The sequence below is a fragment of the Pilibacter termitis genome, from assembly GCF_900167335.1.
GTDB lineage: Bacteria > Bacillota > Bacilli > Lactobacillales > Streptococcaceae > Pilibacter > Pilibacter termitis.
The window spans coordinates 39,014-96,684 of sequence record NZ_FUXI01000001.1 but is presented as its reverse complement, the minus strand read 5'-3'; the positions used below and the strand labels follow the sequence as shown (position 1 = coordinate 96,684).

56 protein-coding genes (1 of these 56 cut by a window edge) are annotated in these 57,671 nt (G+C 38.5%); 46 read left to right on the top strand and 10 right to left on the bottom strand.

Features of this window, described 5'->3' with window-relative positions; genetic code table 11:
* The 24 genes from B5D30_RS00490 to B5D30_RS00375 all read left to right on the top strand — a co-directional run.
* Positions 1-988, top strand: partial view of a mannitol dehydrogenase family protein gene (locus B5D30_RS00490; protein ID WP_078806059.1) — the 3' portion only. Its footprint begins 641 nt before the window's first position; 988 of the gene's 1,629 nt are visible here — the last part of the coding sequence; its start codon lies off the left edge, out of view; it ends in the stop codon at positions 986-988.
* 24 nt (positions 989-1,012) lie between these two features.
* Entirely contained in the window at positions 1,013-2,092 is a 1,080-nt protein-coding gene (uxuA, locus tag B5D30_RS00485; protein ID WP_078806058.1) for a mannonate dehydratase, read from the top strand.
* A 4-nt stretch (positions 2,093-2,096) separates the two neighbouring features.
* Positions 2,097-3,509, top strand: a complete 1,413-nt coding sequence (uxaC, locus tag B5D30_RS00480) for a glucuronate isomerase (protein WP_078806057.1) — start codon at positions 2,097-2,099, stop codon at positions 3,507-3,509.
* Between the two features lie 160 nt (positions 3,510-3,669).
* Complete coding sequence (locus B5D30_RS00475; protein ID WP_078806056.1) at positions 3,670-4,668, top strand: C4-dicarboxylate TRAP transporter substrate-binding protein; 999 nt, start codon at positions 3,670-3,672, stop codon at positions 4,666-4,668.
* Positions 4,669-4,676: 8 nt separating this feature from the next.
* Complete coding sequence (locus B5D30_RS00470) at positions 4,677-5,168, top strand: TRAP transporter small permease (protein WP_159443146.1); 492 nt, start codon at positions 4,677-4,679, stop codon at positions 5,166-5,168.
* On the top strand, positions 5,168-6,451 hold the full coding sequence (locus B5D30_RS00465) for a TRAP transporter large permease (protein WP_078806054.1): 1,284 nt from the start codon (positions 5,168-5,170) through the stop codon (positions 6,449-6,451). Before B5D30_RS00470 ends, B5D30_RS00465 begins: the two co-directional genes overlap by 1 nt.
* 245 nt (positions 6,452-6,696) lie before the next feature.
* Positions 6,697-7,020, top strand: a complete 324-nt coding sequence (locus tag B5D30_RS00460; protein ID WP_078806053.1) for a hypothetical protein — start codon at positions 6,697-6,699, stop codon at positions 7,018-7,020.
* Complete coding sequence (locus B5D30_RS00455; protein ID WP_078806052.1) at positions 7,010-9,019, top strand: V-type ATP synthase subunit I; 2,010 nt, start codon at positions 7,010-7,012, stop codon at positions 9,017-9,019. Before B5D30_RS00460 ends, B5D30_RS00455 begins: the two co-directional genes overlap by 11 nt.
* 40 nt (positions 9,020-9,059) lie before the next feature.
* Complete coding sequence (locus B5D30_RS00450) at positions 9,060-9,536, top strand: V-type ATP synthase subunit K (protein WP_078806051.1); 477 nt, start codon at positions 9,060-9,062, stop codon at positions 9,534-9,536.
* Positions 9,537-9,540: 4 nt separating this feature from the next.
* Entirely contained in the window at positions 9,541-10,131 is a 591-nt protein-coding gene (locus B5D30_RS00445; protein WP_078806050.1) for a hypothetical protein, read from the top strand.
* Positions 10,132-10,169: 38 nt separating this feature from the next.
* A complete protein-coding gene (locus tag B5D30_RS00440) occupies positions 10,170-11,156 on the top strand; it encodes a V-type ATPase subunit (protein WP_078806049.1) in 987 nt (328 codons plus the stop codon).
* The gene (locus tag B5D30_RS00435) at positions 11,153-11,464 is read left to right on the top strand and encodes a V-type ATP synthase subunit F (RefSeq protein WP_078806048.1); all 312 of its coding nucleotides are present in this window, start codon (positions 11,153-11,155) and stop codon (positions 11,462-11,464) included. The genes B5D30_RS00440 and B5D30_RS00435 overlap by 4 nt, the downstream gene beginning before the upstream one ends.
* Positions 11,465-11,542: 78 nt before the next feature.
* Positions 11,543-13,315, top strand: a complete 1,773-nt coding sequence (locus B5D30_RS00430; RefSeq protein WP_078806128.1) for a V-type ATP synthase subunit A — start codon at positions 11,543-11,545, stop codon at positions 13,313-13,315.
* 1 nt (position 13,316) lies between these two features.
* Complete coding sequence (locus B5D30_RS00425) at positions 13,317-14,693, top strand: V-type ATP synthase subunit B (protein WP_078806047.1); 1,377 nt, start codon at positions 13,317-13,319, stop codon at positions 14,691-14,693.
* 28 nt (positions 14,694-14,721) lie between these two features.
* Positions 14,722-15,351 carry a V-type ATP synthase subunit D gene (locus B5D30_RS00420; RefSeq protein WP_078806046.1) on the top strand — a complete coding sequence of 210 codons (630 nt, stop codon included), beginning with the start codon at positions 14,722-14,724 and terminating at the stop codon, positions 15,349-15,351.
* A gap of 148 nt (positions 15,352-15,499) precedes the next feature.
* Complete coding sequence (locus B5D30_RS00415; RefSeq protein ID WP_078806045.1) at positions 15,500-15,997, top strand: prolyl-tRNA synthetase associated domain-containing protein; 498 nt, start codon at positions 15,500-15,502, stop codon at positions 15,995-15,997.
* 157 nt (positions 15,998-16,154) lie between these two features.
* Positions 16,155-17,165 carry a hypothetical protein gene (locus B5D30_RS00410; RefSeq protein WP_078806044.1) on the top strand — a complete coding sequence of 337 codons (1,011 nt, stop codon included), beginning with the start codon at positions 16,155-16,157 and terminating at the stop codon, positions 17,163-17,165.
* A gap of 32 nt (positions 17,166-17,197) precedes the next feature.
* Positions 17,198-18,529, top strand: coding sequence for a UDP-N-acetylmuramate--L-alanine ligase (gene murC, locus B5D30_RS00405; RefSeq protein WP_078806043.1), 1,332 nt, complete (start codon positions 17,198-17,200; stop codon positions 18,527-18,529).
* A gap of 857 nt (positions 18,530-19,386) precedes the next feature.
* Positions 19,387-21,192: a cell division site-positioning protein MapZ family protein gene (locus tag B5D30_RS00400; RefSeq protein WP_078806042.1), complete on the top strand. Its 1,806-nt coding sequence runs from the start codon at positions 19,387-19,389 to the stop codon at positions 21,190-21,192.
* A 205-nt stretch (positions 21,193-21,397) separates the two neighbouring features.
* Positions 21,398-22,843 carry an APC family permease gene (locus B5D30_RS00395; protein ID WP_078806041.1) on the top strand — a complete coding sequence of 482 codons (1,446 nt, stop codon included), beginning with the start codon at positions 21,398-21,400 and terminating at the stop codon, positions 22,841-22,843.
* A gap of 184 nt (positions 22,844-23,027) precedes the next feature.
* Positions 23,028-23,966 carry a ribonuclease Z gene (gene rnz, locus B5D30_RS00390; RefSeq protein ID WP_078806040.1) on the top strand — a complete coding sequence of 313 codons (939 nt, stop codon included), beginning with the start codon at positions 23,028-23,030 and terminating at the stop codon, positions 23,964-23,966.
* The gene (locus tag B5D30_RS00385) at positions 23,956-24,735 is read left to right on the top strand and encodes an SDR family NAD(P)-dependent oxidoreductase (RefSeq protein WP_078806039.1); all 780 of its coding nucleotides are present in this window, start codon (positions 23,956-23,958) and stop codon (positions 24,733-24,735) included. The genes rnz and B5D30_RS00385 overlap by 11 nt, the downstream gene beginning before the upstream one ends.
* Before the next feature lie 27 nt (positions 24,736-24,762).
* Complete coding sequence (gene recJ, locus B5D30_RS00380; protein WP_078806038.1) at positions 24,763-27,084, top strand: single-stranded-DNA-specific exonuclease RecJ; 2,322 nt, start codon at positions 24,763-24,765, stop codon at positions 27,082-27,084.
* Positions 27,085-27,616: 532 nt separating this feature from the next.
* Positions 27,617-28,129: an adenine phosphoribosyltransferase gene (locus B5D30_RS00375; protein WP_078806037.1), complete on the top strand. Its 513-nt coding sequence runs from the start codon at positions 27,617-27,619 to the stop codon at positions 28,127-28,129.
* 53 nt (positions 28,130-28,182) lie between these two features.
* Here the strand turns inward: B5D30_RS00375 and B5D30_RS00370 are convergent, their stop codons facing one another.
* Complete coding sequence (locus B5D30_RS00370; protein WP_078806036.1) at positions 28,183-29,214, bottom strand: lactonase family protein; 1,032 nt, start codon at positions 29,212-29,214, stop codon at positions 28,183-28,185.
* Positions 29,215-29,437: 223 nt separating this feature from the next.
* Here B5D30_RS00370 and B5D30_RS00365 point away from each other — a divergent pair, with 223 nt between their 5' ends.
* Together B5D30_RS00365 and B5D30_RS00360 are read left to right on the top strand one after the other, a co-directional pair.
* Positions 29,438-29,791 carry a PTS glucitol/sorbitol transporter subunit IIA gene (locus B5D30_RS00365; protein WP_078806035.1) on the top strand — a complete coding sequence of 118 codons (354 nt, stop codon included), beginning with the start codon at positions 29,438-29,440 and terminating at the stop codon, positions 29,789-29,791.
* 27 nt (positions 29,792-29,818) lie between these two features.
* A complete protein-coding gene (locus B5D30_RS00360) occupies positions 29,819-30,967 on the top strand; it encodes an AI-2E family transporter (protein ID WP_078806127.1) in 1,149 nt (382 codons plus the stop codon).
* A 170-nt stretch (positions 30,968-31,137) separates the two neighbouring features.
* Here B5D30_RS00360 and B5D30_RS00355 read toward each other — a convergent pair whose 3' ends face one another.
* Positions 31,138-31,734 carry a TVP38/TMEM64 family protein gene (locus B5D30_RS00355; protein WP_078806034.1) on the bottom strand — a complete coding sequence of 199 codons (597 nt, stop codon included), beginning with the start codon at positions 31,732-31,734 and terminating at the stop codon, positions 31,138-31,140.
* A 299-nt stretch (positions 31,735-32,033) separates the two neighbouring features.
* Between B5D30_RS00355 and B5D30_RS00350 the strand changes: the two genes are divergently transcribed.
* Both B5D30_RS00350 and B5D30_RS00345 read left to right on the top strand, forming a co-directional pair.
* The gene (locus tag B5D30_RS00350) at positions 32,034-33,044 is read left to right on the top strand and encodes a nucleoid-associated protein (RefSeq protein ID WP_078806033.1); all 1,011 of its coding nucleotides are present in this window, start codon (positions 32,034-32,036) and stop codon (positions 33,042-33,044) included.
* 86 nt (positions 33,045-33,130) lie between these two features.
* Positions 33,131-33,742, top strand: coding sequence for a lysozyme family protein (locus B5D30_RS00345; RefSeq protein ID WP_159443145.1), 612 nt, complete (start codon positions 33,131-33,133; stop codon positions 33,740-33,742).
* 76 nt (positions 33,743-33,818) lie between these two features.
* Here B5D30_RS00345 and B5D30_RS00340 read toward each other — a convergent pair whose 3' ends face one another.
* On the bottom strand, positions 33,819-35,948 hold the full coding sequence (locus B5D30_RS00340; protein ID WP_078806031.1) for an LTA synthase family protein: 2,130 nt from the start codon (positions 35,946-35,948) through the stop codon (positions 33,819-33,821).
* A 294-nt stretch (positions 35,949-36,242) separates the two neighbouring features.
* Between B5D30_RS00340 and B5D30_RS00335 the strand changes: the two genes are divergently transcribed.
* The 11 genes from B5D30_RS00335 to B5D30_RS00285 all read left to right on the top strand — a co-directional run bounded on the left by B5D30_RS00335 (position 36,243) and on the right by B5D30_RS00285 (position 45,581).
* Entirely contained in the window at positions 36,243-37,409 is a 1,167-nt protein-coding gene (locus B5D30_RS00335) for a class I SAM-dependent rRNA methyltransferase (RefSeq protein WP_078806030.1), read from the top strand.
* 277 nt (positions 37,410-37,686) lie between these two features.
* Positions 37,687-38,997 (top strand): ribosome biogenesis GTPase Der, encoded by a 1,311-nt coding sequence (der, locus tag B5D30_RS00330; protein WP_078806126.1) that lies wholly within the window; start codon positions 37,687-37,689, stop codon positions 38,995-38,997.
* A gap of 215 nt (positions 38,998-39,212) precedes the next feature.
* Complete coding sequence (locus B5D30_RS00325) at positions 39,213-39,488, top strand: HU family DNA-binding protein (RefSeq protein WP_078806029.1); 276 nt, start codon at positions 39,213-39,215, stop codon at positions 39,486-39,488.
* Positions 39,489-39,641: 153 nt separating this feature from the next.
* Positions 39,642-39,779, top strand: coding sequence for a hypothetical protein (locus tag B5D30_RS13340; protein ID WP_159443144.1), 138 nt, complete (start codon positions 39,642-39,644; stop codon positions 39,777-39,779).
* Positions 39,780-39,808: 29 nt separating this feature from the next.
* Complete coding sequence (locus B5D30_RS00315) at positions 39,809-40,444, top strand: HAD-IA family hydrolase (protein ID WP_159443143.1); 636 nt, start codon at positions 39,809-39,811, stop codon at positions 40,442-40,444.
* A gap of 133 nt (positions 40,445-40,577) precedes the next feature.
* Entirely contained in the window at positions 40,578-40,964 is a 387-nt protein-coding gene (locus B5D30_RS00310) for a DUF1149 family protein (RefSeq protein WP_078806027.1), read from the top strand.
* Positions 40,965-40,999: 35 nt separating this feature from the next.
* A complete protein-coding gene (locus B5D30_RS00305; protein ID WP_078806026.1) occupies positions 41,000-41,695 on the top strand; it encodes a histidine phosphatase family protein in 696 nt (231 codons plus the stop codon).
* A gap of 123 nt (positions 41,696-41,818) precedes the next feature.
* Positions 41,819-43,492, top strand: coding sequence for a formate--tetrahydrofolate ligase (locus B5D30_RS00300; RefSeq protein ID WP_078806025.1), 1,674 nt, complete (start codon positions 41,819-41,821; stop codon positions 43,490-43,492).
* A gap of 90 nt (positions 43,493-43,582) precedes the next feature.
* A complete protein-coding gene (locus B5D30_RS00295) occupies positions 43,583-43,831 on the top strand; it encodes a hypothetical protein (protein WP_078806024.1) in 249 nt (82 codons plus the stop codon).
* Between the two features lie 94 nt (positions 43,832-43,925).
* Positions 43,926-44,600: a response regulator transcription factor gene (locus B5D30_RS00290; protein ID WP_078806023.1), complete on the top strand. Its 675-nt coding sequence runs from the start codon at positions 43,926-43,928 to the stop codon at positions 44,598-44,600.
* The gene (locus tag B5D30_RS00285) at positions 44,601-45,581 is read left to right on the top strand and encodes a sensor histidine kinase (protein WP_078806022.1); all 981 of its coding nucleotides are present in this window, start codon (positions 44,601-44,603) and stop codon (positions 45,579-45,581) included.
* Between the two features lie 52 nt (positions 45,582-45,633).
* Here the strand turns inward: B5D30_RS00285 and B5D30_RS00280 are convergent, their stop codons facing one another.
* The 3 genes from B5D30_RS00280 to B5D30_RS00270 all read right to left on the bottom strand — a co-directional run bounded on the left by B5D30_RS00280 (position 45,634) and on the right by B5D30_RS00270 (position 47,661).
* Complete coding sequence (locus B5D30_RS00280) at positions 45,634-46,233, bottom strand: ECF transporter S component (protein ID WP_144399427.1); 600 nt, start codon at positions 46,231-46,233, stop codon at positions 45,634-45,636.
* 134 nt (positions 46,234-46,367) lie between these two features.
* Entirely contained in the window at positions 46,368-46,916 is a 549-nt protein-coding gene (coaC, locus tag B5D30_RS00275) for a phosphopantothenoylcysteine decarboxylase (RefSeq protein ID WP_078806020.1), read from the bottom strand.
* Positions 46,906-47,661, bottom strand: coding sequence for a phosphopantothenate--cysteine ligase (locus B5D30_RS00270; RefSeq protein ID WP_078806019.1), 756 nt, complete (start codon positions 47,659-47,661; stop codon positions 46,906-46,908). Before B5D30_RS00270 ends, coaC begins: the two co-directional genes overlap by 11 nt.
* A 237-nt stretch (positions 47,662-47,898) precedes the next feature.
* Between B5D30_RS00270 and B5D30_RS00265 the strand changes: the two genes are divergently transcribed.
* From B5D30_RS00265 to B5D30_RS00250, 4 genes are read left to right on the top strand one after another with little or no spacing between them, the layout of a single operon-like run.
* Positions 47,899-49,047, top strand: coding sequence for an ABC transporter ATP-binding protein (locus B5D30_RS00265; protein WP_078806018.1), 1,149 nt, complete (start codon positions 47,899-47,901; stop codon positions 49,045-49,047).
* A gap of 1 nt (position 49,048) precedes the next feature.
* The gene (locus B5D30_RS00260; RefSeq protein ID WP_078806017.1) at positions 49,049-49,867 is read left to right on the top strand and encodes an ABC transporter permease; all 819 of its coding nucleotides are present in this window, start codon (positions 49,049-49,051) and stop codon (positions 49,865-49,867) included.
* The gene (locus B5D30_RS00255) at positions 49,864-50,658 is read left to right on the top strand and encodes an ABC transporter permease (protein WP_078806016.1); all 795 of its coding nucleotides are present in this window, start codon (positions 49,864-49,866) and stop codon (positions 50,656-50,658) included. Before B5D30_RS00260 ends, B5D30_RS00255 begins: the two co-directional genes overlap by 4 nt.
* Positions 50,659-51,732 carry an ABC transporter substrate-binding protein gene (locus B5D30_RS00250; RefSeq protein WP_078806015.1) on the top strand — a complete coding sequence of 358 codons (1,074 nt, stop codon included), beginning with the start codon at positions 50,659-50,661 and terminating at the stop codon, positions 51,730-51,732.
* 422 nt (positions 51,733-52,154) lie between these two features.
* On the opposite strand, the gene rpmB is transcribed toward B5D30_RS00250, so the two are convergent.
* Complete coding sequence (gene rpmB / locus B5D30_RS00245) at positions 52,155-52,343, bottom strand: 50S ribosomal protein L28 (RefSeq protein ID WP_078806014.1); 189 nt, start codon at positions 52,341-52,343, stop codon at positions 52,155-52,157.
* 285 nt (positions 52,344-52,628) lie between these two features.
* On the opposite strand from rpmB, the gene B5D30_RS00240 reads away from it, so the two are divergent.
* The 3 genes from B5D30_RS00240 to B5D30_RS13040 all read left to right on the top strand — a co-directional run bounded on the left by B5D30_RS00240 (position 52,629) and on the right by B5D30_RS13040 (position 55,105).
* Positions 52,629-52,991 carry an Asp23/Gls24 family envelope stress response protein gene (locus B5D30_RS00240; protein ID WP_078806013.1) on the top strand — a complete coding sequence of 121 codons (363 nt, stop codon included), beginning with the start codon at positions 52,629-52,631 and terminating at the stop codon, positions 52,989-52,991.
* A 68-nt stretch (positions 52,992-53,059) separates the two neighbouring features.
* Positions 53,060-54,733 (top strand): DAK2 domain-containing protein, encoded by a 1,674-nt coding sequence (locus tag B5D30_RS00235; RefSeq protein ID WP_078806012.1) that lies wholly within the window; start codon positions 53,060-53,062, stop codon positions 54,731-54,733.
* A gap of 165 nt (positions 54,734-54,898) precedes the next feature.
* Positions 54,899-55,105 (top strand): hypothetical protein, encoded by a 207-nt coding sequence (locus B5D30_RS13040; RefSeq protein ID WP_144399426.1) that lies wholly within the window; start codon positions 54,899-54,901, stop codon positions 55,103-55,105.
* A gap of 200 nt (positions 55,106-55,305) precedes the next feature.
* Here B5D30_RS13040 and B5D30_RS00230 read toward each other — a convergent pair whose 3' ends face one another.
* From B5D30_RS00230 to B5D30_RS00220, 3 genes are read right to left on the bottom strand one after another with little or no spacing between them, the layout of a single operon-like run.
* On the bottom strand, positions 55,306-55,866 hold the full coding sequence (locus B5D30_RS00230; RefSeq protein ID WP_078806011.1) for a tRNA 5-(aminomethyl)-2-thiouridylate-methyltransferase MnmM: 561 nt from the start codon (positions 55,864-55,866) through the stop codon (positions 55,306-55,308).
* Positions 55,860-56,828, bottom strand: coding sequence for a tRNA modification radical SAM protein MnmL/YtqA (locus tag B5D30_RS00225; protein ID WP_078806124.1), 969 nt, complete (start codon positions 56,826-56,828; stop codon positions 55,860-55,862). The genes B5D30_RS00230 and B5D30_RS00225 overlap by 7 nt, the downstream gene beginning before the upstream one ends.
* Before the next feature lie 11 nt (positions 56,829-56,839).
* Complete coding sequence (locus B5D30_RS00220) at positions 56,840-57,487, bottom strand: phosphatase PAP2 family protein (RefSeq protein ID WP_078806010.1); 648 nt, start codon at positions 57,485-57,487, stop codon at positions 56,840-56,842.
* Between the last annotated feature and the right edge of the window lie 184 nt (positions 57,488-57,671).

Below are 57,671 nucleotides of genomic sequence, written 5' to 3'. Positions count from 1 at the left end.
ACGCTTTAAGGAAAATCTTTTAGTGATTGCAAAAGGTTGGGAGGAAAATGGAAAAGTTGAAAATGGATTTGTTGCATGGCTATCAGATGATACGAAAGTTGCGTTTCCATTTAGTATGATTGATCGAATTACTCCTTTACCTAGCACTACTATTGCGACAGAGTTGGCAAAAGATGGAATTGAAGGAATGGAATTTGAGGAGGGTGCAGCATTTGCACCGTTTGTTAATACAGAAGAGACAAGTTATTTAGTGATTGAGGACAATTTCCCGAATGGTCGTCCGCCACTTGAAAAAGCAGGCATTTATATGACGGATAGGGAAACGGTAAACAATGCTGATTTGATGAAAGTTTGTTCTTGTCTCAATCCATTGCATACCTCTCTTGCGATATTTGGTTGCCTGTTTGGTTATGACAGAATTTACAAGGAAATGCAAGACGAAGATTTACGAAAATTGGTTGAAAAATTGGGGTATGACGAAGGGTTACCTGTTGTAGTCAATCCGAAAATCATCAATCCAAAAGCGTTCATTGACGAAGTGATCAATCTTCGTTTGGTCAATCCGAACATTCCAGATTCACCGCAAAGAATTGCAACAGATACTTCGCAAAAAGTGGGGATCCGCTATGGCGAAACGATTAAAGCATATATGGAAAGTGACGAACACGATATAAGCGAATTACGCTTTATTCCGCTGACGATTGCAGCATGGCTTCGTTATTTGCTTGAGCTAGATGACAACGGAGAATATTTTGGCGTTTCACCAGATCCGTTGTTGAAAGAATTATTTGGCTATCTAAGAATAGTGGACTTAGGCAATCTCTTTGAACCGAAAGATATTTTATATCCGATTTTAAGTAATGAACGTATTTTCGGAGTGGACTTATACGAGGCAGGGATAGCAGAGAAAATTCATGAATATTTCGTTCGCATGACTCGTGATGTCGGGAGTGTTCGTAAAACTTTACAAGAAGAATTAAAAGAATAGAAATCGAAAGGAATGATGATAACAATGAAAATGACAATGCGATGGTTTGGTAGTGAAAATGATAAGGTGACACTTGAAAATATCCGACAAGTTCCGGGTGTAACAGGGGTGGTCGGAGCCTTATATGACGTGCCAGTTGGTGAGGTGTGGCCAGAAGAGAAAATCAAAGCACTAAAAGAAGAATGTGCTGCCTCTGGCATGGAGCTTGAGGTAATCGAGTCAGTGAACATTCACGATGACATCAAAATTGGCTTGCCAACTCGTGAACGTTATATTGAAAATTACAAGCAAACAATTCGCAATCTAGGAAAATATGGCATTAAAGTAATTTGCTACAATTTCATGCCAATTTTTGACTGGATTAAGACGGATATGGAGTATATTTTGCCAGACGGTTCTAAAACAATGGCATTTGAGCTTGCAGGGATTCAAAAATCGCCAGAAGAAATTGTAGAGGAGGTATTGAGTAATTCAAATGGGAATATTTTGCCGGGCTGGGAGCCAGAACGTTTGGCACACGTGACGGAATTGTTCAAGGCATACGAAGGAGTCGATGATACAAAACTTCGTGAGAACTTGAAATATTTCCTAGAGGCAATTATTCCAACGTGTGAGGAAGTAGGGATCAAAATGGCGATTCACCCAGATGATCCACCGTATTCTATTTTCGGTTTGCCACGTGTGGTGAAAAATCGTGAGGATTTAGACTGGATTTGCAATGCAGTAGACTCCAAATCAAACGGCATTACATTTTGTGTTGGCTCAATTGCTGAGGGACCTGAAAATGACGTTTATGAATTGTTGGCAGAATTTGCTAGACGTGATCGTATTCCATTTGCTCACGTTCGCAATATCAAAATCATCGAAAACAAAGATTTTTACGAATCTGCTCACCTTTCAACAGAGGGAAGTTTGGATATGTATAAAGTCTTGAAATCTTTATATGACAATGGTTTTGACGGTTACATTCGTCCAGATCATGGACGATTTATCTGGGGTGAAACAGGAAGACCGGGGTATGGATTGTACGATAGAGCAATCGGAGCAAGCTATATTTTAGGTCTTTGGGAATCTCTTGACAAATCAAGTAAGCAAGGGAAGTGATGAGATGTTCTTAGATGAAAATTTTCTTTTAGAAAATGAATGGGCAATACGTCTTTATCACAACTATGCAAAACATCAGCCGATTATAGATTATCACTGTCATTTAGAGGCAAAGGAAATTTATGAAAATCGGATGTATGAAAACATTACACGCTTATGGTTGAATGACAATGGATTGGGTGACCATTACAAATGGCGATTGATGCGAACAAATGGCGAAGATGAGCAATTTATCTCTGGTGACGGAGAGGACGAGGAAAAATTCCTCGCCTTTGCTCGCACGCTAGAAAAAGCGATTGGGAATCCAATTTTTGAGTGGAGTCATTTGGAGTTGCGACGTTATTTCGGAATTGAAGATGTCTTAACGGAAAAGACGGCGGCGAGTGTGTGGCAGAGGGTAAATGAAAAGGTTCACACAGATGATTGTCGACCTCAAGAGTTGCTCAAAAAAATGAATGTCAAAGCACTTTGCACGACAGACGATCCAGCGGATACTTTGGAATATCATCAGAAGTTAGCTGAAGTTTATGAAGAGGTGCAAATCAAAGTGTTGCCAACGTTTCGACCGGACAATGCGTGGAGTATTCAAACGAGTGATTACCCTAACTATATCGCTCGTCTAGCCAAAGTTTCCAACCGAGAAATTCAGAGTTTTGAAGAGTTAAAAACAGTGTTAGCACAACGTGTGGACTTTTTCCATGAAGTCGGTGGACGTTTGAGTGACCACGGGTTGAACAGTTTCTATTTTGAACAAGCAACAAGTGAAGAATTAGAAAATATTTTCGATCGGGCAATCAAAGGAGAAACGGATTTTACCGCTAGTGAACGTGCGAAATTTACCACAGCACTTCAACTTCATCTGATGAAACACTATGTGAAAAAAGGTTGGACGATGCAACTTCATCTGAACGCATTTCGCAATGATTCAACGAAAATGCAAAGAGAAATTGGGATCAATGTTGGAGGAGACTCCTCTGGGGATCAACCAGCGATTACCGAACATTTGGTGAAATTGCTTGCGGTAGCTGAAGAAGAAAACGCACTACCGCGTATGATTTGTTATTCATTAAATCCAACGGATTGGTTACCACTTGCCACAGCACTTCAAAGTTTCCAAGGTGGTATGGTGCAACGCTTGACGTTTGGTGCAGCATGGTGGTTTAACGACACACGTGAGGGTATGATTACTCAATTAATCACTATGGCACAGCAGTCCTTGCTTGGCAATTTTGTCGGAATGCTTACCGACTCAAGAAGTTTCCTAAGCTACCCACGACACGAATATTTCAGACGCATTTTGTGCAATTTGATTGGAGAATGGGTAAATAGAGGACAGGTACCTGAAGATGAAGAATTTTTAGGGAAAATTGTTGCCGATATTTGTTATGGAAATGTATCAAAACAACTTGGGATTTAGGGTTCCCAATGTTCTTTTCGTGTAGGTGCTCTCTAAAAATTCTGTAAGTGAGTTTTTAGAGAGAACCATAAAAATGTTTGTGAAAAAATAGGGAAATTCAATATTTATTTTATACGAAATGCCTTCGTGTAAAATCATTTGTGAAAAATGGAGAAAACTTATGAAGAAATTTTATTTAACAATTGTAACGCTTATGTTGTTAGTGGTTTCAGGTTGTGGTGCTTCAAAGGATAAAGCAGATGCGAGTCGAGTTTATACTTTGAAAATGTCCACACAATTGAATGAAACTCACCCGATTGTCGAAGGATTAAAAGAGTGGTCTAAGCGAGTAGCGGACAAAACAGACAGTCGTTTAAAAATCGAAATTCTTCCTTCTGGTCAATTAGGAACAGATGAAGACATTATCGAGCAAGCAATGCTTGGTGTGAATGTGGCAATTTTAACAGACGGTGGTCGTATGAGTGACTATGTTCACGATATTGGAATTGTCGGAATGCCTTATATCGGAGATAATTATGACGATATGAGAAAAATCACGGAAACGACAACGTTTAAAGGTTTTGAAAAAGAATTGACGAAAAAAGCAGGTATTTATCCGATTGCTTTCAATTGGTATGACGGACCAAGACATTATTTGACCAATAAACCAATCAAGGAACCAAAAGACTTGAAGAGTGAACGGATTAGAACGCCGTCGGCACCAACATGGAGTGTATCTGTTTCAAAAATGGGTGGAACGCCAATCAATATGCCTTGGTCTGAAACGTACAACGGGATTCAATCAAAAGCAGCAGACGGAGCAGAGGCACAATACACTGCAATTTACACTTCTCGAATGTTTGAAGTTGCTCGATACGTCAACAAAACAGGTCATTTTCAACTACTAAATGGAATTATTTGCGGAGAAAAATGGATTAAAACTTTACCAAAAGAGTTCCAAGAAATTCTCATTGAAGAATGTAAAGCAACAGCAGCAGACAATGCCAAATATGTTGAGTCTAAGCAATTAGAATATGAAGACTTGATGAAAAAAGAAAAAGTTGAAATTATTACACCTGATGTAGAGGCATTCAAAAAGGCAAGCGAGGAATCCTATAAAGAGTTAGGATTTGAAGATTTACGAAAACAAATATGGTCAGAAATTGGAAAGGGACAGTAGGTGGAAACATGAAAAAAATAGGTGAAATTCTAACGAAAATCGAAGAATTGTTTGTCGCCTTTGCGTTGGCGGGCATTACGTTTCTCATCTTTATTCAGGCGATTATGCGGACAATCAAAATGCCGATTAACTGGGGACAAGATGTAGCGTTGTTACTTTTCCCTTGGGTAATTTTCCTTGGTGCAGACTTAGCTTTGCGTGAAGCGGACTTCGTATCGGTAGATATGATTACAAGATATTTCCCGAAAGCCATTCAAAGTTTTTTCTACTACTTGTGGTATGCGATGATTTTGGTCTTTTTAGGAATTTTAGCAGTCAATGCCTTTCCAATTATGCAAGCAAACTCAGATAGAATGTTTTCTACTTTGGGTATTAGCTACAATTGGGCGGTCGTCAGCTGTCCAGTCGGTTCAGTCTTGTTGATTTCGACGATATTGATCAAATTATACAACCGAATTGTGCATCATAAAAAAGCGGAAGTGTTAGGAGGAGAGTTTTAATGGGCTTAGTATTAATTGCGTTAATTTGTTTACTATTACTCGGAATGCCAGTTGCGTTTTCCATTGGGATTGCAGGAACGCTTTATTTTCTATCGGTACCTGATGTTCCTCTTGCGATTGCGACACAAAAAGTTGTTGCCTCAACGCAAAGTTTTACTATGTTGGCAGTTCCTCTGTTCATTTTCGCAGGGAATTTGATGAACAATACGGGAATCACGAAAAAATTAATTGAACTATCCAATGTCTTGACAGGGCATATGTATGGTCATTTAGCACAAGTATCTTGTGTACTTTCCACTTTAATGGGGGGAGTATCTGGTTCAGCCAATGCAGATGCGGCAATGCAGTCAAGAGTATTGGGACCAGACATGATTAAGCAAGGGTACAGTCGTGGATATGCAGGTGCGGTAAACGGTGTTTCTTCACTGATTACAGCGACGATTCCACCAAGTATGGGCTTGATTATTTATGGAACAGTTGGAGGTGTATCTATCGGGCGACTATTTGCGGCGGGAATTTTACCGGGTATTTTGATGATGATTGCCTTGATGATTACCGTTCGATTTACAGCGAAGAAAAGAGGCTATGTGCCAGATCGCACGGCAGTTGCTAAGCCAAAAGAAATCGTAAAAGCTGGTATAGATAGTATTTGGGCATTGATTTTCCCGTTTATCTTGATTGTAGGGATTCGTTTTGGTTTCTTTACACCAAGTGAGTCTGGTGCGTTTGCGGCAATGTATGCAATTTTTGTAGGGGTATTCATTTACAAAGAATTGACTTGGTCAAAATTCCTAAAAACGTTGAAAGACAGTGCTCGTGACGTTGGGGTTATCATGTTCTTAATCTCACTTTCTGGAATTTTTGGTTATGGAATTGTCTATGATAGTATTCCGCAAAAAGCAGCGGGATTCTTGGTAGGTTTGACGGATAACAAATATATCTTGCTTGTTGTCATTATTGGCTTGTTGATTGTTTGTGGAATGTTTGTAGAATCAACAGTTGTAACGCTTTTGCTTACACCAATTCTTTTACCGATTGTGGTGAATTTAGGAGTAGATCCTGTTCAATTTGGACTTATCATGATGACCATTGTTACCATGGGAATTATTACGCCACCTGTTGGAATCGCCCTTTACACCGTCTCGAGTATTATGGAGACGAAACCTGAGGCAGTAGCAAAAGAAACCGTACCGTTTATTTTCGCAGTAGTCGTCGTCGTGCTTATCTGTGTGTTTGCCAAAGATTTGGTACTGCTTTTACCAAACTTAATGTTCGGGAAATAATACGTTAAAGGTAGTGTAATCGAAAAAAACTACTAGCGACTCTCCCAAAAAAAATTTATTCTGTTATAATGGTAAATGTGAACTATACAGAACTCAAAAAATGGGAGAGGCTATATAGTGAAATCAATATTTTTTACGGTTGGGCGTATGCTTCAAGGCTGGTTTTATCTGGGCGGATAAAACAAGACTGGAGTGTACGCTTTTTCTTTAAAAGTATCTTTAAAACAAGAAAACGAGGTGAGGAAATGGCATATCAAGCATTGGAAAAATTTCGCTCGGTAGAAGAAAATTTACAGCAATATGAAGCGGAAAAACAAGCAAATGCTGAAAAGGTTTTGACAAAAGCACGAGAGGATTTACTTCGAGAAATTGACGATGAAAAAGCTCGATTAAATGAAGAATACGAGCGGGAAAAAGAGCAAATAGCACAAGAAATTTCAGCACTACGTCAGAAAATTATAACGAAGCAAAGTGCAGAAAAAGAAAAGCTGAGCGAGCGACTTTCGCAAAACAAAGAGGCAACGATTCAGCTGATTATAAAGAGGGTGAAAGAATTCTATGGCAATTAGTAAGATGCAAAAACTTTCGCTTGTCGCAAGAGAAGAGGATTTGCCACATTTGACCAAACTTCTGCAAGAACTTCAAGCTGTTGAGATTATTGATAGCAAGCAAGAGGAAGAATTTGCTCCGATTTTCGAGCGATATTTTGATGAGGAATTACAAGTCAATTCGCTTGAGATTTTAGAGGACAAGATGAATGAGGTCGAAGAAAAACTCTCTAGCGTACAGACGGCGATTACGTTTATTCAGCGAAACGGTAAGCTGAAAAGTAAAGAGGTAGGCTTAAAACGAGTGTCTTTGTCGCTTGCAGAATTAGAGGCACAGGTCAATTTGAACGAAATTCACCAATTGCTAGAAGAGATAGCAACTTTGGAGCAGAAACGGCAAAGGCTTGAGCAAGAATGTGACGAATTGCAAGAAAAAGAAAACACGATTGGTGTATGGCGAACACTTGACATTGACCCGAAAAAAGCAAAAACACTCCAATACGTCAATGCAAATGTTGCAACTGTGGACGCTATGCTTTTTGATGAAATGCAACAATCTTTGTCAACAAAGCTTTCTCACTACGAGTTAGAAGTCATTCGCCTAGGGAAACAAGAAAATTCTTTTGTTCTTTTCACGTTGAAAGAAGAGGAGAGTGTGGCAAAAGAGATTTTACAACAAGTTGGTGTGCAGGAGTTTTCTTACAAGGAAGACGGAGTGCCAACGCTGGTTTATGAAATATTAGAACGCACACGATTGGATAGATCAAACGAATTGCAAGAGTTATACAAACAAGTACATCAATATGCAAAAGCACTACCTGATTTGTTCAAATATGAGGAATTGTTGCTCGCCAAAGTTGCACGTATTGAGGCAGAAACAATGATGTTGACGACAGGGCATGTGACGTATATGGAAGGTTTCTTGCCGCTTGAGAAACAAGAGGCATTTTACACACAACTTGATCCACTTGTCAAAGCGAAACGAGTGTGGATTGAAGTGTTTGATGAATTGCCAAAAGAAATTGAGAAAATTCCTGTTTTGTTGAAAAACGGACGATTTGTTCGACCGTTTGAAAAGCTGACAGAAATGTACGCTTTGCCGAAATATGATGAAATTGATCCTACACCATTTATGATGCCTTTCTATTTTGTTTTCTTTGGCATGATGGTAGCAGATATTGGGTATGGATTGGTATTATTTTTGGCAACGATGATTGCCAAGAAAGTGATGGTTTTCCCTCGTGGAATGAAACAATTCATCGACTTTTTCCAAATTGTTGCCATTCCGACGATTCTTTGGGGATTCATATACAGCTCATTTTTCGGAGCTGCACTGCCTAAGTCGCTCTTTGGCATTTCCTTGCCGTTTCCAATTATTTCGACAACGGAAGATGTCAATACGATTTTGATTGTTTCACTTGCACTCGGGTTTATCCAAATTTTGACTGGTTTAGCCTTATCGAGTGCCTTGCACATTCGCAAAAAGGATTATTTGCAAAGCGTGGCTGACGGATTTGCTTGGCAAGGGATTTTGATTGGTGCCGTTCTTGCAGTGCTTGGTGCAGTAGCACTTCATCTTCCAATTTTGGTAACGATTGGTGCGGTTCTTGCAGGAGTATCAGCGTTCTCCATTTTGCTTGTCCCAATGTTGAAAACGAAAAACAAAGTGACAGGATTTGCAACAGGACTTTACAATTTATATGGAATTTCAGGATATATCGGTGATTTGGTGAGTTATACTCGTCTTATGGCACTTGGAATTTCAGGTGGGAGTATCGCTGCAGCATTTAACTTGCTTGTAGGCTTTATGCCCCCAGTTATGCGGTTTACCATTGGGATTTTATTGTTGATTTTACTACAATCACTCAATTTATTCCTTTCCTATTTGAGTGCTTACGTGCATAGTGCAAGGCTCCAATATGTAGAGTTTTTCGGTAAATTTTATAATGGTGGCGGCAGAGCATTCAGTCCACTCAAACCGAAAGAAAAACACGTGAATATTTCACAAAAAGAAAAATAAAAAACACAATACAATTAAAAAAACGGAGGATTACAAAGCAATGTTTGAATATTTAACAACACACAACGGTGGAATGGTTTTATCATTTTTCGCAATGGCAGTAGCCACAATTTTTTCAGGAATGGGTTCAGCAAAAGGTGTCGGAATCGCAGGTGAGGCAGTAGCAGCACTTACCACAGAGCAACCAGAAAAATTTGGTCAAGCACTGATTTTCCAACTTTTACCGGGTACGCAAGGACTTTACGGTTTCGTAATCGCCTTTATGATTTTCATCAATGTCAATGCAAGTATGCCACTTGAAAATGGTCTTGCGTTTCTTGGTGCGGCACTGCCAATTGCCTTTACAGGACTTACTTCAGGTGTAGCACAAGGACGTGTTGCAGCAGCTGGTATTCAAATTCTTGCAAAACGACCTGAGCAAGCAACGAAAGGGATTATTTATGCGGCAATGGTTGAAACGTATGCAATTTTAGGTTTCGTTATCTCTTTCCTTTTAGTGTTCAACGTGAAAGGATAAGACTATGAATGATACATTAGAAACGATGGCAAATGCGATTGCCACGAAACAAAAAGAAGAAATAGATAAACGCATTGATGAAGAAACTCAAGCGGCACAAGAAAAACTCAATCGTGAGCGTGAACAAGCACTTTTACAGTTAGAAAAAGTGCAAGAAAAACGCAAACTGGAGTTGTCGCAAATGAAAAAACAACAAATTCAACGTTTGCAATTGGAAGAACGCCAAGCTCTTCTTGGTGAAAAACAAGTGGCATTGGAAGAAATTTTCTCACTTTCTGGCGAAGAATTGGAAAAAATAAGTGAAGAAGAATTTCAAGAGTTGGTTTTTCATGCACTTGAAAATGTCAAAGAACTCGGGCAAGCAGAACTTGTTTTTGGGGAAAAATCTATCGGAAAATTTTCTGAAAACAAATTGACAGAATGGAATCAAGCACATCAAGGAATGTTTGTTTTCAGCAAGGAAAGTTATCCGAAAGAAGCAGGATTTGTGATACGAAAAGATGGAATTGAGTATAATTTTCTTTTTGCCTCGCTACTACGTGAAGTCAAGGAAAAAGAGTTGTCAGTCATTTCACAGCGACTTTTCCAAGAATGAAATCAAGAAGAATATTTGTAGAAATGAGGTGACAGAAAATGAATGATTTAGCATACAGTCAGGTGAATACGATTGTTCGCATGAGAGAGTTGGAACTTTTGAGCAAAGAAGTGTTTGAACGAATGCTCCAAGCGGATTCTTTAGAAGAATTGCGTGAGGTACTTGCCTCTACTCACTACGCTCCGTTTGCACGAGAGGCGGATTTTATCGAAAATATTGACCGGTATTTAATGCAAGACATTGGTGAACTTTTTGAGGATTTGTACGCTCTTGCTCCAGATAAATGGGTGCTTTCGATTTACACACAACGCCTTACGTTTCACAACATCAAATTGGCGATGAAATCAAAAGTGACAGGTGTAGATTATGAAGCATTTGCTACACCAGACGGAAGTTATCCATATAGCGAAATCACACGTGCAGTCAATACAGGGACTTCTTCTGTACTAGAACCAGAATTTATGAGTGCCATTCAGGAAGTCAATGATTATATGGAGAAAGAGCAGCAACCAAGAGGAATTGATTTATTGCTCGACCGTCATTTTTTCTCTATGCAGCTTGAAGTGGCGAAAAAAAGTGGCTCGAAAGAACTGATGAGAGAAGTAATTGCTTTTGTCGATTTGATGAATTTGTCAATTGTCGAGCGTGCGATTCGCAACCAAGAAGGTGTCAACTTAATGCGTTCCGTATTAGTGGACGGTGGTACGTTTTCAAAAGAGGAGCTAGTAATGCTTTCACAAAAAGAAATTGGAGAATTTGCTCGCTTTGTTTTGGAAACACCATTTAAAGAATTTATTCAAACCGAGTCAGAAGATGGGCTATGGAAAAAGCAATTTTCTGTGTTAATGGATGATTATTTGACAGGAATTTATCAGAATGCTTCAACCGTAGCGTTTGGTCCACTGCCATTATTGGCACTTTTGAACGCAAAGGAAATTGAGCAAAAAAACATTCGTTTGGTTGTCAAAGGAATGAGGAGCTTTTTGCCAATTGAAAGTATTCGTGAAAGGATGAGAGGGATATGAGTCAAAAAATTGCAGTAATTGGCGATAAGGATTCCATTTTGCCCTTTCGTCTGTTTGATTTCGATGTCTATTATGAAACAAAAGAGGAAAAAGTTCGCAAATTGATTCGAGAATTGCAGGAAAAAAATGTGAGTATTATTTTCATCACGGAAAGTGTCGCAATTGGTGTAAGTGATGTCATTGAAAAATTAGAAACAGAAATGACACCAGCGATTCTTTTAATTCCGAACATTCAAGGGAGCCAAGGAATTGGGCTTGCCAAAATTCAGGAAAATGTCGAGCGAGCAGTTGGGCAAAATATATTGTAGTACAAGGGAAAAATTGAGTGCTAAAAAAGTGAAGAAATTTACTTTTTGAACGAGACTAAACGAAAGCAGGAAAAACGATTGAATACAGGAATCATTACAAAAGTTTCTGGGCCGTTGGTAGAGGCGAAAAACATGGCTCATGCAAGTATTCAAGATATTTGCTATGTGGGAGATGTCGGCGTTATCGGTGAAATTATCGAAATGCGTGGAAGTACCGCCTCTATTCAGGTATATGAGGAAACAAGTGGAATAGGACCGGGTGAAAAAGTAGAGACGACAGGGGAAGCCTTGTCCGTTGAATTGGCACCAGGGATTATTAGTCAAATGTTTGACGGAATTGAGCGACCACTAGATGTATTTTTTGAGCAAACAAAAAGTAGTTTCTTAGGTCGTGGGGTGAAAATTTCGCCATTAGACCATGAGAAAAAATGGCTGTTCACGCCGAAAAAATCAGTAGGTGAAACAGTTGATGCAGGAGATATTTTAGGAGTGGTACAAGAAACTCAAGCGATTGAGCATAGAATTTTAGTGCCACTTGGAATAAAAGGGGAAATCCTTTCTATTGAAACGGGCGAGTTTACAATTGATGAAATGGTTGCAACCATTCAAACGGAAGAAGGAGTAAAAGAAATTACCATGCTCCAAAAATGGCCTGTTAGAAAGGCACGTCCAGTGAAACAAAAGTTAGTGCCACAAGAGCCGTTGATTACAGGTCAGCGTGTAATTGATACATTTTTCCCAATTGCAAAAGGAGGAGCAGCAGCTGTTCCGGGGCCGTTCGGAGCAGGGAAAACAGTTGTTCAACACCAAGTCGCAAAATGGGCGAACGTAGATTTAGTTGTTTACGTTGGTTGCGGGGAACGTGGAAATGAAATGACGGACGTTTTGAATGAATTTCCAGAGTTAATTGATCCAAATACGAATAATTCGTTGATGGAACGCACGATTTTGATTGCAAACACGAGTAATATGCCTGTTGCAGCACGTGAGGCATCTATTTATACAGGGATTACGATTGCCGAGTATTTTCGTGATATGGGGTATTCTGTGGCGATTATGGCGGATTCTACGAGTCGTTGGGCAGAGGCACTTCGTGAGATGAGTGGTCGTTTGGAAGAAATGCCGGGGGACGAAGGGTATCCAGCGTATCTTGGGAGTCGTTTAGCAGAATATTATGAGCGTGCAGGAAAAGTGGTAACACTTGGAGGCGAGGAGCGTGTAGGAAGTATTACTGCGATTAGTGCCGTTTCACCGAGTGGTGGAGATATTAGTGAACCTGTTACCCAAAACACACTACGTGTAGTAAAAGTCTTTTGGGGATTGGATAGTTTACTTGCTCAAAAACGTCATTTCCCGTCAATTAACTGGTTACAAAGTTATTCGCTTTATTCAACGGAAGTAGGCGAATACTTGGACAGACAGCTTGGTGTGGAATGGGCGAGCAAAGTGACACGTGCGATGGAACTTTTGCAAAAAGAGGCACAACTAGATGAAATCGTTCGTCTGGTCGGAATTGACTCGCTTTCTGATAAGGACAAATTGACGTTAGAAGTAGCAAAATCCATTCGTGAGGACTATTTACAGCAAAATGCGTTTGATGACGTGGATACTTATACTTCTATGGATAAACAGCAAAAAATGTTGGAAAACATTCTCTACTTTGGAACAGAAGCTGAAAAAGCAATCGAAGTTGGTGCTTATTTCAAAGAAATCATGACAGGGACTGTAAAATTGCGTGATAGAATTGCTAGAAGTAAATATGTAGCAGAAACGGAATTGTCTAAATTAGAAGAAATTCATCAAGAAATTCAAACAACCATTCATGAAATCATCAGCAAGGGAGGTGCATAGCGTGCTAAAGGAATATAGAACCATTACAGAAGTAGTAGGACCTTTGATGGCAGTTGAGCAAGTTGAGGGTGTGAAATATGAAGAACTAATCGAAGTGCGAATGCAAAATGGAGACATTCGCCGAGGTCAAGTGTTAGAAGTTGAGGGCGACAAAGCACTTGTGCAAATTTTCGAGGGAACGAGTAATTTGAACCTTGCAGAATCTCGTGTTCGTTTTTTAGGTCATCCTTTGGAACTTGGTGTGAGTGAGGAAATGATTGGTCGAGTATTTGACGGTTTGGGACGATTGAAAGATAATGGGCCAGCGTTGTTCCCAGAAAAAATGCTAGATATTAATGGTGAAGTAATCAATCCAGTCGTGCGTGATTATCCTGACGAATTTATTCAGACGGGTATTTCTGCCATTGACCATTTGAATACGCTCGTTCGTGGGCAAAAATTGCCAGTGTTTTCTGGTTCAGGTTTGCCACATAAGGAACTTGCCGCTCAGATTGCTCGTCAGGCAACGGTATTGAATACGGAGGACGATTTTGCGGTAGTCTTTGCTGCGATTGGGATTACGTTTGAGGAGGCAGAATACTTCCTTGAGGACTTTAGGAAAACTGGTGCGATTGACCGAACGGTTATGTTCATGAATTTAGCCAATGATCCTGCGATTGAACGGATTGCAACTCCACGCATGGCGTTGACTGCTGCGGAATATTTGGCATATGAAAAAGGAATGCACGTGTTAGTCATTTTGACGGATATGACCAATTATTGTGAGGCATTGCGTGAAATTTCTTCTGCTCGTCGTGAAGTGCCGGGTCGTCGTGGGTATCCTGGTTATCTTTACACCAATCTAGCAACACTTTATGAGCGTGCTGGACGAATCAAAGGCAGCAATGGAAGTGTAACGCAAATTCCAATTTTGACCATGCCAGAAGATGACAAAACGCACCCAATTCCTGACTTGACAGGATATATTACAGAAGGACAAATTATCCTCTCTCGTGAGTTATACAAAAGTGGGATTACTCCACCAATAGACGTGTTGCCTTCTCTTTCTCGTTTGAAAGACAAAGGAACAGGTGAGGGGAAAACAAGAGTAGACCACGCACCAACGATGAACCAAGCGTTTGCAGCGTACGCTCAAGGAAAACAAGCCAAAGAATTAGCTGTAGTATTAGGTGAAAGTGCTTTGAGTGATACAGATAAAATTTATGCAAAATTCGCTGACCGTTTTGAAAGAGAATATGTTTCACAAGGGTTCACAACAAACCGAACGATTGAAGAAACGCTCAATTTGGCATGGGAACTGTTAAGAATGTTGCCAAGAGAAGAGTTAAAACGTATCAAGGATGAAATGCTAGACGAATTTCTTGAGACAGAAAAATGATTGACTTGACAAGAGAGGCGGTGGAAAAATGGTTCGATTGAATGTCAATCCTACACGTATGGAGTTGACAAAGTTGAAAAAACGTTTGTCAACGGCAGAACGTGGGCATAAGTTGTTAAAAGACAAACAAGATGAGTTAATGCGTCGATTTATCCTTATGGTGCGTGAAAACAACCAGATGCGTGAGCAAATGGAGGGAACGCTTGTTACAGCAATGAGAAGTCATGCACTTGCGGATGCTCTACTTCCTGAGCAATTTATCGAGGAGAGCATGGTCATTCCTGCAACAACGGTGGAAATAGAGGTTATCCCAAAAAACATCATGAGTGTTGAAGTGCCTAAGTTTCATTTTCAATATGACACAGAAGTAGCCGAAAAACCGTTAAGCTATGGCTTTGTCAATTCAACCAAGGAACTAGACGATGCGTACAAAAATATGACAGCACTTTTGCCAAATCTTTTACGATTGGTAGAAGTAGAAAAAACGTGTCAATTAATGGCTGCTGAAATTGAAAAAACACGCAGACGTGTAAATGCCTTGGAATATATGACGATTCCGCAATTAAAAGAGACAATTTCCTTTATTCGTATGAAACTAGAGGAAAGCGAACGTGCGGATATTACACGATTGATTAAAGTGAAAGAAATGAATAAGTAAGGCAATTTGAAAACGAATAGGCTAGGGTAGTCAAGATTCTCTGAATGAGAGAATAAATCTTTACCCTAGCCGTTTTTTTGTTTAACAGAAGGGAATTTAATGATAAAATAGAAACAAGACAAAGAAGGGGTATGAGGAGGAAAAAGAAATGAATGTTTACGAAATATTAGACAATCTTGGGATTTCTTATGAAGTGGTACATCATCCACCTGTTTACACGGCACATGAAGGCGACCTTTATATCAAGGGGAGAGAAGGTGTGAGGAGCAAAAATCTTTTTTTGACGAATAAGAAAAAGACAAAATTCTTTTTGCTCGTTATGGATGATAGCAGAAGGCTAGAATTACAGCACTTTGGCGAATTGGTTGGGGAAAAAAAGTTGAAGTTTGTTTCAGCAGAATTGCTTGAGCAAAAATTAGGTGTGCCAAAAGGAGCGGTAACAATTTTTGGCTTGTTGAATAATCCAGAAAAGGATATTCAAGTTTATTTAGAAAAGGAAATGATGAGCGAGGAAAAAATTTGTTTCTCGCCAAATGTCAATGACCAAACACTTTTTCTTTCGATAAAAGATATGATGAAATTTCTTGAACATCAAGGCAATCCTGTTCAAATAGTTGATTTACAGGCGGAAATCCTTGATTTTTAGAGTTTTTAGAGGTACCCTTATAAATTTGCAAGAGGAATAAAGAATTTTCTTTGTTCTAATTGTTTTTTATGGTAAAATATTGAATGTTTGTAAGTGAGTATTTATTGCCTAGAAATATGTGGCTGTAAAATAGAGAGTATTGGAGGGGAATCGTAGAATGAATCAAAATTTTTCACGGAAACATTTTCGTTTTCCCGTTTTTGATGATGAAGAAGGGGTAAAGCTTACTTCCTCAGAAGAGGAACGTATTCTTTTTGCAGGAGAAGAATTTATTTTCGGCTCCATTACGGATGACCGCACAAGCGAGGGGCTTTATCAGTCGATAAATGCAGAAGAATATGATACGATTTCTTTTGCGGACAATGAAAATACGGAAAATCATTACACGATGGACGTTCGTGGAATGAAGTTTGAAGAAGAACGTAAAAAATATGACGAGAGGTCGTTGCCACGTTTTCGTCAGACAGAAGAAAAAGTGAAAAGACGTGATGACATCAATCGTCGTCCGTACATTCCAGAGCAACGTGTAGGGCGAACATTTAAACGGGAAGAAGTCACTCCGCCAATGCCTACTATGCGACAGGCTCAAGGGAGTAATCTTCAGCCGAGACTTGCGAAAATTCGTGAGGAGATGAAACGAGAAAAACAGCAACCACTCAAGCAACAATATTCTGGTGGTCTGAGTCGTTTTCGTAAACGGAGTGAAAATTTACCACGTACAAAAGTGGCAACACTAGAAAAACCAAAATTTACAAAAGATGAATTATTTGACTCCATGAAAAAAGCACCAGAAAGCTATATTTTAATGGAAATTGACCCAAATGCTCCTGTTCATCAAGAGGAAAAACAAGGAGTACGTTCGTGGCAGGCACGTTCACCAAGGGTGAGTGCAAGTCAAACAAAACCAGTGATTACAGGAAGTAACAAAGAGGCAGTAAAGGGGACAACGCGATTTTCACAAAAATATCCTACACAGGATAAACCGATTTTCACGGGTCGCCCAAGGTTAAACATTGAAAAAAGTATCACAAAAGAGCCTTCACGTGCCGCTGCTGCTACGGAAAACACAAGAAAAAAACGGGCATTAGCACGTGATTTGACCTCTATCATGGAATCGGAAAACACGAGCATGAGTAAAATCGAGAAAAAATTGTTTGATAGAAATTAAATTTCAAATTGACGGAACGAAGGAGAAGGAAAATGAACAAGGAAACAACTTACTTTTTTATAGGTATTAAAGGAAGTGGCATGAGTGCATTGGCACTTGTCTTGAATGAAATGGGCTATAAAGTAGCAGGAAGTGACGTGGACAAACATTTCTTCACACAGCGTGGACTTGAAAACGCAGGTGTTGAGATTTATTCATTTGATGAAAACAACATTCAAGCAGGCTTTGAAATCATTTTAGGGAATGCCTTTAAAGAAGACCACCCAGAAGTTGTTCGTGCAAAAGAATTAGGCTTGAACATTCAGCGTTACCATGAATTTCTAGGGAAATTTATTGAAGGGTACACTTCTATCGGAGTGGCAGGAGCTCATGGGAAAACGTCAACCACGGGATTAATTTCACATATTTTCAAAGGAATTGTTCCAACAAGCTATTTGATTGGTGACGGAACAGGTCACGGTGAGCCAAATGCGAAGTTCTTTACATTTGAGTCGGATGAATATGAACGTCATTTTCTTCCTTATCATCCTGATTATTCGATTATTACGAATGTCGATTTTGACCACCCAGACTATTATACGTCGATTGATGATGTCTTTAGTGCATTTCAGTCGTATGCCAAGAATGTGAAAAAAGGAATTTTTGCTTACGGTGCAGACAAGTATTTGCGTAAATTAGAGGCAGATGTGCCGATTTACTACTATGGAACAGAGGAAAACGATGATTTCCAAGCGGTGAATATTGACCGCACAACGTCTGGTTCTACTTTTGAAGTGAAACACGAGGGAGAAATTATCGGCAAATTCCACGTGCCAACATTTGGAGAGCATAATGTGATGAATGCTCTTGCGGTTCTTTCAGTAGCATTCAAAACAGGTCTTGACATGAGAAAAGTGGAGCAAGAAATTCAAACATTTCCGGGCGTAAAACGTCGTTTTTCTGAAAAAATAATAGGAGAAACGGTTGTCATTGATGATTTTGCTCATCACCCAGCAGAAATCAAAGCGACACTTGATGCAGCACGCCAAAAATATCCAGACCGCAAAGTAGCAGCAGTATTCCAACCGCACACGTTCACTCGTACCATTGCTCTTATGGACGAATTTGCAGAAAGCCTAGAGCTTGCAGACGCAATTTATCTTGGCGAAATTTATGGCTCTGCACGTGAAACATCTGGTGATGTCAACATTGAGGATTTAGCAGCTAAGCTAACAAAAGGTGGCACTATCATATCCGAAGAGAATATGAGTAGCGTGCTAGAATACGAAGGCGAAGTTGTCGTATTCATGGGAGCAGGCGACATTCAAAAATTTGAATTTGCTTTCGAGTATTTACTAAGCAGAAGTTTACCGAATAAGCAATAATATTTACAGGAAAACTAGAGTTTTATAGCTCTAGTTTTTTTGTCAAAAAGTCAAAGAAAAAGGAGCTGTTTGCTTTTTTAGATAGAAAAAAATATTCAAATACAAAAAAATAAATAAAAAAGTAGATAAAAATATTAAAATGAAATGGGAAATAAACCAATATTATGAAACAAAGAAAGCAGGAAAATGAAAAGAACGGAAGTAATGAATAGAAAAAAATATACTTTTATATTTTTATCTAACAATTTCCCTAGTTTTTTTGTTTTTGTTTTCAAGGGAAAATGTTTGAGCATGACTAAGCTATTGATGAGGTTCCAACTTTTACGTTAGGAGAAAAAAACATTTACTTTCATTTTTAGGAAAGCGATTACTAAAAAAAACAAACGAGAAACCGATAAACGATCAAAGGTTATGCAAAAATTTTAAAGAAATGGGAAATATGCCTATTTAAATCTTATTCTATCGTTGTTTTAGACAATGTTCTTGGTAGAGAAAGTGTGAATAAAAAAGCTAGGAAAAACAGATGAAGAGAAGATGTGATATTAATGATAGTAATACTTGCAATCTTTTTGAGAACATGGTAATATATAAATTGTGATAGGGGTCTCCCCCCTATCGAAAAGTTGCTTAGCTTATTAGTATAGTAAACTTTTCATATATCTCTTCTTCCTAAAACGGCGGACAGTCTCCCAACTGTCCGTCAATTTTTTGTTTTTCCGAAAAAAGCAGTCGTTTTTCAAATTTGAAACGAAAAAAATTGTTGGCTCTTTCAGAATTTCTAATGAAAAAAACGTTGTGCTATGGTAAAATGAAGAGAACATTGACTAGCGTAGGTTATTGCAAATAGGAGAGTAGAAATGGGAAAAAAGCATAAGAAAAAGAAGAAGAAACAACAAAATCAAGGAGTACAGCTTGATGATGTGAAAAACATGACCGTAGGTTCCGTTCAGGAATTGATGCCAAATAAGGAATCAAAAGAAGAGAATACACCAAAAGAAGAATCATTGGCAGAACGCTTGAAAAATAAAGTTGCAATGGAGCAGGCGAAAACGGAGGAGACGGATAATCATATTCTTTCTCAATATATTCAAGCTCATAAATCAAATTACGAAGGACCTTCATGGGAGGAAGGCGTTGGTGTTGAAATTGTGAGTGGAAAGGTGAAGTCGCTTGAAGAAGTAGGGGGGAAAACGGTTGAGAAACCAGAAAAACAACCACCCGTTGAAGAAGTGAAGCAGGAGGAAAAACTTGAGGAGAAAGTTGAACAAGAAATCCCGACACCTGTTGTAGAGGAAAAAGTAGAAGAAACTAAAAAAGCTACGGATGTCGAAGAAGAAAAAGTGATTGAGCCGATAAAAGAGCTTGTAACTTCTCCTATTACAGAGCTAGAGCAGTCTCCCGTAACAGAGGATACCGAATACCTCACGCCACACAAATCAGATAGACGAAAGAAAATTGTCATCTTAGCCGTAAGTGCAGCTGTACTTGCAGGTGTTGGCTACGTCGGCTACAATGCTTACCAAGACTCGCAAGCGAAACAACGAACGTTGCAAATGGCAAAAGACAAGACGGCTTTGGAGAATTTGGAAAAGGAAATTCCAAGTTTTTACTTTGATAAAGAGCAACATTTTATTAAGAGTGAAAAATTGAAAGATATTGCTTCTTTTGTCAAGAAATTTAACGCATTAAAAGGAACCAAAGGTTTTGAGACGGTACAACCGTTGATTGAACAATTGAAACAAAAAGCAAAAATAACACAAGATGTAAATTTACTTTTCACTAAAAATGCGTTTGAAAACGATAAGATAGTAAAAGATTTGGTTTTGGCGAAGTATAAAGCTGTAACTTTGACTTCAGATACAAAAGATACTGCTTTTGACACAGTTGCCAATCAAGCGATTGATGAGGCGAAAAAACAATATGACACAGCGAAAAAAGCAGATGAGGCGACTAAAAAACTGGAGAGCGACACAAAAAATCTAAAAGCAGACGAGGAAAGTGTGAAGAAAGCTCTTGAACAAGTACAATCAACAGGAAAATTAATCAAAGAGATAAAAAATGAGTCTATCCGAAATGATTTCCAAAAGAAACTAGACAAAGTGAACGAGGAAATTCAGAAGAAGAAAGCTGAGCTTGAAAAAGCACAGAAAGCTCAAGCAGCATCTCAAGCGAATGATGAAAAAACAAGTGAGGAAACTGTTGCAAGCGAAGAAAATTCTTCACAAACTACACCAGCGGAAACTCCGCAAGCAGTACCACAAATTGACGGTGGAGCAACTGAAAATGGCGGTGTAGGTGACGTGCAAAATGCGAGCATTAACAATATGGCACAAGCAGGGCCAGAAGATGCTGCTGCGAAAACGGACTCGATTATTCCGTATAGTTCTCGTGCGATTGCAGACACGCATAACGAGGCATGGGCATGGGCAGAAGGGATTCAAGAGCGTGTGATTAATATTTGTATCTCACGTGGCTATATCGCCTCAACAGGTTGGTATTTAAATCCAGTAGACATTATTAATGGCAATGGTTATTACAACTTGATTGCTGCTGACGGTCATTATCTTGTGACAATTAACTGTAAAACAGGTTGGTTTAGAGGACGTGGTACGATTGCAGAAAAAGGCTACGACTTCGACCCGAATACTGCGGTGCATTATTAAGAGCATCTCTAAAAAAGAACTAGAGCATAACTTCCTATGCTCTAGTTCTTTTTTAGAAAAGCCAAATAGTTTTTAGAGGTGCCCTTATTTGAATCAGGAAAAATTCTCGCACCTTATTATTTGTTTATTTATAATTTTGTTGGTAGAATAGCCCAGTAGTTATTCATAGAAAACTACAAAAAAGCGAAGAAGGAGTGTATCAAAAATGGACAATAAGAAGCAATTACGATGGTTTACTGTCGGCTTGATTGCCTTCAATATGGTCTGGGGGATTGGGAATGTCGTCAACAACTATGCACAACAAGGAATTTCAGTTGTTACAAGTTGGGTGTTGATTTTGGCATTGTACTTTATCCCTTACGCTTTAATTGTAGGACAACTTGGTTCTGCTTTTAAAGACAGCAACGGAGGAGTAAGCTCATGGATACGTCATACAAGCACGAAACGCTTGGCATATTATGCGGCATGGACGTATTGGGTGGTGCATATTCCATATCTTGCACAAAAGCCACAGGCAATTTTAATTGCACTAGGCTGGATTTTCAAAGGAAATGGAGAATTGCTTGCAAGCCTACAAATTTGGCAAATTCAATTGATTTGTTTGGTTATTTTTTTGTTATTTTTATTATTATCAACAAAAGGTTTGTCTACGTTAAAAGTAATTGGAGGACTTGCAGGAACAGCGACATTTGTGATGTCTATTCTGTTTATCTTGTTTGCGGTGGGAGCACCAATGATTAACAAGGACGTAACGCTTGCAACACCACACATGGATCAAATCTCAACGTATATTCCAAAATTTAACTTTGGTTATTTGACAACAGTTTCCATGCTCGTGTTTGCAGTAGGTGGAGCAGAGAAAATTTCGCCTTATGTAAATGCGACGAAAAATCCTGCAAAAGAATTTCCAAAAGGAATGATTTTCCTTGCAGCAATGGTAGGAATCTCAGCGATTTTAGGAACATTTGCAATGGGTATGCTCTTTGCGAGTAACAATATTCCAAAAGATTTAATGGCAAACGGTGCCTATGCAGCATTCCAAATTCTCGGAAAATATTGGGGTGTGGGCAATCTTTTGATGATTATTTATGCAATTACCAATGGTGTGGGGCAAATTGCCGCACTTGCGTTTTCAATTGATGCACCACTGAAAATTTTACTTGCAGAAGCTGATTCGGAATTTGTTCCAGCATGGTTGCGTAAAAAAACTGCGAAAGGCGTACTTGTCAATGGTTACAAACTAACAGGTGTGTTAGTGAGCATTATCATTTTAGTGCCACTTCTAGGATTGAAAGATATGAATGGCTTGGTAACATGGCTAACCAATCTAAATTCTGTCGTAATGCCAATGCGTTATATGTGGGTATTTTTGGCTTATATGTTGTTAAACAAAGCAATTAAAGAGTTCAATTCAGAATACAAATTCGTCAAAAATCCAAAACTTGCCTTTGTTTTTGGTGCTTGGTGTTTCATTTTTACAGCATTTGCTTGTGTTTTAGGAATGGTGCCAAAAGAAAACTATGCAGACGACCCACAAGCATGGATTTTCCGCTTGATTACCAATATTTTAACCCCAATTGTTTTGATTTTACTCGGTATGATTTTACCGAAAATTGCAAGACGAGAGAAGACTAAAGGGGTAGTTGAATAAAGACGATGACAGTCCTTGCGTTTGTGAGGACTGTTTTTGGGAAGAGTGACAAGTTCTGTGATTTCTGTTGTAGAATGGTATAATGAGGCAAGTAAAAAGAGTTTTCTATTCTTTTCATTGCAAGGAAAGAAGTTTCCATGTAAAATAAATAGGTTGAGAACGATGAAAATAGAGGAATGTTAGAATGGAAATACAATTTTTAGGTACAGGAGCAGGGATTCCTGCCAAACATCGAAATGTGAGTGGCATTGCTCTCAATTTGGTTGCTGAAATCAATGAAGTATGGCTATTCGATGTAGGCGAAGGGAGTCAGCAACAGATTTTGAGAACGAACATTCGTCCAAGGAAAATAAAAAAAATTTTTTTGACGCACTTGCACGGCGACCATTTGTTTGGTTTGCCAGGGCTTTTAAGTTCACGATCTTTTCAAAATGGGGAAGATGCTCCAAGTGATTTGGATATTTATGCACCAAAAGGAGCAAAAGAATTTGTGGAAACAGCGTTGAGAATTTCACAGACGAAATTGAATTATAAACTTCGTTTTCATGAAATCCAAGTGGACGAGCCTGTTTTGAAAATGAAAGAATTTACAGTGACAGCTTTGCCTTTAGAGCATGGAATTACTTGTTATGGTTTTCGGATTGAGGAAACGGCTCATGAAGGGGAATTGCAAGTGGAAAAATTGCGTGCATTGAATGTGCCAAGTGGTCCGATTTACGGCAAGTTAAAACGTGGTGAGACAGTCGAACTTGAGGACGGTCGAGTGATTGACGGCAAAGATTTTATCGGTTCAGCTAAGGCGGGACGTATTGTTGCGATTATGGGCGACACGAGGAAAACGAAAAATGCTGAAATATTAGCAAAAAATGCAGATATTTTGATTCACGAGGCGACACATGAGGCAGGGCAAGAAAAACTTGCAAGACGACATTTCCATTCCACAACGAGTGAGGCGGCAGAAGTGGCTTTGAATGCACAAGCGAAAAAACTTTTACTCACTCATCTTTCTGCACGATTTATGATTCGTGACCATGCCAAACTCGTAAGTCAAGCGAAGAAAATTTTCCCAAATAGTATCGTAGTGAAAGATTTTGACATAGTGGAGATACCTTTTGAAAAATAAAACAATAGTCATTACAGGTGCAACAAGTGGTCTTGGCGAGGCGATTGCTCATGTGTGTGCAAAAAGAAAGGCACATTTAATATTACTCGGACGAAATGCTGAAAAACTAAAGGAAATTCAAGAAAGTTTGTTGCAACAACATCAAGTGCAATGCGAAACTTATCAGGCGGATTTCTTGAAAATTGAAGAAGTACAAGCTGTTGGTGAAAAAATAGCAAGAAAATATAGCGTGATAGACGTATTGATTAATAATGCAGGAGTTGGATATTTTGAAGAATTTTCCAATCTATCCGTAGAAAAAATAACAGCTACCTTTCAAACAAACGTGTTATCTCTTATGGTTTTCAGCAAAATTTTGTTGCCGAATATTACAAAGTCAAAAGGAGAAATCATTAATATTTCTTCCATGTCGGCGAAATTTTCTAGTCCGAAATCTTCGATTTATGCGGCGAGTAAAGCAGCGGTTACGCACTTTTCCAATATTTTGCGATTGGAATTGGCGAAAAAAAGTGTGCGTGTTCGACTTGTGCATACAGGACCTATCCGAACACCTTTTCACGAAAAAGCAGATAAGACAGGTGAATATGCAAAAAAAGTGGAAAAATGGATGTTAAATGCGGACAAATTAGCCGAGGAAATTAGTCAAACCATTGGCACGAAAAAAAGAGAGCTAAATCGCCCACGTCTGATGAGTGTGGCGAGCGTATGGGCAACACTTTTTCCAAGAATAACGGACTATTTTTCACAAAATGTCTTTAACTACAAATGATACCGAAGGAATATAGAGGATTTGATTATGAAACCAGCATTTTATAAATGGCAAGTGGCAAAAAGGCAAGAGTTGCCAAGTGAATTTTTGTCTTTGACCGAAAAAGAAAAGCTCCACCCTCTCGTTGCTCAGATTTTGTTTGATAGAGGAATAAAAACAGCAGAGGAGTTAGAGAAATTTTTACATCCAACGATTGAAAGTCTTCACGATCCTTTTTTGATGTATGACATGGAGCGAGCTGTTGCCCGCATTATGTTAGCGATAGAGCGTGATGAGAAAATTTTGATTTATGGCGATTATGATGCTGACGGTATTACCTCGACTACGGTGATGAAAGAGGCGATAGAGACACTTGGTGCAGAGCCAGAATATTTCTTGCCCAATCGTTTTACAGACGGTTATGGACCGAATTTGGAAGTGTATAAATATTATATTCAGTCGCAAGAGATTTCCTTGATTATTACAGTGGATAACGGAGTAGCAGGGCATGAGGCACTTAAATTTGCCAAAGAGGCAGGAGTGGACGTGATTGTGACCGATCACCACGAGTTGCCAGATGAACTGCCCGAGGCATTTGCAATTGTTCATCCGAAACATCCAGAGGGCAATTATCCATTTCAAGAGCTTGCAGGTGTCGGGGTGGCGTTCAAAGTTGCCACAGCACTTTTAGGTGAAATTCCAATGGAATCACTTGATTTGGTAGCAATTGGAACGATTGCTGACTTGGTTCGATTGACCGATGAAAATCGCACACTTGTGCAATTAGGACTTCAAATGATAAAAACCGCTCAACGCATTGGTTTGGACGAATTATTGAAAGTTGCAGGTGTGGAGAGAGAAAAAATTTCGGAGACAAGCATAGGGTTTCAAATTGGTCCACGCTTGAACGCATTAGGGCGACTCGGCGAGGCGTCTCCGGGTGTTGAATTGATGAGTACGTTTGACGAAGAAGAGGCACAGCAACTTGCTGAAGAAATTGATGCTGTTAATCAGGAGCGGAAAAAGATTGTTGAGGACATCACAAATGAAGTCATGGCAATGGTCAATGAAAATCCACAAAGTTCAGCTTATGTATTTGCAAAAGAAAATTGGCATGAAGGAGTTTTAGGAATTGTCGCTGGAAAAGTCATGAACGAAACAGGCAAACCTGCGGTGATTTTGACCATAAAAGAGGACGGCATTACCAAAGGTTCTGCTCGTTCGATTGAGGCGATCAATATTTATGAATTGCTGAATGAAAATCGTGAACTTTTCACTGCATTTGGTGGACACCACGCTGCTGCGGGTATGAGCTTGCCAAAAGAAAACGTCGCAAAACTCTCAGAAGTGCTAAATACTTCTATTGAAAAAAGTGAAATTGACCTTACTCAAGGACAAACGCTTTTCATTGACGAAGTGCTTACACCAAAAGAAGTGACGGTTGAATTTATTGAGCAAATGAACGCCTTAGCTCCGTTTGGCACAGAATTTCCAGAGCCATATTTCTTGTTTAAAGACGTGAAATTTACAGACGGAAAAGCGATAGGAGCCAATCTTGCTCATCTAAAAGGAAAAATTGAGCAAGAAGAGGCAACACTTGATTGCATTTATTTTAGTGCAGGCGATAAGCTCAATGAATTTTCAACAGAAGAGCAAAATGAACTAGTCGGCAAACTTTCCGTCAATGAATGGAATGGCAATAAATTGCCACAGCTAATGGTTGAGGATTTCCAAGTGAATGGCTTACAAGTGTTTGATTTGCGTGGAAAAAATAACACGATTCCTCTGCCGTTTGCCACAGGATTGTTTTTATCTTTTGATAAAAAAACAGTAGTGCCAGAAAATGCAATTTTTCACTTGCAGACAAATGAGGCACAAGAGATTATACAATGTATCAAAGAGAAAAAAATCACAGAAATTATCGTGCTAGACACACCAACGAGTATTGAGATTCTCGCAGATATTTTACAAGAAACGAGTGTTTCACGTATTTTTCTCGTAGTCAATTGCCCAAACGAAGAATATTTGCAAGGCATGGGAACGCGTGAGCAATATGCGAAATTATTTGGTTTTATTCACCAATTTCACGAAGTAGATGTTAGACATAAGTCAAAAGAAATTGCTCAATATTTGAAAATACCCTACTCACTCTTTATTTTCATGTTACAAGTATTTGAGGAGTTAGGCTTTGTCACGATTGAAAATGGTCTATTAAACGAAGTGGAAAAACCAGAGAAAAAAGCATTAGACACAAGCAAATTGTATCAAGAAAGAATGAAAAAAATACGCATTCAAGAATTTTTCATTCTCAACAACATCCCTGAAATAGCAAAAAAATTAACTGGAAAAAATCTTCAGGTGGCATTGTGAACACAGAGTAGCCCTCGTAGCTAGAAAAATAAAAGCGTAATGGTGCGTTTTGAAGTCTGCAACAGTGAACACTGTCGTTTATTTACTGCTACACTTCGTTTCACATACAGTCTTTCTAAGAATCAAAGATTCTTGAAAGACTAGCATCGCAACGTCAGTTGCGAGCGACATTGTGAACAGTTGCCCGACTTCAGCACCATGTAGCTAGAAAAATAAAAGCGTAGAGGGGCGTTCAGGAGTTTGCGACAGCGAACCACGTCGTTTATTCACTGCTACACTTCGTTTCGCATACAGTCTTTCTAAAAATCAAAGATTCTTGAAAGACTAGCATCGAAACGTCAGTTTCGAGCGACGTTGAGAGCAGTCGACCAACTCCTGCCCCTCGTAGCTAGACAAATAAAAGCGTAATGGTGCGTTTTGAAGTCTGCAACAGTGAGCCACAGCATTTACTTGCTGGAAACGTAAGTTTCCAGTGCAGTTGCGAACAGTTGCTAGACTTCAGCACCATGTAGCTAGAAAAAGGAGAATACCTATGAATTTAAAAGATTATATCGCAAGAATTGACAACTATCCGACAGAGGGGATTGTTTTTCGTGACATTACGCCACTTATGGCAAATGGCGAGGCGTATCGAGCAGCAACGAAAGAAATCGTTGACTATGCAGAAGGGTTAAATATTGACATGGTAGTAGGACCAGAGGCACGTGGATTTATCGTTGGTTGCCCTGTTGCGTTTGAAATGGGGGTAGGTTTTGCTCCCGTTCGCAAACCAGGAAAACTACCACGTGAAGTTGTTTCTGCTGAATATGAAAAAGAATACGGCACAGACACACTCACGATGCACGCAGATGCCATTAAAAAAGGGGACCGTGTACTAATCGTTGATGATTTACTTGCCACAGGCGGAACAGTTCAAGCAACAATCGAAATGATTGAAAAACTAGGCGGAATTGTAGTAGGATGTGCCTTTTTGATTGAATTAGATGACTTAAATGGTCGTGAAAAATTAGAAGGCTATGATGTGAAAGTTTTGATGCATTTTTAAGAAAAACTCCCCCTCTCATGAATTAACGTTTCATGAAAGGGGAAGTTTTTTATTTACTCGCCAATACTCAAAACACAAGTTCCCTCAGGAAGAAACACGTTTTTTTGTACGACAACAAGCTCACCGTTTTCTTTATTGCGTGCGAAAAGTGTTACGTTATCGCTATCTTGATTTGCCACGATTAAGAAATCTTCGTCTTGTGAAAAATTGAAATCACGTGGAAAATCACCATGAGTGCTTGCCCACTGAATCGTTGTAAGTTCTTCACCATTTTCAGACACTTTGTAAACTACAATCGAATTATGCCCACGATTTGATGCGTATAAATACTTTCCGTCAGCCGACAGGCGAACAGCAGCTCCAGCACTTTCACCAGAAAAGTCCTCTGGCAAAGTAGAAATAACTTGTAAAAGAGAAAACTCTGCTTTCTCCTTGTCATATGCCAACACTTCAATTGTAGAATTTAACTCACCAAACAAATAAGCAATTCTTCCATTTGGGTGGAATGTAATATGACGACTTCCAGCACCAGCGTTTGCTTGATACGTGCTAACAAGACTCAATTTTCCTTCCTCGCTCACATCGTAGAGATACACACCGTCCGTTCCCAAATCGCAAGCGACAAGGCGATTGTCAGGAGTTAAATCGGTATAATGCACGTGAGGAGAAGTTTGATTTTTATGTGGCCCACTTCCAGTGTGCTTTGCAGTATCTGCAAGTTCAAGCGATCCATTTGCAAGTCGTTTGTAGACACGCACTTCCCCCAAGTGATAATTTGCACCATAGACGAGATTTCGCACTTCATCTACCCCTACATAGCAAAGTGGTGCTCCAGTTGAAACCACGTGATTGAGTAGAGTGGCTTGGTTGTTTTCAAAAGAAAATGCTGCTACACCGCCCAATTCTTCCACTGCTCCAACGCTATACAAATGCTGACTTTTATCCACGACCAAATAAGTAGGATTTGGCTCTTTTGCAATCAACGTTAGATTCTCAAGCTGTTTTGTTTCCTTGTTTAAATCAAGAGAATACATCCCTTCAGAAACTCGTTTCGTGTATCCACCAAAAAGAATTTTTTCTGTCATTTTTTTACCCACCTTCTTTTTTTATCCTCAACAATCATGAGGTTTATACTTTTCTAGTATATCATAAAGTGACGTTTCGCAAAGAGAGTTTCTACTAAAATTGAATGACTATTTATTTTTTTCGTGCGAACAATAAAAAAACTTTATGTAAGCAGTTTTTAATCGGAAGATTATGTTATAATTTTTATACCTAAACAAAACTGTATAAAGAAAGGAATTTAATATGAAATCAGTCATTACAGAAATTGGGAGAAATGCTCTAAGTGAAAGTGACAAAATGCTACTTTTTTTTGATGAAAGTGCCACGGAGTTTATTCGTGAGGTTTCTGTCATTCAACGACTTGAAAACGAAGAGGAAATAACAGTAGAACAAGGAGACATCATTTCTTTTGGAGAGCAGAAGTACAACGTTACAGAAGTTGGGGCAGTTGCCAATCATAACTTAAACGAAATCGGTCATGTGGCATTTTTATTTGGCAAGCAACAAGAAGAATTTGCAGGAGGCATTTATCTTGAACCGAATACGCCACCTAAAATTGAAGTAGGAATGGAAATTTTTTATGGGGAGGAAAAATAATTGAAACAGGCAAGTGAGAGAACAGAAATGAAAAGTTGGTTTTGGAAATGGTTTTTAAATAACAAGACAGTAACAACGTTACTTATCCTATTTTTAGTGTTGTTAAATCTTTTTATCTTTACAAAAGTATCTTATCTTTTCGCACCCGTTGGGCAGTTTGTGGCAATTGTGGGACTTCCTATTTTGTTAGCAGTTGTCTTTTACTACTTGCTCAACCCGATTGTTGATTTTCTAGAAAAAAAAGGTGTGCATAGAATTGCCTCGATTGCAGGAATTTTCGTCTTGCTTTTAGGACTTTTAGTGCTTGGAATTGTGGTTGTTTTGCCAAAAATTCAACAACAAACCGTTAGTTTTTTCCAGCACGTGCCAGATTATGTGAAAGTCATTGATACAAAAGGGCGAGAAATTCTTGAAAACTCGGTATTTGATCCATATCGTAGCCAAATTTTAGAAGTAAGCAATGATATTAGCAAAAAAATCATTGAATGGGCTCAACAAATTTCAACAGACGTCTTTAATGGCATTGGCAACATTGTTTCTATGATTACAACGGTCGTTCTAGGGTTGATTACCATGCCATTTATCCTCTTTTATTTATTGAAAGACGGAAAAGAGCTATTGCCCAACTTTTTAAAATTATTGCCATTAAAATGGAGAAGTTCAACGAAAAGTGTGTTAGTAGATGTAAACAATCAAATTTCTTCTTACATTCGTGGTCAATTGACTGTTGCACTTGCAGTTGCAATCATGTTTATCATTGGATTTAATATTATCGGCTTAGATTATGCGATTACGCTAGGGATTTCAGCAGGTTTGCTCAATATGATTCCTTATCTTGGCTCATTTTTAGCGATGATTCCAGCAGTTGTGCTAGGCATTGTCGTAGGTCCAGTAATGCTTGTCAAAGTGTTGGTTCTTTTCGTTGTCGAGCAAACTCTCGAAGGTCGTCTAATCGCTCCGATCGTGTTAGGCTCACAACTAGCAGTTCACCCAGTTACAATTCTTATCGTACTTCTAACGAGTGGAAAAGTGGGAGGACTCATGGGCGTAATTGTCGGTATCCCAGTTTATGCCTCAATTAAAGTCTTAGTCGTACATTTTTATCAATGGCATAGACGAGTTTCAGGACTTTATGAGGAAGAAGAAGTAACACCTGAAGTAGAAACTGTCGAGTAAGACGCCTTTAAAGAATAAAAGTAAATAAATTGAAAAAAATTCACAATAGGGATAGAGGATGAAACTCTAAAAAGCAGAAACACATTTGAGAAAATGATATTTCTGCTTTTTTTAGCGGTGACCATATCTTTTCTTACGACAAAAAAAGAGAGCTTTCGCTCTCGGAAAAACTATTTAATCAACCATTGTGTCAAGTATTGTCCACCATACACGAGCAAAAGGCTATACGCTGCGATACCAAGTGGTTTGCAGAGGATAATAATCATGCTAAACTTCTTGAAACTCATTTTTGTGAGGCTTGTCATTAAAACAAGTGCATCATCTGGTGCAATTGGTGCGGCAATGAGAAGTGAGAAGATGACACTCCATTTTTTATTGTCCAATTTTCCGACATATTTATCGTAGGTTTTTTCGCTTACAAGTGTTTGGATAAATGGTTTTCCATATTTTCTACCAAGAGAAAAGAGAATGAGAGAACCAATGACGTTTCCGATATAATTGTAAAGGAAACCAGCAATTGGACCAAAAATCAATACGCCTGCTGCATTGCTAATACCGCCGGGAATAATCGGCACAACAACTTGAAGAATTTGTATGAGAACGAAAATAATCGGTCCTAAAATAATCCGATTGCCAACAAGTCCTTCCAGAGCGTGTTGATCTCGAAATACACCTAAGTGAATGAAATAAATTGTTATAGCAGCTGTTGCGAACAATCCCAAAACAGAGATGATATTCATAATTTTTTTTCCAACTTGAACGTTCATAAAAATCTCTCCTTGATATTCTTTATAACCTAAGTATAAAAGAATACTTCCATTTCCACATCAGTCCATAGACTGAATTGCCGACTTCTTCCTATTGTTACTTTTCTAACCATATTATACTTTGGAATTGCCCAGTAGGCAACTGATATTTACCTTACATTTTTGAAAGTTTCCGTTGTGTAAATGAGAAAACTGAAAAAAGTACATGAAATTTTCCGGAATATCATGTAAAATGAAGAAATGGATAAGTAGTTTAGAATAGCTCTACAAAAAAAGAAAGTTTAAGGACGATTAAAAAAATGGATATTTATTTAAAACGTGCGACTTTGCACATGATGGATAGAAATAATGAATCACCGATTTTATCAGATACGTTGCTTGATTTGACACAGCATTTTGTGGCGGAGTATGTGGAAAATAAGGTCAAAAAAATAGCGACCTCGCAGACAAAAACGGGGAAATTAAATCAAGAGAGCGTGCTTGGAAAAATATTTTCTCTTGCGAATAAGGAAAATTTTATCGCAACAGGACAAGAGTTTATGGAAAATTGGGCGAAAATTTATACACAATCTGAAGACGCACCGAGCAGTGATGTGTTAATGGCGTTGTATGAAAAAGATAGCCAGTTATATTTTGCTTTCATTAAACTTGCCTATAAAGATGGTCTGACGCATTTTGTGGAAAATGCTGAAAATGGGATTAACAACAAATTGGTAATGAATCGAGCGATTTTGCCAGCAAGTTCCAGTAAGCCAGACGAGGCATTTGCGGTCAATTTGTCTACGCTAGAGTATGAATTGATAGAAAAACGCTTTGAGTTTTCTGGTGAGAAACAATTTTATTTTGCTCAATATTTGTTGGCAGAATCTGAACAGCCACAAGCGAGTGTTGACCAGAGCGTAAGTGCGGTCAAAAAACTGGCGAAGAGCATTGGGCGGAAATATGAGGACGATGAGTACGAGGTAATGGCAAACGTCAAAGAGGCACTATTTGATAGCTTTGAGGAATATGGTGTGATTGAGCAGGATTTTCTTGCGGAAAAGGTCTTTGGCGAAAATTTGTCGGCGAAATTGGAATTTAAAGACGGTTTGCGTGAATCACTTCCAACGGAAAATAGAGAAATGGACGAAATCAGAGAGATTTCCGATAAAAAATTTGGCAAGCAAAAGCTTAAAATGGATAACGGTATTGAATTGATTGTACCGCTTGAAGTGTATCGTGATGCGAATGCGGTTGAATTTATCAACAATCCAGACGGAACAATTTCAATTGTGATAAAAAATATCGAAAAAATCGTGAACAAAATTTAAGTTTTTCTTTTAGCTTTAAAAATTTTCGCTACTTTTCTGTTTGATGTGTTATGATAAATCATACGATAAGGATTAGGAGAATTTTTGTGAAAACCATAGGAAAAATTTTAAAAGGAATGATACTATTTCTTGTTCTTTCTATTTTGCTTACCTGTGCATTTTTTGCGTTCAAATTTCATCAAGATTTTCGTGAGGTACGGCAATATGATACAGTGGTTACTTCTGAAGTGGAAAGAGCGGGAATTTCACAATATAAGCCAATTGTACTGGCGATGATTTACACGGAGACAAAAGGAAAAGACAGTGATTTACTGCAAAGTAGCGAGTCTGTTCACGGTGAAACTGGAAAACTCGGAGGAGAAGAAAGTTTGCGAGCAGGTATTGATTTTCTAGCAAAGGCAATTCAAAAAAGCAACGAAGAAGGAACAGATATTTGGACGGCAGTTCAAGCCTATAATTTTGGTCTGGGTTATATTGACTATGTCAGCAAAAACGGAAAGAAAAATACGCTTGAATTAGCAGAAGAATATTCCAAAACAGTTGTCGCACCAAGTTTGGGAAATCATAGTGGAGAGGAATACAGCTATATTCACCCGCAAGCACTTTTTCATAATGGAGGGCATTTATATAAAAATGGAGGCAACTTTTTTTACGCTAAAATTGTGGCGATAAATGAGTGGCTGATGCAATATCTATAACGACACGGCTCACGCCTGCCCCTTGTAGCTAGAAAAAAACTCAATCCTAAGTGTTGATAGGATTGAGTTTTTTCTTTTATTTCGGCTCACTTGAAGTCGTATTTGCAACTCCGTTGTACTCTTCGTAAGTCTTAGTTGAATAGAGTTCAACTGTAGATTTATCCTTGTTTTTAGAGTAAAGGGAAGTAGATTTTTCGCCTTTTTCCTCTTCAATGTTCTCAAGTTGAGCGAGTTCTTTTTTGTAGACAAATTGGTCAGGGTCAACAGGTTTCAAGCCGCTTTCCGTATAAAAACGCAATAAGTCACCGTTGGTTAATTTGTCGCTCGTTGCAAGTTGTTGGCGAGCTGCCTCTTTGTCTTTTTTGATGATTTCAGTGATTTCTGGCGTTGGATTGGTAATTTCCTCTCCTGTTGTAGTGTTGTAGATTTTTTCGCCTAAAATCGTATATTGTGATGTAACAAGTTGACCGTTACGGAATGCGACAATTCCTTGATGTTGTTTAGAAAGCAAGTCTTGTCCTAGCTGAATATAGTTTTCCGTTTTGATACCAAGCAAGTGAAGAAGTGTTGGCAAAGCGTCTACTTGTCCACCGAAAGTATGGTTAATACCACCTTTCGTGCTGTTTGGCACATGAATCATATAAGGCACACGTTGCATCATGGCGTTGTTGTAATCATTCCACGTCGTTTTGTCCTTGCCAAGCAACTCAGCTAAATCTGGATTGCGTGTATTGGATACACCGTAGTGGTCGCCATATAGTACGATAATTGAGTTGTCATACAATCCACTTTTCTTCAGATAGTTGAAAAATTCTTCCACTGCTTTATCCAAATAGTTTGCTGTTGCAAAATAGCCGTTAATCGTATCGTCTTTCGTGTTAGCAATCGGGAAACCAGCCTCACCATTTTTGAATTGTTCGTAAGGATAGTGATTACTTACAGCGATAAATTTCGTGTAAAACGGTTGTTGTAAATGCTCCAAATATTGAACAGATTGTTCAAAGAATGGTTTGTCGTGCAAGCCGTATTGGAAACTGTTGTCCGCTGTAACATCAAAGTAACTTGCATCAAAGAAATAGTTATAACCTAAGCGTTTATACGTTTCATTTCGATTCCAAAATGTTCCTGCGTTTCCGTGGAAAACAGCAGAAGTATAACCTTGAGTTTGCTGTAAAATGCTCGGTGCCGCCTCAAAAGTATTTTTGCCACCTAGTTGCGTGAACAAAGGACCGTCAGCAAGACCGAAGAAACTATTTTCCATTAAAGTTTCTGCATCACTCGTTTTCCCTGAGCTAACTTGGTGGAAAAAGTTGTCAAAAGCAAACGTACTATTAGAATGGAAAAGACTGTTGATGAAAGGTGTGACAACGTGTTCTTTTCCTTGTTCGTCTTTTAATTTGTAGTCAATCAAAAATTGCTGGAAACTTTCAAGGTGAATGTAAATTACATTTTTTCCTTTTGCCAAGCCAAATGTTTCAGTATTTGGTTGAGCGTAATGGCTTTTCACATAACTTTCCACTTCATTTAAATCTGTTGGACTAGCTTTTGCACGGACTTGACTAGTCTTATACGTTTGCACACCGTCAAGCATGGTGTAAGCATTGATTCCAAGATATTTCACTAAATAATCTTTTGAGAACGTACGGCTTAAAAGCTCTGGACGATCAGTTTCTGCTAGAAATAGATTTCCTGAAAAAATCATGATTGCTAGTGCAGTGGTAGCAATCGCCATACGACCTCTAAATGGTTTTTCCTGCATTTTGATTTTCTTCATTGCCAAAAGCGTAATGAGAATTGGCAAATCTAGCCAGTAGAGTAAATCGTACGGACGAAAAAGATTCATTGCACTTTCGCCAAGTCCGCTTGCGACTTTTCCTGAACCGAGTATCGTGTTAACTGTCAGAAAATCAGAAAACTCACGATAGTAGGCGACATTTGAGAAGAGCAACATTGTCAAAATGAAATAAATTACAAGCATCGTAATATAGCTTGTCTTTTTTCCACGGACATATAGTGCTACTCCTAAAAGCAGGAGAACGGTCGCAAATGGATTGATTAATAATATAAATTGTTGGAATGCTCCTTCTACGCCAAGATTAAAGTCAGCTAAGTATGCAAAAATAGATTTGCACCACATCAAAATAGTCAGCAATAAAAAGAAACCTAATCTAGTATTTAGCCATGTTGGGATTTTAAGTTTTTTCAAAATATACTTCCTTTCCTCGTTTTTACTTTGTAAAAACTTTGAACCTTGAATTACGTTGTTGTTCTGTCTGAGTGTATGCTTTCTTTCAATATTAAAGACAAAAACTCATCGGTATAAGATTTATATTCTAAAACTAAGTATTAGAATGAACACGTAATTTACATTTACGAAAATTTTACCTTTTCTACATACTATCGTCAATAGGAATTGCGTAAAAAGGTACTTTCTTTAAGATTTGTTATATAATTTGAAATGGAGCTGAACAGCAAAAAAATTAAGTAGGTGGAAAAGTAGATGAAAGTAATTGTTACAAAAGTAGCAGAAAAGAAAATAAAAAAAGGAATTCCTTTGATAACAAAAGAAGATTTGACCCGTGAAGAAGTCTTGAATCAAGAAGTTTCATTTGTTTCATTGTCTGGGGAAACTTTAGGGATTGGTTATCTTTCTAAGCAAAACAAAGGAATTGGCTGGTTTCTTTCTTCTAAAGAAACGAGTATTCAGGAGGTGTGGTTGTGCAAACTTTTCATGCAAGCAAAAGCAAAACGTGAGCGTTTGTTGCAAGATGAATGGACAAATGCTTTTCGTCTGTTTAATGGTGAAGGAGACGGTTTTGGTGGCTTTGTGATTGATCAATATGACTCTTATGCCGTTTTTCACTGGTACAACGAATTTGTCTATTCCATTCGTGAAAGGATTATCCGTGCATTTCGTGAAGTTTTCCCAGAAATTGAGGGAGCATATGAAAAAAATCGCTTTGACAATCCATTGTGTGAAAACGCACATTTATTTGGCAATGTAGGTCAATTTCCAATGGTTGTTAAAGAAAATGGTGTGAACTACGCTGTTTATTTGGATGAAGGGTGGATGACAGGGATTTTTCTTGATCAACGAGAAGTGCGAGGACGTTTAGTTGACGGATTGCTTGCAGGAAAAAATGTGTTGAATATGTTCAGCTATACAGGAGCATTTTCTGTGGCAGCAAGTGTTGGCGGTGCTACACAAACAACTAGTGTTGATTTGGCAAAGCGTTCACTTGAAAAAACACGTGAGCAATTTGAGGTGAACGGTTTGCCTGTTGAACAACAAAAAATTTATGTAATGGACGTATTTCGTTATTTTGATTATGCGAAAAAACATCAGTTGACTTATGATACCATTATCCTTGATCCGCCAAGTTTTGCTAGAAACGGGAAGAAAAGTTTTTCTGTGGCGAAAAACTACGGAGAATTAATTGAGCAATCGGTGGAAATTTTAAGTAAAAACGGCATAATTATTGCCTCAGCCAATGCAGCAAACATCACACGTGAAAAATTTCAACAAAATATCGAAACTGCTTTGAAGAAAAAAAACGTACAATATCAATTTTTTGACAAAAAATCTTTACCCGAGGATTTTCCAGCAGTAAAAGGATTTAGTGAAAGTGATTATTTAAAAGTATTTTTCATCAAAATAAAATTTTAACAATTGAAGTTTTTTGATATAACGCTATAAAAAGCAGTTTTTTTAAATGAATCCTATAAAGAAACATGATGTAAAGGTCGAAAAAACATTCAAATTATGGTAAAGTCTTTAAGAAAAGACTTTAGGAAACCGAAAAGCGAAGAGGTGCGTTAAGGAGTTTGTCGCAGTGAGCCACAGCATTTACTTGCTGGAAACGCAGTTTCCAGTGCTGTTGCGAACAGCGACCCAACTCCTGCACTTCGTACCTAGACAAACCGAAAACAAAGGAGAAACGAAATTGAGCAAACCAACATTAGCCATAGTCGGTCGCCCAAATGTAGGGAAATCAACGATTTTCAACCGTATTGCAGGCGAACGTATTTCCATAGTAGAAGACACACCGGGTGTAACACGAGATAGAATTTATGCGACAGGAGAATGGCTTGGCAAGGAATTTCATCTGATTGATACAGGTGGAATTGAAATGGGTGATGAGCCATTTATGGAACAAATTAAACAACAGGCAGAAATTGCTATGGAAGAGGCGGAAGTCATTGTTTTAGTAGTGAGCGGAAGAGAAGGGATTACGGATGCTGATGAATATGTAGCAAAAATTTTATACAAGTCTAACAAACCCGTTATTTTAGCAGTTAATAAAGTGGACAACCCAGAAATGCGAAATGAAATTTATGAGTTTTATTCGCTTGGATTGGGGGAACCGATTGCTGTTTCAGGTAGTCACGGTCTTGGTTTAGGAGATGTTTTAGACGAGGCGATAAAACATTTCCCAGAAGAAGTAGAAGACGAAAATCCAGATTTGATTAAATTTAGCTTGATTGGTCGTCCAAATGTTGGAAAGTCCTCACTGATCAATGCGATTTTAGGCGAGGAACGTGTAATTGTCTCTGACGTTGCAGGAACTACGAGAGATGCGATTGATACCTATTTTACTTCAAATGACGGACAAGAGTTTCAAATGATTGACACGGCAGGGATGCGTAAACGTGGAAAAGTGTATGAGGCGACAGAAAAATATTCGGTCATGCGTGCAATGCGTGCGATTGACCGAAGTGATATTGTACTAATGGTTTTAAATGCTGAAGAAGGCATTCGTGAGTATGATAAGCATATTGCAGGATTTGCTCATGAGGCAGGAAAAGGCATGATTATCGTGGTCAATAAGTGGGATACCATTGAAAAAGAAACGAACACTTTGCGTGAGTTTGAAAAAGAAATTCGTGAGGAATTTCAATATTTGAGTTATGCACCGATTGTTTTTGTTTCAGCGAAAACGAAGCAACGTTTGAATAAATTGCCAGAACTACTTCAAGAAGTAAGCCATTCGCAAAACTTGCGAATTTCTTCTAGCATTTTAAACGATATTATCATGGATGCTGTGGCGATGAATCCAACGCCAACAGACAAAGGAAAACGATTGAAAATTTTCTACGCGACACAAGTGGCAGTAAAACCACCAGCATTTGTTGTGTTTGTTAACGAAGAAGAATTAATGCACTTCTCGTATGCACGTTTTTTGGAAAATCAAATTCGCAAAGCATTTACATTTGAGGGAACGCCGATTCATTTAATTGCTCGAAAGAGAAAGTAAGCATTTTAACATAAAAAGCGAAATCATACAAATAAAAACCCGTATGAAACATTTTTTGAAGAAAAATGCAAAAAATAGTGGAAAATTGTTGATAGAACACGTTTTAAGTGATAAAGTAGTTTTAGATATTGAGGGTATCAATTCAATATCATTGCGTTAGACCACTTAACGCAATGGAGCGGAGCTCCTCAACTTATCCAAGGAGGTGAATTTCATTGGCAAACAAAGCAGAAATCATCGAAAAAGTAGCAGAAGCAACTGGGTTGACTAAAAAACAATCTACTGTAGCAGTCGATACTGTATTCGCTACTATTCAAGAATCACTTGCTAAAGGTGAAAAAGTTCAACTTATCGGTTTTGGTAATTTCGAAGTTCGTGAACGTGCAGCTCGTAAAGGTCGCAACCCACAAACAGGTGAAGAACTCCAAATCCCAGCATCTAAAGTACCTGCGTTCAAACCAGGTAAAGCATTAAAAGACGCTGTCAAATAAGCAAAAAGGGAACTCTTGTAGGAAACTATAAGGGTTCTTTTTCAATTCCTCTTGTAAATATGATAAACTAGAGTTGAATAGTGTAAAAGACACGCTAAAAACAAATAATTTTAGGTAAGCGTGAAAAAAGAAAAGCATAGAGGTGTGGAAAACGTGAAAACAACACAAAAAGAAAAAATGTTAGAATTAATCAAGCAGAAACAAGGAAAAACAGGAACGGTTCAACAAAGCCAAAGTCCTAAAAACGATCGCAAAAATATGCGAAAAGGACCGAAGATTTTCAACAAGTAGCATTTATGCCAAGAAATGAGGGGGAAAGGATGCGTTTTAAAAATTATATCTGGGATTTTGACGGCACGCTTTATGATACATATGGGGCGATTACGACAGCTTTTTTAGAGAGTTTAAAGTTGTTTGGCATACAAGCAACTCCCAAGGAAGTTTATCAGTTGATAAAAAAAGAATCTGCACGTTTTGCTGCAGAACATTATGTAGGACTTGAGAAAAAACAAGCATTGATGAGAAAATATCAAGAAATAGAGCCTCGTTTGCAAGAGTCGCCGAAACCGTTTCATGATGCAAGAGAAACGTTAGAAAGTATCGTGCAAAACGGAGGGAAGAATTTTGTCTTGACACATCGTGACAACACAGCTCTTGAGTTTTTAAAACAAGACGGTTTGTTTCATTGCTTTACGGACTTTGTGACCGTGGCTGATGATTTTCCGCTAAAACCAGATCCTAGCTCAATTTTACATTTGATGAAAAAGCATGAATTAGCAATTGACGAGACTGTGATGATAGGGGACAGAAAATTAGACGTGCTTGCTGGAAAAAATGCTGAAGTATCCGCTATTTTATACGATATTGACGGATTTTTGGGTGAAATACCCGCTGATTTCACCGTGCATAGTTTAGCTGAAATTTTGTTAATACCGTCTTGTGAAAAGGAAGATTGAAAGAAAAAATAGTTTGCATACTTTTAAGAGCTAGGGAATGGGAATTGTGTTATAATTTAGTAAGAAAAGAAAACTAGAAAGTGTTTCTTGTGGAAATTTTAGAGAGAAACAAGAGATTGAAGGAGATGGAATAATGGAAATTCAACGTTTACAAGAAGTAGTAGAGGCATATCACTATGATATGAAAAATCCAGAAATTGAGGTAGAAACAGAAATTAATGTAGGTTTGACGCCACTCGAAGATTTTGAGGGAACACCTGAGAAAAGTACGGCGATTCTTGCACGCTTGCAATTTCGTCTGATTTTCCCTGATTATGTGATTTCTGGTTCAGTTTCACAAGTGAATTTTGTCATCAATCGTGAAATCAACGAACAAACTGATATTACTCAACAAGAAGTAGAAGAACTTGTTTCCCCACTTTTCAACATTGTGAAACGTATGACGTATGAAGTGACAGAAATTGCAATGGACGAACCGGGCTTAGAGTTGAAATTTGAGGCAAATGCACCAACAGAATAGGGTTTCAAGAAACTTTATAGAATTTGGAGAGAGCTATGAGTGAAAAAACAACTCTTTATATCGTTCGTCATGGAAAAACAATGTTCAACACGCTAGGTCGTGCTCAAGGTTGGAGTGATACACCACTTACGCCATTTGGTGAAGAGGGGATTCATGAGCTTGGTGCAGGACTAAAAGCGGAGAACATTCCATTTAAAGCAGCATTTTCTTCCGATTCAGGACGTACGATTCAGACAATGGATATTATCATGGAACATCTGGAATATCCGAACATTCCTTATCTTCGAGAAAAAAGGATACGTGAATGGTGTTTTGGGTCAATGGACGGAGGATTTGACGGAGAACTTTTCGACGGGATTCTGCCAAGAACAGATGCTTACAAGGGCAAAGATTTAGACAATTTGTCGTTTGAGGATATTGCTCGTGGGATCATGGAGATTGATACAGCAGGCTGGGCGGAGCCTTGGGAAAAGATAAAAGATCGTATTTATACAGGATTTGAAGATATTGCTCACAAACTTCATACAGACGGCGGTGGAAATGCTTTAATTGTTTCACACGGCATGACGATTGCGACTTTTTGTCATTTGGTACACCCAGAAAATCCACGTGTTCGTGGATTGGATAACGGAAGTGTGACGATTGTAAGCTATGACGGCGAACAATTTACCGTAGAAAACGCAGGTTTGATGAAATACCGTGAAATAGGACGAAAACGATTAGCTAAATAAATCGAAAAACGCATTTCCGAACGAGGAGGTGCGTTTTTGTAAAAAATTAACATTTTTAGTTTTTATTCCTCGAAGTATTGAGTATAATAAAGAGGAAAACATTCGCTTTTTGAGGAGGAAATCATGGTTTTAACAGATATAGAAATTGCACAACAGGCGACATTGACGCCAATTAAAGAAATTGCTGAAACAATTGGGTTAGTAGAAGATGATTTAGAACTTTTCGGTAAATATAAGGCAAAATTAAGCATGGAAAAAATTAACGCATTGAAATCGAATGAAAATGGTCAATTGATTTTGGTAACAGCGATTAATCCAACACCAGCAGGGGAAGGGAAATCAACGGTTACAATCGGTTTAGGAGATGCACTCAATCGCCTTGGAAAGAAAACGGTGATTGCACTTCGTGAGCCTTCTTTAGGACCTGTGATGGGAATTAAAGGCGGAGCAACAGGTGGAGGAGCGGCACAAGTTTTGCCAATGGAAGATATTAATCTTCATTTTACTGGGGATATGCACGCTATTACAACGGCAAATAATGCACTTTCAGCATTGCTTGACAACCATGTTCAACAAGGCAATGAGCTAAATATCGACCTAAGACGCACAATTTGGAAACGTGTGGTAGATTTGAATGATAGAGCATTGCGTAAGGTGGTCGTAGGATTAGGCGGTGCAATACAAGGTGTTCCTCGTGAAGACGGATTTGATATTACGGTAGCAAGTGAAATTATGGCAATTCTTTGTTTGGCACGTGATATTACCGATTTGAAACAACGTCTGGGAAACATTGTGATTGGCTATACTTATACTCGTCAGCCTGTTTTTGTGCGTGATTTAAAAGTGGAAGGTGCTTTGGCTTTGCTTTTGAAAGATGCAATTAAGCCCAATTTGGTTCAAACGATTGAAAAAACACCCGCTTTTGTGCATGGCGGTCCGTTTGCAAATATTGCACATGGTTGCAATTCAGTTCTTGCGACTACGACGGCATTAAAATTGGGAGACTATGTTGTAACTGAGGCTGGTTTTGGTGCAGATTTGGGAGCAGAGAAATTCCTCGACATCAAAGTACCTAATTTACCAAAAGCCCCTGATGCTGTTGTCATTGTCGCAACGATTCGTGCGTTGAAAATGCACGGCGGAGTATTGAAAAGTAATTTGCAAGAAGAAAATGTCGAAGCATTAAAGGTAGGCTTTGCGAATCTGGAAAAACATATCGAAAATATTCAATCGTTCAACGTACCAGTTGTCGTTGCTATCAATGAATTTCTTACTGATACAGAAGAAGAAATTTTGACTCTTCAGCAATTGTGCGAAGAAAAAGGCGTCAAGATTGCTCGTTGTTCAGTTTGGGCAAATGGCGGTGCAGGAGGAGTGGAACTTGCGAAAGCTGTGTTATCTGAAATGGAGGGAACAAGCAAAGAATTTTCACCAGTCTATGATGTCAATGACTCTATCGAAGAAAAAATAACAGCAATAGTGCAAAAAATTTACGGTGGCAGGCAAGTTCATTTTGAGAAGAAAGCAAAAATGCAAATGAAGAATTTTGCTCAATACGGTTGGGATAAATTGCCTATTTGCATGGCGAAAACTCAATATTCGCTCTCGGACGACCCGACACTTTTGGCTCGTCCAAAAGATTTTGATATTACCGTTCGAGAACTCGTGCCAAAGCTTGGTGCAGGTTTTATCGTTGCTTTGACAGGAGACGTTATGACAATGCCGGGACTTCCTAAAACACCAGCTGCTCTTAATATGGATGTGGATAGTGTGGGGAATGCGATTGGGTTGTTTTAACATTCTCAAAAAAACGTTGCTTTATTCAAAGAAATATTATAAAATATTTATCGAATACTAATGAATTTTAATCAACTTGGGAGGTATAGAATGAAACCAAATCAAACAGTGGAAGAATTATCACAACTTGCTTGGGATAACGGTGAAGCGAAAAAAGGTATGTATGCTATCGTTCGTGAAAATGATTGTTTGACGTTATTGTTGCGTAAAGAAATGTTAGCAAAATTTAGAGTGACAGGCTATCAACAAGGTGTTTTAGAGGCAAACGAGGCAAGCACAAAAGCACAAGACCTTGCAGTTCGTACATTTGTTGGTTACTTCACAGGAGAGTTTAAATAATTGGTTACAATAACCCGATACTCATATTTATCGGGTTTTTTGCTATAATAAAAGATAACAATCAAAAAATAAGGACAAAAATCAGGTGAAGAATATGCAAAAAATCTTTATTGTAGAGGACGATGAGCAGATTGTGACTTTGTTGGATAAGGCACTTTCGAGTTGGAATTTTGAAATTGAGAGTGTTGGAGATTTTCAGCAGGTGGCAAAAGAGGTTTTGGCGAGCAATCCAGATTTAGTTTTAATGGATATTACGTTGCCATTTTATAATGGTTTTCATTGGACAAATGAAATTCGTAAACTCTCGACGGTTCCGATTGTTTTTATTTCAAGTGCAGGGGACAATATGAACATGGTGTTGGCGATGAACATGGGAGCGGACGATTTTGTGACAAAACCGTTTGATATTGCGGTTTTGACGGCAAAAATTCAAGCTTTGCTAAGACGGACATATGTGTTCAAAAAGGAAACATCGACGTATGAATTTTTGGATTTTCAGCTAGATATAGAGGATACGGTGCTGAAAAAAGGAAGTGAGCAGGTTGAACTTTCGAGAAATGAGGTAAAAATATTGAGCTTGCTTTTTCAAAATGTTGGGCAACTTGTGACGAAAGAGGAGATTATGGAAAAACTTTGGGAAGATGAACATTTTATTGACAAAAATACTTTGAGTGTGACGATGACGCGACTTAGGAAAAAGTTGTTGGAACTAGATTTTGCCAAATATATCCAAACAATTAAAGGGAAAGGGTTTAGTTTAGGTGAATAAATGAGCAAGAAGAAAATAATTTTTGATTTTTTTCACAGCAATCGTTATTTCTATTTCTTGCTTTTGCTTGTGGTGTTTTCTTTTTTTGGCACATTTTTTCTTGAAAATGTACCGTTAGCTCCTTTCTTAGATGCGTGTATTTTTGTCTTGTTTTTTGCTAGTATTCTTACAATCTATCAACTGACAAAAGTATTTGCCAAACATAAAGTGATTGAGAGAGCGAAAAAAGATACGAAATTAATGGATTTCCGTGATTTTGTTGAGCCAAATTCAACAGAGGAAAGTCTGATAGACCTTGCTCGTCAACTGCGTAAAGAGCAGATACAAGAGATGAACTTAGCTTTTCGTGAACGGCAGCAGATGATTGATTATTACGGTATGTGGAGTCATCAAATCAAAGTGCCGCTTGCAGTTATTGACTTAATGGTGCAAACGAAGGAACTTGATCTTGATGTGTTAAAAGATGAGTTAATTTACATCAATCAATATATTGAGTTGATAATGCAGTATGTTCGCATGAACAATACGGAGACGGATTATGTTTTTGCTCCTGTTGAGTTGAACAAAATGGTGAAAGCAAGTATAAAAAAATACGCACGTTTTTTCATTAAAAAAGATTTGACAATTGAGCTAGAAGAGTCTGAGGCAAGTGTTGTGACCGATGAAAAATGGTTGCAATTTGTTTTTGAGCAAATTTTGTTTAATGCGATAAAATATACTAAAACTGGCGGAGTGAAAATTTGTATGAGCGAACAATCGCTATCTGTTACGGATACGGGCATTGGTATTTTAGCCGAGGATTTACCACGTATTTTCGACCCTGGTTTCACAGGATTAAATGGTCGGTTGGATAAAAAAGCGAGCGGGCTAGGGTTGTTTATGTCGAAGGAAATTTTGACAAAATTAGGACATGAAATTAAAATTACTTCACAAATAGGCGTGGGGACAACGGTGGTGATTTATTTTAATAGCAATCACTAAACAAACAAAAAACGCACGAAATTCTTTTTCTATTTCATGCGTTTTTTGTTGCTTATTTTTTATAAACTTTCAAGACTGCTGGAGTTACTCCAGCAACTAAAATTGCTGCGATGATTGCCTCTGCAAGTGAGTTGGTAGCAACAATTGACGTGAGGACGGTTTTGAGCCCCCAGCCTAAAATTTTGCCAAAAATAACATAAATTGCAGAAAGTACAAAGATAGTATTTGTCATTGAACCTACAATTCCGCTAATGCTTAAACCAATGCGTGAAGGCTTTTTGCTAGAGAATAGTTTGTAGATAAAATAAGGCAATATACCAACTAAAATACGTGGGACAATCGCAATAAGTAACGAGCGGACATCACCATGTGTGCTGTTTGGAACAGGCAAAAAAGGTGTAAATAAAAAACTTGTTGGTCCAGCAGTTACGGTTGCAATGGTTACACTGTTAATTCCCCACCAAAGTCCAAGCAAACCGCCAAGTCGTGGTCCTAGGACAATGGAAGCGATAATGACTGGAATGTGTAAAATAGTGGGTTTAATCAAAAACGGCCAATAGACCAAAAAGATTTGATTTAACACTCCAAGCACCGTAATCGTTGCGATAAACATTGCGACAATTGCCAATTCATTTGTTTTTTTGTTTCTCATAAAATCCCCTTTTCTTAAAAATATTATCATAATCAGCAAAATGTATTTACTTTATAATAAGTGTAGAGAAAGAAAAGTAAAAAGTAAAACAATTTACTTGTAAAATTTGGAAGAAGAAAAATAATGTTCGTTTTTTAGATTTCTTTTCGGACAATGGATAAAATTTTTTCCACTTCCTCTAAAGCTCCACGCCCTACATCGCCGCAAGCAAGCATTGCCTCACGTGGTTCAATTTCTTTCCAGTCTAGCTCTTTTAAGGTGTTTAAATTGCGTTGCACGATTTTATTTGCGTACATTTGCGTATTCATTGCAGGAGCAATCAATTTTGGAACCTCATCTCTTACAGCGAGTGCAACAGTTGAGAGCATATCGTCAGCAATGCCATTTGCCAATTTGCCAATGATATTTGCACTTGCAGGAGCGACTATTAATAAATCTGTGTTTTTTGCGAGTTCAATATGATTGACTTTCGTCGTTTCCACTTCCTCTAGCACGTCAACATGCACGTGATTTTTTGATAGCACTTGTAAAGTAAGAGGCGTGATAAATGCTTGTGCAGAACGGGTCATTACGACTTCTACGTGAAAGCCGAGCTTGGTTAAGCCATTTGCAATATCCGCTGCTTTATAGGCAGAAATAGACCCAGAGACACCGAGTAAAATTGTTTTTTTATCATTTTTCATAATATTCCCCTCGTTCTTTTATTTTTTTGAAAATAATTTCTGCGATTTCTTTTTTTGTATTCACTTCGGTTAAGTTCTTTTCATTTTCAATTAGCATTCCGTAATGCGTATCATTTGTTATTTTTGTCAAATCATTTGCAAGCACAAAATCAGCATTATTTTTCTTTAAATTTTCTAATCCCACACGTAAAAGTTCTTCGCGTGGTACGTCAACAAGCAATTTAAAACCAACAAGCAAAGTATTTGGTTGAATTTGTTTAATCATTTGAATGATTTTCGGTGTTTTTTCAAGTGTTACCACGAGCATTTCGGCATTGCTTGAGATTTTTTTATTTTTGCTATTGTCTGTTGCAAGAGTTTCAAGTGTGCGTTCGATTTGCGAAATATCCTTGCTTTTCTGTAAATTTTCAGAAAGAATACTCGCAAATTCAGAGCGTTCAAGTGTTGATTTCACACGGTAATCACTCACTGCCATTGCGTGAATGACCGCAGTATAGCGATTGTTCTGCAATAAATCCTTTATTTTTTCTTCGAGTTCACGAGTTGTTTGGATAACGTGTAACGCTAAATTTGTAGTAGTGGCAGGTTTGACAGCGTGTTTGGTCGTAATAAAATCCACACTCGCTCCGTTTTTCAGAAAAATTTCAGCAAGTTCTCTTCCTAATTTTCCAGTCGAATGATTGGTAATTCCGCGAACAGAATCAATCGGCTCAGTTGTGCCACCAGATGTAATCAATATTTTCATAAATTCCCCTTATATATGTTATTTATTTTGCCTATTATATCATCTTCTATCCCGTGAGTACAACATTCAGTAAAATAGGAGAATGAGTTTTTTTGGATAAATGTCGTTTTTTAGAAGAGTTCATAATTTATTTATAAAAATTTTAGTCGTTATTTCCTCGTAAATTTGTTAAAATAGGTATCGCTGGTTATGCTGAGGCTTAGTTTACAATGAAGTTTAAGGAGGGGCAATGAGAAAATGACCCAAGAAATTATTCGTTTTGAGAATGTATTGAAAAGATTTGATGATGCAAGCGACCCTGTTTTGAAAAATATAAATTTGGAGATGGAGCGTGGAAAATTTTATACACTGCTTGGTGCAAGTGGAAGTGGAAAATCGACACTACTTCGCATGATTGCAGGGTTTATCGAGGCAACGGAGGGAGATATTTACCTCAACGACAAGAGAATCAATGACGTTCCAGCAAATAAGCGACCTGTGAACACGGTGTTTCAAGACTACGCACTTTTTCCGCATATGAATGTGTTTGAAAATGTCGCATTTGGCTTAAAGCTGAAGAAATTACCTAAGCCAGAGATTGAAAAGAAAGTTGCTGAAGCACTTCGCATGGTGCATTTGGAGAAATTTTCAGATAGAGAAATCACACGACTTTCTGGAGGGCAACGACAGCGTGTGGCGATTGCACGTGCCATTGTCAACGAACCAGAAGTCTTACTTTTAGACGAACCACTTTCTGCACTTGATTTGAAATTGCGTACGGAAATGCAATATGAATTGCGTGAGTTGCAGCAGCGACTTGGAATTACCTTCGTTTTTGTTACACATGACCAAGAAGAAGCACTTGCAATGAGCGACTGGATTTTCGTGATGAATGACGGTGAAATCGTGCAAAGCGGTACGCCTGTTGACATTTATGATGAGCCGATTAACCATTTTGTTGCGGATTTTATTGGTGAGAGCAATATTATTGCAGGTGTAATGATTGATGATTATTTGGTGGAAATCAACGGCAAACGTTTTGAGGCAGTGGACGGTGGAATGAGGAAAAATGAACCTGTCGAAGTCGTCATTCGTCCAGAAGATTTGGTGATTACGACTGAAGAAAAAGGGAAAATAACTGTCAAAGTAGATTCACAACTTTTTCGTGGCGTGCATTATGAGATTATCGCCTATGACGAAGAGGGCAATGAGTGGATGATTCATTCTACAAGAAAAGCTGCCGAAGGCGAAACAATCGGTTTAACTTTTGAGCCTGAAGACATTCATATCATGCGTTTCAATGAAACAGAAGAAGAATTTGATGCACGTATCGAAGAATATGTAGAGGAAGAAGTCATTCCAGAAAGTGAAGTGACGGCTATTCCTCCAGATGAGATGGAGGGGTAGAATGAAAAAACTACGATTATTATACGCAACTCCTTATTATGCTTGGCTTTTATTCTTTGTTCTAGCACCTGTTCTTTTGATTGTTTACCAAAGTTTCTTTGGTATTGATGGGAAATTTACACTTGCGAATTATCAGAGTTATTTCACGCAAATAACCTACTTAAAAATGACGGTCAACTCGGTCTGGTATGCGTTTTTGATTACGATTTTTGCATTGTTGATTAGTTATCCGACCGCTTTTTTACTGACAAGACTCAAGCACAAACAACTTTGGTTAATGTTGATTATTTTGCCAACATGGGTTAATTTGCTACTCAAAGCGTACGCATTTATCGGCATTTTTGGCAAATTTGGGAGTATCAACCAGTTTTTAGAGCTTTTTGGTATCGGTCCCTTCCAGATTTTGTTTACAGATTTTAGCTTTTTATTTGTTGCTACTTATATTGAGTTGCCGTTTATGATTTTGCCAATTTTTAATGCACTGGAAGAAATGAATGCTTCTTTGCTTGATGCGGCAAGTGATTTGGGTGCGACACCTGTTGAAACGTTTCGACACGTCATCTTCCCTCTTTCGCTTAGTGGGGTGAAAAGTGGCGTACAGGCAGTATTTATCCCCTCACTTTCTTTGTTCATGCTGACGAGATTGATTGGCGGGAACCGTGTGATTACGCTTGGTACAGCGATTGAAGAACATTTTCTCGTTACGCAAAACTGGGGCATGGGGTCAACAATTGGGGTTGTGCTAATATTGGCAATGCTCCTTGTTATGATTTTAACAGGTGAAAAACGCAAACGTGTGAAAGGAGGAGCGAAAGGATGAAAAAATGGAAAGTGTCCAATCTTTATTTGTTTGCTGTTTTCTTTTTGCTTTACGCACCGATTTTTTATTTGATTTTCTACGCATTTAATGACGGGGAAACGATGAATAGTTTTACAGGTTTCTCTCTTGCTCACTTTGAGGAACTGTTTTCAGACTCACGTTTGCTTTTGATTGTAGCGGAAACTTTTTTACTAGCATTTTTATCTGCATTGCTTGCGACATTTATCGGCACTTTTGGTGCAATGGGGATTTATTATTTGAAAAAGCGACGCAATCGTAATGCGATTTTGGCGATGAATAATATTTTACTTGTTTCTCCAGATGTTATTATTGGAGCGAGTTTGTTGATTTTCTTTACATTTATTGGCTTTAAGCTAGGATTTTCAAGTGTATTGCTTAGTCATATAGCGTTCAGTATTCCAATTGTCGTGCTAATGGTTTTACCGAAACTTTATGAAATGAACGATACGATGATTGATGCAGCAAGAGATTTAGGAGCGAATCATTTTCAAGTGTTGCACAAAGTAATTTTACCAACACTCACCTCAGGCATTATTGCAGGTTATTTTATGGCATTTACTTATTCGCTAGATGATTTTGCGGTGACATTTTTTGTTACGGGGAATGGATTTACGACCCTTTCTGTTGAAATTTACTCTCGAGCTAGACAAGGGATAAATCTTGAAATCAATGCACTTTCAGCCTTAGTGTTCGTCTTTTCAATGATTCTTGTGATTGGTTATTATTTTATCTCAAAAGATACGCACAAGCAAAGAGGGGAGGAGAAGTAGATGAAAAAGTTGGAAATGTTGATGTTAGGCATTGTTGCGATCATTCTCTTTTTGTTTTTTACCGTTCGTCACCTCGAAAGTCAGACAGGAGCAACAAAGGATAACGTGCTGACCATTTATAACTGGGGAGACTATATTGATCCTGCTTTGATTAAGAAATTTGAAAAAGAAAGTGGTTATAAAGTCTCTTATGAAACATTCGACTCGAATGAGGCGATGTTTACCAAAATTCAACAAGGTGGGACAGCTTATGATATTACCATTCCAAGTGAATATATGATTCAAAAAATGAAAAAAATGAAACTCCTCGTGCCTCTTGACCATAAAAAAATCAAAGGTTTGGAAGAAATTGAACCGAGATTTTTAAATCAACCGTTTGACGAAAACAATGAGTATTCTATTCCATATTTTTGGGGAACGCTTGGGATTGTTTACAATGACCAAATGGTTGGAAAAAATCCTCCAGAGCATTGGAATGATTTGTGGCAAGAAGAATATCGCAATAACTTGTTATTGATTGACGGAGCTAGAGAAATAATGGGCTTGTCGCTGAACTCATTAGGGTATTCGCTGAACGCAAAAAATCTCTCAGAGCTTGAGCGTGCAAGTGAAAAGTTAGAAAAATTGACGCCAAACATTAAAGCAATTGTTGCCGATGAAATCAAAATGTATATGGCACAAAATGAGGCAGCAGCAGCAGTTACATTTTCTGGCGAGGCGAGTGAAATGATGAGCAATAACGAACATTTGCACTACGTTATTCCACCAGAGGCAAGTAATCTTTGGTTTGATAATATGGTGATTCCTAAAACGGTGAAAAACATTGACGGGGCGTACGCATTTATTAATTTCATGCTAAAAGCAGAAAATGCCGCTCAAAACGCTGAATATGTGGGCTATGCCACACCAAATGAAAAAGCAAAAGCCTTGTTGCCAAAAGAAGTACGTGAGGACAAGCAATTTTATCCAGAAGAAAAAACACTAGAAAACCTCGAAGTCTACCAAGACCTAGGCAAAAAATGGCTAGGAATCTACAACGACTTATTTTTGCAGTTTAAAATGTATAGGAAGTAATAAGAAAAGCGAAGAGGGGCGTTTTGAAGTCTGTGGAAGTGAGCCGTGCCGTTTACTTGATCGAAACGCAAGTTTCGATCGGCACTGCGAACATCCACCAGACTTCAGCCCCTCGCAGCTAGACACAGAAAGGCGAAGAGGGGCGTTCAGGAGGTTGCGACAGCGAACCATGTCGTTTATTTACTCGCAACGCTAGTTGCGAGCGACATTGAGAGCAGTCGCCAAACTTCAGCCCTTCGTAGCTAGACACAGAAAGGCGAAGAGGGGCGTTAAGGGTTGTTTGAGACCTTGCGACCAATCCCCCACAACACCTCATAGCCCACAAAGAAAACCTCACGACTATAAAAAATCGTGAGGTTTTATCATTTTCATACAAAAAAACGACCCAAAGGGTCGCAAATTCTCACAGTTTCAATGTGTTTTTACACACGTTCTACTTTGCCTGATTTCAAAGCACGAGTTGAAACCCAAACTTTTTTAGGTTTGCCGTCAATAAGTACACGTACTTTTTGAAGGTTCGGTTTTACTGTGCGTTTTGTTTGGTTCATCGCGTGAGAACGATTGTTACCAGCAGTTGTTTTACGTCCAGTAAAGTAACATACCTTTGCCAATGTGATTCTCCTCCTTTTATACTAAAATACCTCTAGCCGATTTAGACAACCTCGACTAAAGGAGAGGTTGCGGCTTTTGTTTCATGAGCTGAACACTCATACTTAAAAACTTTACCATAGCTAAAACTATTTTGCAAGTGTAAAAGATATAAGTTTGACAAAAACGGAAAAATAAAGTAAATTAACAAGGTTGAAGAAAGTTTTTAGTTTATCTTGAGCATAAATTAGAATACAAATATCCTACTTCATGTTAAAATAAAATAACAATAATATGGGGGTGTACTTATGGCAGTAACCATTCAAACACAACAAGGAAGTATTGAAGTAAGCAATGAGGTCATTGCAACAGTTGTAGGAGGTGCAGCGACAGATATTTACGGTATCGCAGGTATGGCAAGTCGTCACCAAGCAAAAGATGCACTCAATCGTGTGTTAAGAAAAGAAGATTATTCAAAAGGCGTTGTTGTGCGTCAAGAAGAAAATGGCGTAGCAGTGGATGCGTATATTATCGTGACTTACGGCACAAAAATTTCTGAAGTATCACGTAATGTGCAAGAAAAAGTGAAATATAATCTTGAGAGTATGTTAGGTGTTTCAGCAAACAGTGTAAACATTTTTGTGCAAGGTGTAAAAGTGCTGGCAGAATAACAGTAAAAAATAGAAAATAACCAGATAGGTGGCACATCTCGCCCCTTTTTCTAGGAGGATATAGTAAAGTGAGTGTAAAAGAAATCAATGCCAGCTTATTCAATGAAATGGTGCAGGCAGGTTCTCAGCGTCTTTCAAAAAATGCAGAGTATGTGAATAGTTTAAATGTTTTCCCGGTGCCAGACGGTGACACGGGAACGAATATGTCGCTTTCCATGACGACAGGTGCAAAAGCAGTAGCAGATGCAAAAACAACGCATTTTGGCGAATTGGCACAAATATTAAGTAAAGGCTTGTTAATGGGTGCAAGAGGCAATAGCGGTGTGATTCTTTCGCAATTATTCAGAGGTTTTTCAAAGGCGATTGTAGGAAAAGAAGTATTGACGGCAAGTGATTTGTCCGTTGCGTTTAACGGTGGGGTTCAAACAGCTTATAATGCAGTGATGAAACCTGTCGAGGGAACGATTTTGACAGTTTCACGTGGTGCGGCTATTTACGCGGAGCGTGCGGCGAAGAATACGGATGATGCAATTGAAGTGATGCAGGCAGTTGTCAAAGGAGCGAAAAAAGCTCTTGCCAAAACTCCAGAAATGCTTCCTGTGCTAAAAGAAGTTGGCGTTGTAGATAGTGGAGGTCAAGGATTATTGTTTATCTATGAAGGATTCCTTGCGGCTATGACGGGCGAATATTTGGAAAGTGAAGAATTTCAGCCAAATCCCGGCACAATGGATGAAATGGTAAATGCAGAACATCACAAATCTGTTGCAGGCCACGTTGCCACGGAAGATATTCAATTTGGCTATTGCACGGAAATTATGGTCGCAATTGGCAAAGGACCTACTGCCGTTGAACAGTTTGACTATGATACATTTAGAAATTATTTAAACGAAAAAGGGGATTCTCTTTTAATGGTCAATGATGATGAAATTATCAAAGTTCACGTGCATACAGAAGACCCCGGAAGTGTGTTGCAATATGGTCAACGTTTTGGCTCACTTATCAAAATAAAAGTTGACAATATGCGTGAGCAACATGATGCTCAAGTAGAAAAAGAACAAGCTCAAATTATCACACCACGTGAACGTGTACCTTATGCAATTATTGCAATTGCAGCAGGAGACGGTCTTGCGGAATTGTTCCAATCAATGGGAGTCAGTTATGTGATTAGTGGCGGACAAACGATGAACCCGTCAACAGAGGACATTTTACAGGCAATCAAAGAAGTCAACGCTGAAAATGTGATTGTCTTGCCAAACAATAAAAATATCTTTATGGCAGCAGAAGCTGCAGTAGCAGAAGCAGATGTGCCAGCTGTTGTTGTGCCAAGTCGCACGGTTTCACAAGGAATGACAGCACTTTTGAGCTTTAATGACACACAAAGTTTAGAAGAAAATAAAGAAATTATGACAAATTCTCTTGAAGACGTGGTAAGCGGACAAGTAACAACAGCGGTTCGTGACACGACAATCGAAGGCGTTGCAGTCAAAGAGGGTGATTTTATTGGTATGGTAGACGGAAAAATTGTTGTCAGCGTGCCACAGATTGTAGAAGCGAGTATTCAAACGCTTGAAAAAATGATAATAGACGAAACCGAAATCGTAACGCTTCTTGTAGGTGAAGGAGCGAGTACGGAAGACACCGAAGCAATTACGACACTTCTTGAAACAAAATACCCTGATGTAGAGTTAGAAGTACACCAAGGAGGGCAACCAGTTTATCCGTATTTGTTTAGTGCGGAGTAAAGAAAAAAAGAAAAGCGAAGAGGGGCGTTTTGAAGTTTGCAACAGTGAGCCACAGTATTTACTTGCTGGAAACGCAGTTTCCAGTGCTGTTGTGAACAGTTGCCAAACTTCAGCCTCTCGTAGCTAGACACAGAAAAGCGAGAGGGCGTTCAGGAGTTTGTCGTAGTGAGCCATGCCATTTACTTGCTTGAAGCAAAGCTTCAAGTGGCATTGCGAACAGCGACCCAACTCCTGCCCCTCGTAGCTAGACACAGAAAAGCGAAGAGGGGCGTTTTGAAGTTTGCAACAGTGAGCCGTGTCGTTTATTTAATCGCAACGTTAGTTGCGATCGACACTGCGAACAGTTGCCAAACTTCAGCCTCTCGTAGCTAGACAAAGAAAAGCGGAGAAGTGCGTTTTGAAGTCTGTGGCAGTGAGCCACGTCGTTTATTTACTGCTACACTTCGTTTCGCATATAGTCTTTCTAAGAATCAAAGATTCTTGAAAGACTAGCATTGAAACGAAGTTTCAAGCGACGTTGTGAACAGCCACCAGACTTCAGCACTTCGTAGCTAGACAAAAAACGCATGAATTCATTCTTTCATGCGTTTTTCAATACAAACTAAAATAGGCGGAGAATTTTTCTGGTTGATAAATTGGTATTCAAGCACTTGGTATTCTTCTTGAGGAAGAGTTCGTGCGAAATGTAACACAGCTTCTTTTTCCTGTTCGCCACCGTCATGACCATAGTAGAGGACAAGGAGAATCCTTCCGCCAGAAAGCAGGTGAGTAAGCATGCACTTTAGGCTTTTGAGCGTGCTTTCTGATTGGGTAATGATTGTTTTATCACTTTTCGGCAAATAGCCGAGGTTAAAGACGGCACATTTTAAGTTGTGCTGTAAATAATTGCCGACATTTTCATGGCTTTCTAAATGCAACTGAGCGGTTAATTGTTGCTCTTTAAGACGTATTTTTGTATTTTCGACTGCCAATTCTTGCACGTCAAACGCATGAACACAGCCGGTTTCTCCAACAAGACTGGCAAACAATGCGGTATCATTTCCATTGCCCATTGTAGCATCTACGACAGTGTCGCCATTATTGACGATTTCACGAATTAATTTATGTGAATATCTTAACGCACTTTCTAGCATAATTCTCTAGTTCCTCCGCTTTTTCTTATGTCAAATTTTCCTTGGTAACTTTTGCGTTTTTCTAACTCTGTATCAATTGCATTCAGTACTTCCCACTTGTTTAAACTCCACATTGGACCGATAAGTGACTCTCTTGGAGCGTCTCCTGTTAAGCGGTGAATGATGATGTCTTGAGGAATGATTTCGAGCTGGTCACAAATTACTTGCACATATTCCTCCATGCTCATCAATTTTAGACGACCTTCATGGTAATCACGCATCATTTTTGTTTGAGTCATTAGGTGCATGAGATGAAGTTTTACCCCTTGAATATCGCTATCCAAAATCATTCTGCGACAGTTTTCAAGCATCATCTCGGGTGTTTCGGTAGGCAAACCGTTGATTAAATGAGTGCAAACACGAATATTGTGTTTCCGCAAACGTTCCACAGCGTCAAGGTAGACTTCATAACTATGTGCTCGATTGATGAGATTGCTCGTTTCTTCATAAGTTGTTTGCAAACCGAGTTCGACCCAAAGATAGAGTCGTTCATTTAATTCTGCAAGATATTCGATTGTTTCATCAGGTAGGCAATCTGGTCTTGTGCCAATGGAAAGCCCAACAACGCCGTTCAAATTAATCACTTGCTCGTACCGTTCACGCAAAATCTCCACAGGTGCGTGCGTGTTTGTGAAATTTTGAAAATAGACAATGTATTGTGAGACATCACGCCATTTTTTGTGCATGAAATTTACCTCGGTGAAAAATTGTTCACGCAAAGGAGCATTTGGCTCTAAAATCATATCGCCACTTCCGCTGACAGAACAAAAAGTACAACCGCCATGAGCGACCGTGCCGTCACGGTTTGGGCAATCAAATCCGCCGTCAATAGGGACTTTGAAAATTTTCCCGCCAAACTCTTCACGCAAAGCACCATTCCACGTACGGTAACGTTTGGTAGAATCATAAAAATTTGGAATCATTTGTAAACCTCTCATTTCTGTAACCCTTTAAAACGCCAAACAAATCTTTTTTCCTCAAAATAAGGATAAGTAAACAACAGCCAACTCGTACTCAAAAGAAATCCGCCGAGAACATCACTCGGGTAATGCACACCAACATAAATGCGGCTAATAAGCACGAGAATGAGCAGAAATAGGCAAATGGTTTGTGCCATTTTCATTTTATCTTTTATCCATAAAGGAAAGAAGAAAAAGAAACTCCCAAAAAATAACGTTGCAAAAACAGAATGTCCGCTCGGGAAACTAAAAGAAGTTTCCACGACTAAATGCGTAATGGAAGGTCTTTCTCGCTGAAAAATGTGTTTGAGTAATGGGTTAGCAACGACTGAAAGAATAACAGTAGAAGTTAGTAACCAAACAATCTCCATTTTTCTTTTGGCGAGAAATAAAAGAATACAGACCAAAATGAGCAATACGCCCCCTTGAATTTGGTTGAAACAACTGGTAAAGTTGATGAAAAACGCATCTAAAAAAGGGGTGCGAACCCCACGGATAACACTTTGAATTTGTGTATCAATGGGAAGAATGTTTTGCTCGTAAAATTTGATTGTATAACCTAAAATAACAAAAATTAACAATGTAAAACTGGCGGCTAATTGATAGTTTTTTCTATTTTTCACAAGAATCTCCTTGGATTTTTTATTTTATTGTATCACATGATGTAGATTAGGAGAGTTTTTTTATTTTGCAAATAGAGTTTTTGCGTAAAAGAAAAGCGTAGAGGGGCGTTTTGAAGTTTGCAACAGTGAGCCATGTCGTTTATTTAATCGCAACGTCAGTTGCGATCGACATTGCGAACAGTTG

Bases quoted from the DNA above. Each gene is read 5' to 3' on its own strand.
- uxuA (WP_078806058.1), top strand. From the start codon at position 1,013: ATGAAAATGACAATGCGATGGTTTGGTAGTGAAAATGATAAGGTGACA.
- uxaC (WP_078806057.1), top strand. From the start codon at position 2,097: ATGTTCTTAGATGAAAATTTTCTTTTAGAAAATGAATGGGCAATACGT.
- B5D30_RS00475 (WP_078806056.1), top strand. From the start codon at position 3,670: ATGAAGAAATTTTATTTAACAATTGTAACGCTTATGTTGTTAGTGGTT.
- B5D30_RS00470 (WP_159443146.1), top strand. From the start codon at position 4,677: ATGAAAAAAATAGGTGAAATTCTAACGAAAATCGAAGAATTGTTTGTC.
- B5D30_RS00465 (WP_078806054.1), top strand. From the start codon at position 5,168: ATGGGCTTAGTATTAATTGCGTTAATTTGTTTACTATTACTCGGAATG.
- B5D30_RS00460 (WP_078806053.1), top strand. From the start codon at position 6,697: ATGGCATATCAAGCATTGGAAAAATTTCGCTCGGTAGAAGAAAATTTA.
- B5D30_RS00455 (WP_078806052.1), top strand. From the start codon at position 7,010: ATGGCAATTAGTAAGATGCAAAAACTTTCGCTTGTCGCAAGAGAAGAG.
- B5D30_RS00450 (WP_078806051.1), top strand. From the start codon at position 9,060: ATGTTTGAATATTTAACAACACACAACGGTGGAATGGTTTTATCATTT.
- B5D30_RS00445 (WP_078806050.1), top strand. From the start codon at position 9,541: ATGAATGATACATTAGAAACGATGGCAAATGCGATTGCCACGAAACAA.
- B5D30_RS00440 (WP_078806049.1), top strand. From the start codon at position 10,170: ATGAATGATTTAGCATACAGTCAGGTGAATACGATTGTTCGCATGAGA.
- B5D30_RS00435 (WP_078806048.1), top strand. From the start codon at position 11,153: ATGAGTCAAAAAATTGCAGTAATTGGCGATAAGGATTCCATTTTGCCC.
- B5D30_RS00420 (WP_078806046.1), top strand. From the start codon at position 14,722: ATGGTTCGATTGAATGTCAATCCTACACGTATGGAGTTGACAAAGTTG.
- B5D30_RS00415 (WP_078806045.1), top strand. From the start codon at position 15,500: ATGAATGTTTACGAAATATTAGACAATCTTGGGATTTCTTATGAAGTG.
- B5D30_RS00410 (WP_078806044.1), top strand. From the start codon at position 16,155: ATGAATCAAAATTTTTCACGGAAACATTTTCGTTTTCCCGTTTTTGAT.
- murC (WP_078806043.1), top strand. From the start codon at position 17,198: ATGAACAAGGAAACAACTTACTTTTTTATAGGTATTAAAGGAAGTGGC.
- B5D30_RS00400 (WP_078806042.1), top strand. From the start codon at position 19,387: ATGGGAAAAAAGCATAAGAAAAAGAAGAAGAAACAACAAAATCAAGGA.
- B5D30_RS00395 (WP_078806041.1), top strand. From the start codon at position 21,398: ATGGACAATAAGAAGCAATTACGATGGTTTACTGTCGGCTTGATTGCC.
- rnz (WP_078806040.1), top strand. From the start codon at position 23,028: ATGGAAATACAATTTTTAGGTACAGGAGCAGGGATTCCTGCCAAACAT.
- recJ (WP_078806038.1), top strand. From the start codon at position 24,763: ATGAAACCAGCATTTTATAAATGGCAAGTGGCAAAAAGGCAAGAGTTG.
- B5D30_RS00375 (WP_078806037.1), top strand. From the start codon at position 27,617: ATGAATTTAAAAGATTATATCGCAAGAATTGACAACTATCCGACAGAG.
- B5D30_RS00370 (WP_078806036.1), bottom strand. From the start codon at position 29,214: ATGACAGAAAAAATTCTTTTTGGTGGATACACGAAACGAGTTTCTGAA.
- B5D30_RS00365 (WP_078806035.1), top strand. From the start codon at position 29,438: ATGAAATCAGTCATTACAGAAATTGGGAGAAATGCTCTAAGTGAAAGT.
- B5D30_RS00360 (WP_078806127.1), top strand. From the start codon at position 29,819: ATGAAAAGTTGGTTTTGGAAATGGTTTTTAAATAACAAGACAGTAACA.
- B5D30_RS00355 (WP_078806034.1), bottom strand. From the start codon at position 31,734: ATGAACGTTCAAGTTGGAAAAAAAATTATGAATATCATCTCTGTTTTG.
- B5D30_RS00350 (WP_078806033.1), top strand. From the start codon at position 32,034: ATGGATATTTATTTAAAACGTGCGACTTTGCACATGATGGATAGAAAT.
- B5D30_RS00335 (WP_078806030.1), top strand. From the start codon at position 36,243: ATGAAAGTAATTGTTACAAAAGTAGCAGAAAAGAAAATAAAAAAAGGA.
- B5D30_RS00315 (WP_159443143.1), top strand. From the start codon at position 39,809: ATGCGTTTTAAAAATTATATCTGGGATTTTGACGGCACGCTTTATGAT.
- B5D30_RS00310 (WP_078806027.1), top strand. From the start codon at position 40,578: ATGGAAATTCAACGTTTACAAGAAGTAGTAGAGGCATATCACTATGAT.
- B5D30_RS00305 (WP_078806026.1), top strand. From the start codon at position 41,000: ATGAGTGAAAAAACAACTCTTTATATCGTTCGTCATGGAAAAACAATG.
- B5D30_RS00300 (WP_078806025.1), top strand. From the start codon at position 41,819: ATGGTTTTAACAGATATAGAAATTGCACAACAGGCGACATTGACGCCA.
- B5D30_RS00295 (WP_078806024.1), top strand. From the start codon at position 43,583: ATGAAACCAAATCAAACAGTGGAAGAATTATCACAACTTGCTTGGGAT.
- B5D30_RS00290 (WP_078806023.1), top strand. From the start codon at position 43,926: ATGCAAAAAATCTTTATTGTAGAGGACGATGAGCAGATTGTGACTTTG.
- B5D30_RS00285 (WP_078806022.1), top strand. From the start codon at position 44,601: ATGAGCAAGAAGAAAATAATTTTTGATTTTTTTCACAGCAATCGTTAT.
- B5D30_RS00280 (WP_144399427.1), bottom strand. From the start codon at position 46,233: ATGAGAAACAAAAAAACAAATGAATTGGCAATTGTCGCAATGTTTATC.
- coaC (WP_078806020.1), bottom strand. From the start codon at position 46,916: ATGAAAAATGATAAAAAAACAATTTTACTCGGTGTCTCTGGGTCTATT.
- B5D30_RS00270 (WP_078806019.1), bottom strand. From the start codon at position 47,661: ATGAAAATATTGATTACATCTGGTGGCACAACTGAGCCGATTGATTCT.
- B5D30_RS00265 (WP_078806018.1), top strand. From the start codon at position 47,899: ATGACCCAAGAAATTATTCGTTTTGAGAATGTATTGAAAAGATTTGAT.
- B5D30_RS00260 (WP_078806017.1), top strand. From the start codon at position 49,049: ATGAAAAAACTACGATTATTATACGCAACTCCTTATTATGCTTGGCTT.
- B5D30_RS00255 (WP_078806016.1), top strand. From the start codon at position 49,864: ATGAAAAAATGGAAAGTGTCCAATCTTTATTTGTTTGCTGTTTTCTTT.
- B5D30_RS00250 (WP_078806015.1), top strand. From the start codon at position 50,659: ATGAAAAAGTTGGAAATGTTGATGTTAGGCATTGTTGCGATCATTCTC.
- B5D30_RS00240 (WP_078806013.1), top strand. From the start codon at position 52,629: ATGGCAGTAACCATTCAAACACAACAAGGAAGTATTGAAGTAAGCAAT.
- B5D30_RS00230 (WP_078806011.1), bottom strand. From the start codon at position 55,866: ATGCTAGAAAGTGCGTTAAGATATTCACATAAATTAATTCGTGAAATC.
- B5D30_RS00225 (WP_078806124.1), bottom strand. From the start codon at position 56,828: ATGATTCCAAATTTTTATGATTCTACCAAACGTTACCGTACGTGGAAT.